The following is a 47982-nucleotide window of genomic DNA, read 5'->3' on the forward strand; positions in this document are numbered from 1 at the left end:
GGGGTGCCGAACAACCGCACACCCCTCTGGAATGGGCTCGACAGAACATCGGCTTCCCGCCCCGCACGGCGGGGTTTCATGGGGGCGCGCATGCGCGAAGTGGGGGACTCGGACGGCACCGGGCGTACGGAGGAGAGGGCGGCCGACCACCGCTCGGCCGTACGCCGACTGGTCTGGGGAACGGCGGTGGGCGTCGCGGCGACCGCCGCGATGATCGCGGTGACGCTGCCGCTGAACGCGGTGGGCGACGACAGCGCGGAGCGGACGAGCCGGTCGGGCGCGTCGTCCGAAGCCCCGTCCGGCACCGGTTCCGGCACCGGCTCGGGAGCGCCCGCGAAGATCGAGGCGGCGCCCGAGCAGGGCGAGCGCGGCGAGGGACGCGAGCCGCTGACGCGCGCCGAGGCGGCCGAGGCGGAACGGGTGGCCCTCGCGGGCGACCGGGGGCTGCGCACGGCCGGCGAGGACGTGTCGGGCGACAAGGGCAGCCCCGAGCATCTGAGCACCGACCTGGCCGACTCCGCCGACGGTCCTGGCCGCCGCGCCGAGGTCTACTTCTACGACTACGGCGACGACACCCTCGTCCACAAGACCGTCCTGCTCGGCGAAGGCGGGAACGGGGACAGCGCCCTGAGCAAGGTGGAGGACTCCGAGGTGTCGCGCGGCGCGCAGCCGCCGCCCGCCTGGCGCGAGGCGCGCGAGGCGGCGACGGTGCTGCTGGGCGACCCGCTCGGGTCCGGGCTGAAGCGGGACTACGAGAAGGCCGTGGGCAAGAAGCTCACCGGCGCCGGACAGCTCTCCGTGCAGGGTCTGACGTACGTGCCGCGCGGCACCCCGGAGGGCCCGCTCGCGCGGTGCGGCGACGAGCGCTGCGTGCGGCTGTTCACGCGGGTCGCCGACGGGCCGTGGATCGACACCCAGCGGCTCGTCGTCAATCTCAGCGCCCGCACGGTGGACCGGCTCCCGTAGCGGCGCGCGGCAGCCGTACGCGTACGTACACGTCCGCACGCGGCGCACCGCCGCACCCCGAGCCCGAGCCCGACCGCGCGTCGGGCAGACCAGAGAACCGGAGAACACTCCATGCGCGGATCCATCCGGCGCCTGGCCCTCACCACGGCCCCGGCGCTCCTCGTACTGACCGCACTGCCCACCCTGTCCGCCTCGGCGGCCTCCCCCGCCTCCCCCGCCACGCCCGCCGCACCGGCCGCCGCCGCTGCCCAGCCCGACTGCGGCTCCGGGTCCGCGATCGAGAAGAAGCTGCGGGGCGGCGGCACCTGGCGCATGTGCTGGCACACCACGGGCACCTCAGGACTGGTGCTGGAGGACGTCTCCTTCCAGCCCAAGAGGGAGGCCGAGCCGATACAGATACTCCGCAGCGCGCGGCTGGCCCAGATCCACGTCCCATACGACAACGCGGCGGCCGAGTACAACGACGTCACCGACATCCGGCTCGGCGACTCCCCCGAGCCGCTGCGCCCCAAGGACTGCCCCGGCGGCGTGCTCAAGAAGATCCCCCGGGTCGACCCGATGGACGGCGAGACCAAGATGGTCGACGGTCTGTGCGTCACGACCCAGGAGCGCGGCTTCGCCTTCCACGGCAACAGCCAGGACGTCGGCGAGGCCCGCAACAAGAAGGACGCGGAACAGGGCCAGGACCTGGTCGTCTACACCGTCAACTCGGCCGGTTACTACCACTACATCAACCAGTGGAACTTCTCCGACGACGGCACCCTCACCCCGCGCGCCGGGGCGACGGGCAACCTCTCGCCCTCCGACTTCGACGCCGCCGACGGCAAGGGCTGGCCCATCGGCAAGGGCAGCAAGGCACACGCCACCAGCCACCACCACAACATCTTCTGGCGGCTGGACTTCCACCCCGACGGCGCTCCGGCCGGGCGCGTGGAGCAGTACGACACCAAGCGCACGGGCAGCGGCGGAGGGCCCGACAACACGCCCACGTACAAGACCACCCGCACGACCGTCACCAAGGAGCTGGCAGGCAACACGGGGACGGCCAGCGCCCGTTGGTGGCGCGTCGTCAGCGCCAAGGGCAAGAACGCGGACGGGCACCCGCGCTCCTGGGAGCTGGTGCACCAGAACAGCCACAAGTACACGGCGCGGCCCTTCACCAAGTACGACGTGTACTTCACGCGCTACAAGAAGGGCGAGCAGTACGCGAGCGACAACGCCCGCTTCGGGAACGGCCGTAAGGCGGACGTCAGCAAGTTCGTGGACGGCGAGACGCTGAAGCACCCCATCGCGTGGGTGAACGTCGGCTTCCACCACGTCGCGCGCGACGAGGACCAGACGCCGATGCCCGTCCACTGGCAGGGCTTTCAGATCGCCCCGCGCGACGTGACGTCCATGAGCCCGCTCACACCGGACCGGCTGCACAAGTCCCGCTTCAACGGCGTCCCCGACTTCGGCTGACCGCCACGGACCCGCACGTCAGCCGTGCGTCGCGGGCCCGCCACCACAGACCGCCACCCCCCGCAGCGACGCCCCCGCCCACCACCCCCGGGCGGGGGCGTCGCCATGTCCACGGCCGTATTGTCTAGGGCACCACACCTCCCGCCCCCGAGGAGCGCGCATGACCCCGCCCGTCGTCCACTCGCTGCGCGAGCAGATCCGCGAGCACATCGTGGAGGGGATCGTCAGCGGCCGGTGGAAGCCGGGAGAGCGGATCGTCGAGCGGCGGATCGCGGTGGAGCTGGAGGTCAGCCAGACCCCCGTACGGGAAGCGCTGCGCGAGCTGGAAGCGCTGCGGCTGATCGAGTCGGCGCCGAACAAGGGCGTGCGGGTGCGGCAGATCTCGGCCGCCGACCTGGAGGAGATCTATCCCGTACGGGCCGGTCTGGAGCAGATCGCGGCGGAGCTGGCCGCGCCCCGGCTCGCGGCGGACGTCTCGGCGCTCCGGCCGCACGTCGCCGCGCTGTACGAGGCCGACCGCGAAGGCGACGGCGAGGCCCAGGTGCGGCACACCGTCGCCTTCCACCGCGAGATGGTCCGCGCCTCGGGCAACAGCGTGCTGCTGCACACCTGGGAGGGGCTCGGGATCGAGGTGTGGACCGCGCTGTCCATCCGGTGGCTGGGGACGGTGCAGCAGTCCTACGCGGAGGAGCACGAGGCGGTGATGGACGCGTTCGAGCGCCGCGATCCGGACATCGCACCCCTGGTCAAGTCCCACGTCCTGGGCTGCGCCCCAGCCCCGCTCTGACCCCTGCCAGGGGTGCGCCCTGCCGGTGCCACCCGGGGTTCCGCTGCGCGGCTGCGGCCGGTGGGTGGGCACAACAGTCGGAGCGGGCCGGAGGCTGGCCACCAACCCCCACCACCGACCCCCACCACCGAGCACCGCACACAGCGCACCGGAACAGAGCCGCACAGCGCCCTGAAGCGAGGGGGACAAAACCCCCATTTTCGTGACGGAACCCCTCCATCACGAATGGGCACGCAGTGCCGACTTCCGGGGCACGGAATGCCAATTTCACCCCACCCTTTGATCGATCATCGATCGCAGGCGTACAGTCCAGTCGCTGGGGCGCTCCCCTGTCCTGCCCCTTCAGGGACCCCGACCCCCGCACCCCCCTCTGTCCGCCCGTCCGGAAGGTGGCCACCATGCCCGACCCCGTACGCACCCAGCCGAGCGAGCTCGACCAGCTCCCGGACCGCGACCCCCAGGAAACCGCCGAGTGGCGGGAATCCCTGGACGCCGTGACCGCGCACGCGGGCCCCGAGCGCGCCTCGTACCTGGTGCGCCGCACCGTGGATCACGCCCAGGACAGCGGGCTGACCGTCCCGCGGCTGCTGGAGACGGACTACGTCAACACCATCCCGACCTCCGCCGAGCCGGAGTTCCCCGGTGACGAGGCCATGGAGGCCCGGATCACCGCGTGGAACCGGTGGAACGCCGCCGCGATGGTCACCCGCGGCAGCCGCTACGGCCTCGGCGGCCACATCGCCACCTTCGCCTCCGCCGCCTGGCTCTACGAGACCGGCTTCCAGCACTTCTTCCGCGGCAAGGAGGCCGACGGCTCCGGCGACCAGCTCTACGTGCAGGGCCACGCCTCCCCCGGCGTCTACGCCCGCGCCTTCCTCGACGGCCGCCTCACCGAGGCCCACCTCGACCAGTTCCGCCAGGAGGCGAGCGGCCAGGGCCTCCCCTCGTACCCGCACCCGCGGCGGCTCCCCTGGCTGTGGGAGTTCCCGACCGTCTCCATGGGCCTGGGCCCGATCTCCGCGATCTACCAGGCGCGGTTCAACCGCTACCTGACCGACCGCGGCATCAAGGACACGAGCAACTCGCACGTCTGGGCCTTCCTGGGCGACGGCGAGATGGACGAGCCCGAGTCGACCGCCGCACTCGCCCTCGCGGGCCGCGAGCGGCTCGACAACCTGACCTTCGTCATCAACTGCAACCTCCAGCGCCTCGACGGCCCCGTCCGCGCGAACTTCAAGATCGTGCAGGAGCTGGAGGCCCAGTTCCGCGCCGCGGGCTGGAACGTCGTCAAGTCGCTGTGGGGCTCCGCCTGGGACGAGCTGCTCCAGCTCGACACCACGGGCGCCCTCGTCCGCCGCCTGCGCGAGGTGCCGGACGCGCAGTTCCAGACGTACGCGACCCGCGACGTCGCCTACATCCGCGAGCACTTCTTCGGCGCCGAGCCCGCGCTCGCCGAGCTGGCGAAGCTGATCAGCGACGCAAAGATCGCCGAGTGTTTCCACACCTCCCGCGCGGGCCACGAGCCCCGCAAGGTGTACGCGGCCTACCGCGCCGCCGTCGCGCACAAGGGCGCCCCGACCGTGATCCTGGCGCAGACCGTCAAGGGCTGGACGCTGGGCCCGGGCTTCGAGTCCCGGAACGCGAACCACCAGATGAAGAAGCTGACCGGCAAGGAGTTCCGCGCCATGCGGGACCTGCTGGAGCTGCCGATCCCGGACAGCAAGCTCGACGAGGAACTCGTCCCCTACGTGCACCCGGGCGCCGACTCCCCCGAGGTCAGGTACCTCCAGGAGCGCCGCGCGGCCCTCGGCGGCCCGGCCCCGGCCCGCAAGGTGCACCCGGTCGGCCTGCCCGAGCCGGCGGCGAAACCCTTCGATGCGCTCAAGAAGGGCTCCGGTTCGCAGGAGATCGCCACCACGATGGCGTTCGTCCGCCTGGTCAAGGACCTGATGCGGGAGAAGGAGACCGGCAGGCGCTGGGTTCCGATCGTGCCCGACGAGGCCCGCACCTTCGGCATGGAGTCGCTGTTCCCGTCGGCGGGCATCTACTCGCCGCTGGGCCAGACGTACGACCCGGTCGACCGGGACCAGCTCCTGTACTACAAGGAGGCGTCGGACGGCCAGATCCTCAACGAGGGCATCACGGAGGCCGGTTCGCTGGCCGACTTCACCGCCGCCGCCACGTCGTACGCGACGCACGGCGAGCCGATGATCCCGTTCTACATCTTCTACTCGATGTTCGGCTTCCAGCGCACCGGCGACCAGTTCTGGGCGCTCGCCGACCAGCTCGGCCGCGGCTTCGTGATCGGCGCCACCGCGGGCCGCACGACGATGACGGGCGAGGGCCTCCAGCACGCCGACGGCCACTCGCCGCTGCTCGCCTCCACCAACCCGGCCGCGATGATCTACGACCCGGCCTTCGCCTTCGAGGTCGGCGCGATCGTCAAGGACGGTCTGCGGCGGATGTACGGGCCGGACCCGGAGCAGAACGAGGACATCTTCTACTACCTCACGGTCTACAACGAGCCCAAGGTCCAGCCGGCGCTCCCGGAGGGCGTCACGGACGAGGCCATCGTCAAGGGCCTGTACCGCTACAAGGAGGGCACGGCCCCGGAGGCCGGGGCGCCCCGCATCCAGCTTCTCGCCTCCGGCACCGCGATCCACTGGATCCTGGAGGCCCAGGAGATGCTGGCGGACGAGTGGGGCGTGACCGCCGACGTGTGGTCGGCCCCCTCCTGGAGCGAGCTGCGGCGCGACGCGCTGGAATGCGACGCGGCGGCCCTGCGCGGCGAGGAGCGGGTCCCGTACGTGACCCGCGCGCTGGAGGGCGCGGCAGGGCCGGTGCTCGCGGTCAGCGACTGGATGCGCGCCGTTCCCGACCAGATCAGCCAGTGGGTCGAGCAGGACTGGTCCTCGCTGGGCACGGACGGCTTCGGCCTGTCCGACACCCGCGACGCAGCCCGCCGCCACTTCGGCGTCGACCCGCAGTCGGTCACCGTCGCGGCCCTGGCCCAGCTCGCCCGGCGCGGCGAGGTCAAGCAGGAGACGGTGAAGAAGGCGGCCGAGAGGTACGGGCTGGCCTGACGACGGGTGACAGGTGGCCGGTAACGGCTGACGGCTGACGGCTGACGGCTGACGGCTGACAAGTATCAGATATCAACTGACAGATTTCAGATCCTGTCAGCCGTCACCGCACCAAGCCCCCGTGCCGCCCACCAGGCACCCCCTGGCGGGCGGCACAATGCTGCTCATGCGCGCCTCTCGGCTGATCAAGATGGTCCTGCTGCTCCAGACCCGGCGGGAGATGACGGCCGCCGAGCTGGCGGAGGAGCTGGAGGTCTCCGAGCGCACGGTGGCCAGGGACGTGCTCGCGCTGTCCGAGGCGGGTGTCCCCGTCTACGCGGACCGGGGCAGGGCGGGCGGCTACCGGCTCGTCGGCGGCTACCGCACCCGCCTCACCGGCATCGGCCGTGGCGAGGCCGAGGCCCTGTTCCTCTCCGGGGTGCCCTCCGCGCTGCGCGACATGGGCCTGGCCGACGCGGCGTCAGCGGCGCGGCTCAAGGTCTCGGCCGCGCTGCTCCCCGAACTCAGCGACGCCCAGGACACGGCGGCCCAGCGCTTCCACCTCGACGCACCGGGCTGGTGGAACGAGCCGGAGCGGCCCGCGCTGCTGCCGACGCTCGCAGAGGCGGTCTGGGACGACCGCGTGGTCACGGCGCGCTACCGCCGCGACGGCGGCGAGGTGGAACGCGAGCTGGAGCCGTACGGGCTCGTGCTGAAGGCGGGCGTCTGGTACGTGGCGGCGCGCGTCGTGGACCGGGCACGCGGCGCCGGTCCGGGGCACGGCGCGGACCGGGAAGCGCGCCAGAAGGCGGACGGTGCCGGGTGGCGCGTCTACCGCGTGGACCGCTTCCGCGCCGTCGCACTCTCCGGCGAACGCTTCGCGCGGGACCGGGAGTTCGACCTTCCGGAGTTCTGGGCGGACCGGGCCGCGTCGTTCGCCCGCTCGATCCTGCGCGACGAGGTGACCCTCCGGCTCACGGAGGCGGGCGCGCGCATGCTGCGGCACGTCACGGACCGCGTGGCGGCGGACGAGGCGCTGGCGAAGGCGGGCCACGGCCCGGGGCGGCCAGCGGGCCCCGAGGACGCCGGGGACTCCGTCACGGTCACCCTTCCCGTCGAGTCCCTGGACGTCGCCTTCTCCCAGCTCCTGTCGCTGGGGCCCGAGTGCGAGGTGCTGGAGCCGGAGCGGCTGCGGGCACGCTTCGGGTCGGCGTCCGCGCGGATGGCCGCGCTGTACGCACCCTCGCCCTCGCCCTCGTCGCCGTCGCCGTCGCCGTCGCCGTCGAACGGGTGAATCCCGCGCCTGCCACTCGGCATGCACACGATCCGCCGTCCCGCACGCCGGGCGGCCGGTTTTCCGCGACGGCGGCGCCCCGTCCGGCATCTGCGGTAACGACACAGCGGCATCTGGCCCACTCCGCGTGCGGCGCGGGCGCGCAGGCACGATGCTGAGTGCGTGATGGACGAGACGGAGTTCTGGGAGCTGATCGATTCCACCCGCGAGGCCGCCGAAGGCGACCCCGAGGAACAGGCCGACCTGCTCATCGAGCGGCTGACACAGCTCGACCCCGACGGCGTGACCTTCTTCGCCCGGCACTTCGAGTCCCGTTACCACCGCGCCTACCAGTGGGACCTGTGGGCCGCCGCCTGGATCCTGCTGGACGGCGCGAGCGACGACGTCTTCGATGCCTTCCGGTGCTGGCTGATCGGCCAGGGCCGGGAGGTCTTCGAGGGCGCGGCGCACGACGCCGACTCCCTCGCGGAGCAGCTCGGCGAGTTCGACGACGAGCTGGACGGCGAGGCCGAGGACCTGGGCTACGCGGCGGACGAGGCGTACGAGCAGCTCACCGGCACCGAACTGCCGGACCTCGGCCTGCCGGAGCCGCCGGAGGACCCGGTCGGCGCACCGCTGGACCTGGAGGACGACAACGCGCTCGCGGAGCGGCTGCCCAAGCTGTGGGCGCGCTTCCGGGACTGACGCACGCCCGCGTGTCCGCGCCCCCGCTCAGCCACGTGTCCGCGCGTGTTGTGCCTAGGGACGCTCCACGGGGGTGAGCCACTGGCCCATGAGGATGTCGTCCACGTACTCACCCTCCAGCACGAACTCCCCCGGAACCACGCCCTCCACCTCGAAGCCCATGGCCGCGTAGAGCCCGCGTGCGGGGACATTGTGGCCGAGGACGCGCAGGGTGAGGCGTACGGCCCCCTGCTGGCGCGCCTGTTCGCACGCCCCCTCCACCAGAAGCCGCGCGACGCCGCGCCCGCGCGCCCACTCCGCGACGGCGAGGCCCTGTATCTGGCGTACGTGTGCGTTGCTGGCGAGCGCGGTGGGCTGCACGAGCCGGATGTACCCGGCGATCCCCTCGCCCTCGACCTCCGCCACGAGGAACTGCGCGGGCGGGTGCGTGGCGTCGAAGAAGGGGTCGTACGGGGGCCGCGGGCGCGGCTGGACGCTGTGCATCGTGGACCACGTGCTCCGGTCCAGCTCGGCGAGTGCCGCCTCGTCTTCGCGTACGGCCGCGCGGATCGTCACAGGGGAGCGCTCTGACATGCGCGTCACGGTGCCTTGTCGACGGGCGCACGTCCAGCGCCTTCAGTCGCGGGCGCCCCTTCGGCGAGGGCGTTCCGGGGCCTCGGGGAGGCTCCGGGGGACGCCGTTCCGCGTCGGGCTGGGCGCGCGCTCCCCGTGCGGGCAGGATGGCCCCATGCGTATCGCGGTCACCGGCTCCTCCGGTCTCATCGGCTCCGCCCTCACCACCTCTCTCCGGGCGGACGGACACGACGTCGTGCGGCTCGTGCGCACGCGCTCGGCGGGGGCCCAGCGGCACGCCGCGCCCCCTTCGTCGACCGGCGCGGGCGCGGGAGGCGCGGGGCGCCCTGACGAGGTGGAGTGGGACCCCAAGCGCCAGTACGTGGACACCGCCGGTCTCGCGGGCTGCGAGGCCGTCGTCCATCTCGCGGGCGCGGGCGTCGGGGACCGGCGCTGGACAGCCGCGTACAAGAAGGAGCTGCGCGACAGCCGCGTCCTGGGGACCGCCGCCATCGCCGACGCCGTGGCCTCGCTCGACACCCCGCCCCGTGTCCTGCTCGTGGGCACGGCGGTCGGCTACTACGGCGACACGGGTGACCGTGCCGTGGACGAGAGCGCGCCGCCCGGCAGCGGGTTCCTGGCCGATCTGTGCCAGGAGTGGGAGGCGGCGGCGGAGGCGGCCGAGGAGGCGGGCATCCGCACGGTGTACGGCCGCACGGGGCTGGTCGTCGCACGCCAGGGTGGCGCCTGGGGGCGGCTGTTCCCGCTCTTCAAGGCGGGGCTCGGCGGGCGCATGGGCGACGGCAGCCAGTTCTGGAGCCACATCGCGCTGCACGACCACATCGCGGCGCTGCGCCACATCCTCGACACCGAGGAGCTGTCGGGCCCCGTGAACCTCACGGCCCCGGAGCCGGTCACCAACCGCGAGGTCACCGCCGCCATGGGCCGCGTACTCCACCGTCCCACCCTCTTCACGGCCCCGGCTCCCCTGCTGCGGCTGGCGCTGGGCGAGTTCGCCGAGGACGTGCTGGGCAGCCAGCGCGTGCTGCCGAGGCAACTGCTGGAGTCGGGCTTCTCGTTCGCCTTCCCCGGCATCGACGACGCGGTGCGCGCGGCACTGCGCTGACGCTCTCCTACCGGAGCTCCCGGCCCCTCGGGGATCCCCGGAGGTCCGCCTCGGGGGCGCGCACGGGCGCGCCCCCGCGCGGGAGCGCACGGCTCCGACGCGAGGGCCGCCATGTCCCCGCACCGCGCCTCCGCCGTGCGACCGCCGTGCGACCGTGCTCTGCCTTCGCGCGACTGACCGCGACGGGGCCGCTCCGTAGAGTCGTCGCGAACTCCGGCATTACTCGCGCCCGTTGGGGCATCAGCACGGCAGCACGTCAGTCGTGAACGGAACCCGGAACCCATCGCGCGCCGACCACGGGGAGGCACCGTGCTCATCAGCAGCGCCGCACACACCGGCCGACAGCCCGAACCGGAGGCCGATGTCGTCATTGTCGGCGGCGGGCTGGCCGGTCTCACGACCGCCCGCCATCTGACCGAGGCGGGGCTGCGGGTCACCGTTCTGGAAGCCGCCGAGCGGGTGGGCGGCCGGATGTCGACGGACCGGCTGGACGGCTTCCGCCTGGACCGGAGCGCCCAGCTCCTGTGCCCCGACTGGCCCGAGCTGACCCGGCTGCCCGCCTTCTCCGCGCTGGCGACGCGGCCCTTCGCCCCCGGCGCCCTGCTGCGCACCGAAGGCCGTACGCACCGGATCGGCGATCTGCGCCGCTCCGTGAGAGGCACCGGGCGGGCCGCGCTGACGGGCCGCCCCGGCCGCGGCCCCGAGGGGCGCTCGGACCGGCGTCCCGAGGACTACGGCGACCAGCGCGCGGGGCGCCGACCCGACCGGCGCACACGGGGCGCACTCAACACGGCGCGCGCCCTCACCAATGCCCGGAGCCGCGCGGCCATGACCGGCGCGATGACGGGTGCGATGGCGGGCGCCGTCGATCTCGTACGGCTGCGCAACGCGCTGGCCCGCTTCGTCACGGTGCCGCCCGAGCGGCTGCTGGCCCGTACCGAACTGTCGGCCTCGCAGGCGCTGTCCGCGCGCGGTCTCCCCTCGCGCAGCGTCGACACGCTGGTGCGGCCCCTGCTCGCCGCGCTCCTCTCCGACCCGGAGCTGACCACCTCCAGCCGCGTGGCCGACCTGACGCTGCGCGGCTTCGCCCGCGCCGGGCTCTGCCTCCCGGCCGGTGGCCTCTCGACGCTGCCCGAACTGCTCGCGGCCGGGCTGCCGCACGGCACGGTGCGGACCGGGATACGGGCCGTGTCCGTCGCCACCAACGCCGTGACCACCGAGGACCACGGGACCCTCGGCTGCCGGGCCGTGATCGTCGCGACGGGCGCTGCGGAGGCCGCCGGTCTGCTCCCCGGGCTCAGGGCACCCGGCTTCCACCCGGTGACCGTCCTGCACCACGCGGCGCGGGAGACGGAGGCGACGCGCTCACCTTCGCTGCTCGTCGACGCCGAAGCCGAGCGCGAGGGCCCCCTCTCGCACACGTGGGCCGCCTCGGCCGTGGACCCCTCGCGGGCGGCGCCGGGCGAGACGCTGGTCACCTCGGTCGTCCTCGGCCAGGCCGCGTGCGATCCGGTGTCCGTGCTGGACAAGGCGTCGCGGGCCCAGTTGACCTCCCTCTACGGCGGGCAGGCCGAGCACTGGAGCCTCCTCGCCGCCTACCACGACCCCCACGCCGTCCCGGCCATGCCCGCGCCGCACGATCTGCGCCGTCCGGTACGCGTCTTGTCGGGTCTCTATGTATGCGGTGACCACCGTGACACGAGCAGCGCACAGGGCGCGCTGGTGTCGGCGAGGCGCGTCGCGCATGAGGTGCTGCGCGATTTCGGGCTGCCGTCGGAGATGGCGACGACGGCCCTCCCGACCGCCGCCTAACAGCAGTCACACACGTCCTCCGGAATCGAACATTCATCCCGAATCGCGGGATGACCAGGGGTTATTGTCAGTGCCGGGCGGTATCCTTCAAGGAGAGTGGAAAGCGTGGGTGAGGGCCCGCGCAGGCTCGCCGAAGACGTGGAGGTCGCCGATGACGGCAGCAACCAGCACCCCGACGGCCCTGTTCGATCTGCCCGTTCCCAGGAAGAGGCCGCTCCCGGCCGGACGGCCCCGCGAGTGGTATGAAACCCACAACCGACAGTTGAAGGCGATGCGCATCGCCATCGCCCTTCTCGACACCGGCGTCTATACGGCGAAGCAGGCGCGGAACCGCACGATCCGCGCGACGGCGGCCCGGATTGGCGTGCACCCGCCGTCCAACACGACCTGCCATCTGGTGCGTTCCCTGCTTCCGTAACGGGAGCGGGACCTCCGTCCCTCCGTCCCTGGCCACGGCTGTCCACGGCCCCGTCCGCACCGGGCGGGGCCGTGGGTATGCTCGCCGCGATGCCGCGGCCGGTCCCGCCCGTACGGGTACGCGTGCGCGTATGTGTGGGCAGGGGCGACGAGAGTGACGAGATGAGCGAGAGCGCAGTGTTCGAGTACGAGAAGGACGGCGCGGAGATCTATCGCCGCTCCTTTGCCACCATCCGGGCCGAGTCCGATCTCTCGGGCCTTCCCGAGGATGTGGCCCAGGTCGCCGTCCGGATGATCCACGCCTGCGGAATGGTGGACCTCGTCCGCGATCTCGCCTACACCCCCCAGGTCGTGTCCCGCGCCCGTGCGGCGCTGCGCGCGGGGGCGCCCGTGCTGTGCGACGTCGCGATGGTGGCGAGCGGTGTGACCCGCAAGCGGCTGCCAGCGGACAACAAGGTGATCTGCACGCTGTCCGATCCCTCGGTACCTGGGCTGGCGGCACGTGCGGGCACCACGCGCAGCGCGGCGGCGCTGGAGCTGTGGCGCGAGCGCCTCGACGGTGCGGTCGTGGCCGTCGGCAACGCGCCCACAGCGCTCTTCCGGCTGCTGGAGATGGTGGAGGAGGGCGCCCCGCGCCCGGCGGCCGTGATCGGGGTGCCGGTCGGGTTCGTCGGCGCCGCCGAGTCCAAGGACGCGCTGGCGGCGCACTCCTCGGGGCTCGACCACCTCGTCGTACGGGGGCGGCGCGGCGGCAGCGCCATCGCCGCGGCGGCGGTCAACGCGCTGGCGAGCGAGGTCGAGTAAAGGTCGGGCGAGGGCCGCCTGACGGTTCAGGCCGGGCGGGCGCCCAGGCGGGTGCCCAGGTGGGTGCCCAGGTGGGTGCCCAGCCAGGCGAGGGCGTGTTCCGGAGCGTCGGCCACCGTCACCCCTTCGGGTACGGGCGGCCTGCGGACGATCACCACGGGCAGCCCGGCCTCGCGCGCGGCGATGAGCTTCGGCGCGGTCGCCGCTCCCCCGCTGTCCTTGGTGACGACGACGTCGACGCGGTGGCGCCGCAGCAGTTCCCGTTCCCCGTCGAGGGTGAAGGGGCCCCGGTCGAGCAGCAGCTCCGTACGCGCCGGCAGGGGCGGCTCCGGCGCCTCCACCGTCCGTACGAGGAACCACAGCCCGTCCAGCCCCGCGAAGGCGGCCAGCCCCAGGCGTCCCGTGGTCAGGAAGACGCGCCGCCCCAGCGCGGGCAGGGCGCCGGCCGCCTCGGCCAGCGAGCCGACCGGGTGCCAGTCGTCGCCCTCGCCGGGGACCCAGCCGGGGCGGCGCAGGGCGAGCAGGGGAACATGGGCGAGGGCGGCGGCGCGTGCCGCGTGGAAACTGATGGTGTCGGCGAAAGGATGGGTGGCGTCGATGAGCGCGTCCACCTCGTGCTCGCGCAGCCAGCGCGCCAGGCCCTCGGTGCCCCCGAACCCGCCGACGCGCACCTCTCCGGGCAGCTCCTTCGGGCGGGCCACCCGTCCGGCCAGCGAGATCGTCACCCGCGGCCCGGTCCCCTCCGCTGCCGCCTCCGGCCGCTGCCGCGCGAGCAGCCCGGCCAGTTCCCTGGCCTCCGCCGTGCCGCCGAGGATCAGCACGTGGGGCGGCTGCGGCGACGCGGGAGCCGACGCGTGGCGCGGGGTGTCCATGGGGTCCTTCCGTGGCTGAGTCCGGTGCGGCGCGGGACGCCGAGGGCGGCGGGCGCGGCGCTCAACTCAAGCACACGGGGCTGCGCCCCGGCTGGACCACCGGCGCCTGCGCGACGGCCGCGGCCACGGCCGCCTACAGCGCCCTGCTGACCGGCGACTTCCCCGACCCCGTCACGATCACCCTCCCCAAGGGCCAGACCCCGTCCTTCGCGCTGGCCGCCGAGGAGCTGGGCGCGGACGCGGGCACGGGCACGGGGTGGGCGATGGCGGGGATTGTCAAGGACGCGGGCGACGACCCCGACGTCACCCACGGAGCACTGATCCGCGCCACGGTGCGGGCGCTGCCGCCGGGCTCCGGGGTGGTCTTCCGCGCCGGTCCCGGCGTCGGCACCGTCACCAGACCGGGGCTGCCCCTCGACGTCGGAGAGCCCGCGATCAACCCCGTGCCGCGCCGCATGATGCGCGAGCACATCGCCGAGGTGGCCGCGCGGCACGGCGGCCCGGGGGACGTGGAGATCACTGTCTCGGCCGACCACGGCGAGGAGATCGCCCGCTCCACCTGGAACCCACGCCTTGGCATTCTGGGCGGCCTGTCCATCCTCGGTACCACGGGCATCGTCGTCCCCTACTCCTGCTCGGCCTGGATCGACTCGATCCGGCGCGGGGTGGACGTGGCCCGCGCCGCAGGGCGCACGCATCTCGCGGGGTGCACGGGCTCGACGTCGGAGCGCACGGTGGTCGCGGAGTACGGGCTGCCCGAGGACGCGCTGCTGGACATGGGGGACTTCGCGGGCGCGGTGCTCAAGTACGTGCGCCGTCACCCCGTGCCGCGGCTCACCGTGTGCGGCGGCTTCGCGAAGCTCTCCAAGCTCGCCGCCGGCCATCTCGATCTGCACTCGGGGCGCTCGCAGGTGGACAAGGGCTTCCTCGCGTCCCTCGCCCGCGACGGCGGCGCCGACGACGCGCTCGTGTCCTCGGTCGCGGAGGCGAACACGGGCCTGGCCGCGCTCCAGTTGTGCGCGGCCCGGGGTGTGCCGCTGGGCGACCTCGTCGCCACGGCGGCCCGTGACCAGGCGCTCGGCGTGCTGCGGGGCGCGCCCGTCGCGGTCGACGTGCTCTGCGTCGACCGCGCGGGCACGGTCGTGGGCCGCTGCGCGGTGGCCGGACCCGGCACGGGGCGCGCCTGAGCGGGCGGACGGACGCTACGGCTCAGAAACCGGCACCCGTCCCCTCCGTCACGCCCCCTCCGTCACCGCCCCCTTCGTCACCGCCCACTGCGTGACCGGCATGGCCTGGCGCCAGCCCGTGAAGCCGCCGACGGGGACGGCGTGGGAGACGGCGAGGCGTACGAGGTCGCCGCCGTGGGTGCGGCGCCAGTCGGCGAGCAGGGCCTCGGACTCCAGCGTGACGGTGTTGGCGACCAGTCGGCCGCCGGGCCGCAGCGCCGCCCAGCACGCCTCCAGCAGCCCCGGCACGGTCAGCCCGCCGCCCACGAACACGGCGTCGGGCGCCGCCGGTCCGGCCGCCCCGGTCGACTCGGCCAGACCAGTCGGCCCGGCCACGTCTGCCGCGTCGGCCAGCTCCGCCAAGACCTCGGGCGCAGAGCCGGTGACGACGCGGAGCGTGGGCACGCCGAGCGCCTCCGCGTTCCGCTCGATGCGCGCGGCCCGCTCCGCTTCCCGCTCCACACTCACCGCGCGGCAACCGGGGTGCGCCCGCATCCACTCGACGGCCACCGAGCCCGAGCCGCCGCCGATGTCCCACAGCAGTTCGCCGGGCGCGGGCGCCAGCGCGGCCAGCGTCGCGGCCCTGACATGGCGCTTGGTGAGCTGCCCGTCGTGCTCGTACACCTCGTCGGGCAGCCCCGGTACCGAGGACAGCCGGGGCGTCTCTTCCGTACGGCGGCACTCCAGCGCGATCACGTTGAGCGGGTCGCCGGGCGCCCTGTCCCACGACTCGGCGGTGCCCTCGGCCTGGCGCTCGTCCGGGCCACCGAGCTGTTCCAGCACCCGCATCCGGGTGGGGCCGTAGCCGCGGGCGCGCAGCAGCGCGGCGACCTCGGCCGGTGTCGCCGCGCCCGCGCTGAGCACCAGCAGCCTGCGCCGGTCGTGGAGCGCGGCGGTCAGGTTCGCCAGGGGCCGCCCCACCAGCGTGACGATCCCGGTGTCCTCCAGCGGCCAGCCGAGCCGCGCGCAGGCGTACGAGACGGACGACGGGTGCGGCAGTACGCGCAGCCGCCCGGCCCCCGCGACCTCGGCGAGCGCGCGGCCGATCCCGTAGAACATCGGGTCCCCGCTGGCCAGTACGCACACCCGCCGCCCCTCGTGCGCGGCCAGCAGGCCCGGGACGGCCGGGCGCAGGGGCGAGGGCCAGGTGACCCGCTCCCCCGCGCACTCCCCTGGCAGCAGCGCGAGCTGCCGCTCGCCGCCGATCAGCACCTGCGCCCGCCGCAGCGCGTCCCGCGCGGCGGGCGGCAGCCCCTCCCAGCCGTCGGCGCCGAGCCCGACCACGACGACGGGTTCCGGACCGGCTCCCTCCGCGGGTGAGGCGGGCTGCGGTGCGGGGGGTACGGGGCTCACGGTGGGCTACCTCGGTGGTGCGGCGGGCGGGCACGGCGGACGACGCCGGACACGGGGACGACGGTGAACGACTCTACTGGCGGCCCCCGCGCACCCGGCCACGGGCAAGCCGTGCGGCTACCCGCCCCGCGACTACGCGCCGCCCGTGAGTTCCCGCACCGTCGCCATGTCGTCGAAGGGCAGCATCTCGTCGCCGACGATCTGGTACGGCTCGCTGCCCTTCCCCGCGATCAGGACGACGTCCTCGCTCTCCGCGAGGGCCAGCGCCCGTGCGATCGCCGCGCGCCGGTCCGCGTACCGCTCGAAGGGGGTACCCGTCGCGGCCAGTCCGGGGGCGACCATGTCCATGATCGCCTCGGGGTCCTCGGTGCGCGGGTTGTCCGAGGTGAGGACGCACAGGTCGGAGTGGGTACCGGCGATCTCGCCCATCGGGGCCCGCTTGGTCACGTCGCGGTCCCCGCCGCAGCCGAAGACCGTGACGACCCGGCCCGTCGCGAAGCCCCGTACGGCGGTGAGCACCTTGTCGAGGGAGTCCGGCGAGTGCGCGTAGTCCACGATCACGGCGGTGCCGTCCGGGGTCTCGAAGCGCTGAAGGCGCCCCGGCACCGGCGGGATCCGGTCCAGCGCGGCGACCAGATCCGCCAGATCGTGCCCCAGCGCGTGGCAGGCGGCGACGGCGGCCAGCGCGTTGGACACCGAGAACCGGCCGGGAACGGGGACGGCGGCCGGGTACTTGTGGCCCCCGTGGTGCAGCGTGAACCGGGTGCCGAAGGCGTCCATCGCGAGGTCCGTCGCACGGTAGTCGGCGTCGGCCTCCAGCGCGTACGTCGTCACGGCGCCCGGCATCAGCGCGGGGATCGAGGCGCCCACGGGGTCGTCGGCGTTGACCACCGCGTGGCGGCAGAGGCCCTGGAACAGGCGCAGCTTGGCGTCCCGGTAGTTCTCCATCGTGCCGTGGTCGTCCAGGTGGTCCTGGGTCAGGTTGGTGAAGACGCCGACGTCGAGGAGGGCGTGGTCCACCCGGTGGTGCAGCAGCCCCATCGACGTGGCCTCCAGCACCACGTTCCGCGCGCCCAGTTCGCGCATCCGGCCCAGCAGATACTGGAAGTCGGTCGCCTCCGGTGTCGTCAGTACGGACGCGGGCATCGGGACGCGCTCGTCGCCGATCCGGCTGCCGCCCGTGCCGATGACGCCCGTCCGCGTGCCCGTGGCGGCCCGCAGCAGCGACTCGGCCATGGAGGAGACCGAGGTCTTCCCGTTGGTCCCGGTGACCGCGACCATGTTCAGCGCACGGCCCGGCTCACCGTGGTAGCGGGAGGCGACGAGGGGCGCGGCCCGCCGCGCGTCCGGCACCCGTACGACGCAGGCACCGGTCCCGGCCGCCCACTCGGCCGGGACCGGCACGTCCACCGGATCCGCCGGGCCCTCGACGAGCACGGCCGCGGCTCCCCGCTCCAGCGCGACCCCCACGAGCCCAGGGCCGCCCTCCTCATGACCTGGTACGGCGAGGAACAGCGAACCGGGCACCACCCGGTGCGCGTCGACGTACGTTCCCCCGGTGACGGCCGTCCCCGGGTCGCCCAGGAGAACGTGGTGGTCGTGCCCGGTCAGCAGTTCGCTCAACTTCACAGGGATCCCTTCGGAGTGACAGCTCTTACTCGACGTACGCGGCGTACTCGGCGTACGCGATGGACGCGATGGACGCGATGGACGCGGCGTACTGGTGCGGTGCGCGGTCCCGGACGGAGCCGGGACGCGGTGGTTCGGGAGGGGGTGCTTCGGGAGGGGTGGAGGGGAGAAGCGGCACGACGGGCACGTTCGCGGACGCGAGTGCGGGTGCGGTGCCGGAGACGGGAGACCGGGGCCTGCCCCGCGTTACGGGCGCCCCGGGACACGAATGCCCGGGGCACGGCCCGCGGTGCTCCGCGAGGGGCGGGCGGCGCCGCGCCGGAAGTGGATCAGCGGGCCTGCCCGTGCCCCGTCATGGGGCGAGGCGAGCGCGCTAGCCGTGCCCGTGCAGGGCCCGGCAACCGGGCTTCGACGCCTCGGTGTCGGCGGCCTTCGCGGCCAGATCGCTGACGATCACCGGACGAGTGGTGACCATGACCGGGAACACGCCATGAGGGGCCTGGATCAGGCACTCCCTCATCGCACATGTGTATCCCATACGACGGAGTTTACATCCGGGGCAACAGCCTCCGCCCCCAAGCCGATCGGCACCGTCACATCGCCACATCGCCATGCCGTCACACGAACCGCACCTCGGTACCAGGCCCGCGTCCGCCCGCTACGGGTCCGGTACGGGACGGCCCTCGTACCCGCGCCGTAGGCCGGTGCGGCGGTCGTTGCAGGCGTGCCCGGCGGTACCGCCGTCGTTCTGCCCCGTATGTCAATCCCCTGCTGGATGCCCGCTTTACCCCGCCGCCCGTAACTTCGCTGTCGGACAACGGGCCGCAGGGCCCGGCCATCGGCCACCAGGGCCGACGGGGGAACGAAGGGGAACACCATGAAGCAGAAGATGGCGCTCGGAGTGGGCGCGGCGGTGATGACCGTCGCGGGTGCGCTCAGCGTCGCACCCGCGGCGAGTGCGAGCCCGGCCGCGCAGGCGGCGCCCGCCGCCGCGGACAGCGGCGTGAGCGCGGCGGCGTGTGCCAACCCGCTGCACACGTACCAGTACAAGAGCTACACGGGCGGCTGGAAGAAGTTCTGCTCGTCGGACAACTACCTGGCCAACAACAAGTTCAGCAACGGCGGCAAGGTCAACGACCACATCCGCTCGGCGAAGAACCTGTCCCGCGGCTGCTACTGGCTCCTCTCGCAGAACTACTACCAGCGGGGCCGCCAGACGTCCTTCAAGCCGTGGAGCTGGGACGCCAACCTCTCCAACAACAACGTCGGGTACAAGACCAGCTCGGTCTACAAGTACTGCGGCTGACCGCCTGGCAGGCACCTGATCCGGCGTGACCGAACCTGACCCGATCGTGTGATTCCGCCGGGGCCCCGTGCCCGCGTCCCACGCCGCGCGGGGCCCCGGCGCCCAGGAGCTGATGTGTCATGCGTGCACGACTGGCGGCCGTGACCGTGGCCGCCGCCTGCTGCGCCGCGCTGACGGCGACGGTGACGGGCTGCGCGGGCACCGCCCCCGCCCCCGGTACCGGCAAGGGCGGGGGCCCGGCCTCGTCGGCGCCGCCGCCGGCCCCGACCCAGGAGGTGAAGGAGCTGACGCTCCCCCTCGACGCGTACACGCTCGGCGCCCCCGAGATGGCACGCGTCACCGTCGCGCAGGACCGGCTGATCGGCGCCTGCATGGCGCGCGCGGGCCTCGGCTGGCCCCGGCTGCCCGCGCGCGACGACCGCGTCTGGCCGCACCGCGGCCGGTACGGGCTGATCGAGTCCGGGCCCGCCGCGCGCTACGGCTACCACCCGCTGCCCGACCCGCACTCCGAGGCGACGGAGGCATGGCTCGCGCGGCGCGAGGCGAAGCTGTCCCCCGAGCAGCGGACCGCCGCGTACGGCACGGCGGCGGAGAAGGACAAGGCGGGCAAGGACAAGGCGGGCAAGGACGGAGAAGGCAGCAGCGCGGGGTGCGAACGGGAGGCGGAGCGCGCTCTGCTGCGCGGCGTGCCCAAGGCCGACTTCGAGCTGGTCGACGAGATCTCCGCCGACACCTACGACCGTTCCCAGCGCGCCCCCGCCGTGAAGAAGGCGTTCGCCAGCTGGAGCGCCTGCATGCGGGACAGGGGCTTCGACTACGCCGATCCGACGGCCGCGAACGACGACGCGCGATGGCGGCGTACGGCGAAGAAGCCCTCGCGGGCCGAGATCGCCACCGCGCGGGCCGATGTCGCCTGCAAGCGTGCGACGTCGCTGGTCGGGGTGTGGTGGCGGACCGAGGCCGCGTGCCAGAAGCGGCGGCTGCGCGCGCACGCCGACGACCTCGTCGACGTCCGCGAGGCCCGCGACCGCTACCTCGCCAACGTCGCCCGGTACGAGAACACCTGAGCGCGGCGCCCTCCCCCGCTGATACTCGACGGACTCCGCGTGGTCCGGCCTCCGTACGGGGGTCGGAGTCCGGACCGCGCGGGCTCGGAGGCCCGGCCCCACGAACCGTGCGCCACAATGGGGCGACGCCTCACCACCGACGCGCCCGCCCTCCCCCAGGACTCCCCACATGCCCAGCTCGCTCAGCGCCACCTCCCACACCCCCGAACGGATCATCGCCGCGACGGACGGCTCCTGCGATCCCAACCCGGGGCCGTGCGCCTGGGCGTACGTCATCGCCGACGCCGAGGGCCGGGCAGCGCGTACCGTCTCCGGTGCGCTGGGCCGCGGCACCAACCAGGTGGCGGAGCTGGCCGCGGTACTGGCGGTGCTGGAGGACACCAGCGGCCCGCTCACCGTCTACGCCGACTCCGTCTACGCCATCAAGTGCCTGACGGTCTGGCTGCCGAACTGGCGCCGCAACGGGTGGCTGAACTCCAGCAGGAAGCCCGTCGCCAACCGCTGTCTCATCGAGCAGGCCGCCGAGCGCATGGAGGGCCGCGACGTGCGTCTGGAGTGGGTGCGCGGGCACAGCGGGCACCCGCTCAACGAGGCGGCCGACCGCGCCGCGCACGCCGCGCTCGCCCTCCCGGTGCTGCGCGACTTCTCCCCGCCCGCACCCGCCCCCGCCCCCGCACCGGCACCCGCACCGGCACCCGTCCCCGCCGCCGACGCGCTCTTCTGACGCCCGCCCGATGAGAAACGCGGGCCCCGCCGTCGACGGGGCCCGCGTTTCCCGCGAGCATTCGTGCACTCTCCGGCCGTCAGGTGATGGTGAACGTGTCCAGCACGTTGTTCTGACCGGAATTCTGCGTACACGGAACGGTAAACGTACCGAGCCCTGTGTTTCCGCCGGACGCGGTCTTCGGGGTGAGGGTCAGGGAAAGGTTGCCGACCCGGATCGTGCCGGTTCCCGCCTGGCTGAAGGTCATGGAAGGCGCCGTGCCGTTCGCCGTGACGGGGAACGCGCCGGATTCGGGGATGGCCGTGTTCTGCAAGGTGTTGGGAACGGTGAGCGGAATGTTCCCCTGCGGCGCCTGGACGGTGGCCGACGCCGAAGCCGTGCCCGTCAGCGTCCTGGCACCGATGAGTCTGAGAGCGGATGTCGTCGTCGCGTTCACCGTGGCCACGGTGGAGACGGGGAACGTGGGACTGGGGGTGTTCCGCGCGACCGAGGCGGGCGCGTCCGCGGTGATCGCCACGGTCATCTGCTGGGCGCCGATCAGGGGCATGGTGCAGGTGTAGGTGAGGCTGAGCGTGGGCTGGATGGCGTGCGCTGTACCAGCGGTACCGAGCCCGGCCAGCCCGCCCGCCGCGAGCGTCGCGGCGGCGAGAGTGGCCCGTACCTTCGTGGCCCGTACCTTCTTTGAAGCCGACTTGCCGTTCATGGAAACACCTCTCGTGTGGTCGTACGCCTGCGAGGTGAAAGACCGGCCAGGAGACGAGGCCGAGATGACGCCGACGAAAAGTACGGGCACTTGCGTGAGAACTCAAGAAAAATTCACCGAAGGCGCCCTGAAATCCTCGCACGCGCCGCCGCACCGCGTTTCCCTTGTCATCCACCCACGAGAATTCGGCACGGAATTATCATCGGATGCGTAATACACGGGCCGGTTTTCCGGAAACGGATCGCCGCATACGGACCCGGTACGAGAAAGGCCGGACCGGCACTGAACTGTGCCGGTCCGGCCTCTCTGTCGAACCCCCTCGAACTCCTCGGACCCGTACGGGATCAGCCCACCGGAGCCACCGGGGCCACCGGAGCCGCCGGAACCGGGTACGTCGGGTACTCGGCCCCTGAGACGTACTGGACGACGCGGATGACCTGGCACGAGTAGCCGAACTCGTTGTCGTACCAGAGGTAGAGGATCGCGTTGTCGCCCTCCACCTTTGTCGCACCGGCGTCGACGATCGAGGCGTGGCGCGAGCCGATGAAGTCGCTGGAGACCGCGTCGGGGGCGCTGGTGAAGTCGATCTGACGCTTGAGCGGCGAGGTCAGCGAGATGTCGCGGAGGTGGTCGAGGACCTCCTCGCGGCTGGTCTCGCGCTCGAGTTGAAGGTTGAGGATGGCGATCGAGACGTCCGGCACCGGGACGCGGATCGAGCTGCCGGTGATCCTCGCGTTGAGGTCGGGCAGCGCCTTGGCCACGGCGGAGGCGGCACCGGTCTCGGTGATGACCATGTTGAGCGGCGCCGAACGGCCGCGCCTGTCGGACTTGTGGAAGTTGTCCAGCAGGTTCTGGTCGTTGGTGAACGAGTGGACGGTCTCCAGGTGGCCGCGCACCACCCCGTACTCGTCGGCCATCGCCTTCAGCGGCGGCACGATCGCGTTGGTGGTGCAGGACGCGCAGGAGATGATCCGCTCGTCCGGCTTGATCATGTCGTGGTTGACGCCGTGGACGACGTTGGGGACGTCGCCCTTGCCTGGCGCTGTCAGTACGACCTTGTCGATGCCGGGACGCAGGTGCTTCGACAGCCCCTCGCGGTCGCGCCACCTGCCGGTGTTGTCGATGAGGACGGCGTCCTGGATGCCGTACTCCGTGTAGTCCACCGTCGTCGGGTCGTCGGAGTAGATCATCTGGATCTCGCTGCCGTTGGCGACGATCCGGCCGTTCTCCTCGTCGACGGTGATGGTGCCCTGGAACTGGCCGTGAATGGAGTCGCGGCGCAGCAGCGAGGCACGCTTGACGAGGTCCTGCTCGCCGCCCTTGCGGACGACGATGGCGCGCAGCCGCAGGCCGTTGCCCGAGCCCGCCTTCTCGATGAGCAGCCGGGCGAGGAGGCGGCCGATGCGGCCGAACCCGTAGAGGACGACGTCGCGCGGGCGACTGGGGTCGATCTTGTTGTCGCCCGTGGCACCGGCGACGGCCCCGGCGGTGAACTCCTCCACCGAGAGCCCGCGGTCGTCGTCCTTGTACGTCGCGGCCAGCATCCCGATGTCGATCTGCGAGGGACCGAGATCGAGCGTGGCGAGGGCGCGCAGGAACGGCAGGGTCTCGGTGACCGACAGCTCCTCCCCGGCGATCTGCCGGGCGAACCGGTGCGCCTTGAGGATGCTGACGACCGACTTGTTCACCAGGGAGCGGCTGTGCAGCAGGACCGTCACGTCCCGCTCACGATGCAGCTTCCCGATGACCGGGATCATCGACTCCGCGATCTCCTCGCGGTGCTTCCAGTTGGTGAACACGTCCTCATTGACAGTCACAGATCTATCTTTCGAGCTAGGCGGTGCTCATATGTTAACCCCACTGATCCGCTGCCCCTCCCGACGCCCCCCTCCGCACCGGGACACCGGGACACCGGGACACCGGGACACCCACTGCGCCGTGGTGAGTACGCCCGCTCCCAGGACCAGAACGGTCGCACTGTCCGCGCCCCGTCGAACGGCCCAGGTTGGCCGCCCGGTCCGGCCCGGCCACCGCCGTCCCCACGTCGGGCTGCTGGAACCCGTACTCGGCGAGAACATCCTGGCCGTCTGCGCCGCCGGGGTCGGCGGCGGCTCGCTCGTGTACCAGGGGCCGGGTGCGCGGCCAGCGCGGCCTCTACGTGCTGGACGGCGCCCTGATCCCGGGCACGACGGGCGCGTGCGACCCGTCGATGACCATCGCCGCCGTGGCCGAGCGCGCCATGGATACCCTCGTGGCCCAGGACGTGGGCACGGTCATCTGAGCGGTACGCCGTCAACGGCCCCCCGCGCACAGCCCCGTGGGGCGAGCCGCGGCAAGGCGGGGAAGGGCCCCGGCAGCGGTGTAACCGGTCATGGACCGAGGAGGAGGCTGGATGAGGCGCCTGCGACTGCCCGGATCCGACAACGAGCACGGCGACGGGGCGGGAATATCGCGGCGATCGCTGCTCGGCGCGTCCGCTTCCGGGGCCGCGGCTCTCCTGCTCGCCGGGTGCGGCCTGGGAGGGGACGACGAAGGGTCCGGCGGCGAGAACGGCAGCGGGAACGGCGGCGGCTCCGGGGGCGGATCGGGCGACGACGAGTCGGCGCATCCCCCCGCGCCGCCGAGCGGCGCGCTCGGCGCCAACTTCAACGAGGACCCCAGCGACATGACCTTCGCGCAGTTGCGGGGGATCTCCGCCGGGTGGCTGCGCGGCTTCATCCCCATGCGGGAGACCGAAACGTCCGACCCGGCCCGTCAGAAATGCGTCGCCACCCTGCTCAAGGCGCGCGAAGAGGGCTACGGCACCATCCTGTCGCTGAAGTTCCCGTACCAGCACAAGGCGCTCCCCGAAGCGGGCAGTTCCGCCATGGACGCCGAACTCGCGCGCGTCGACAAGGTGCTGGCCGCCGCGCTGGGCAAGATGGACATCCTGGTGATCGGCAACGAGCCCTTCCTCGAAACCCGCCAGGCCGAGCGCCGCGGCCCCGCCATCAACGCGTTCTACGAGCACCTCGCCGAGCACGTCATCGCGTACCGCAAGAAGCACTTCGGAGCACGGTGCAGGACCCGCCTGTACATGGGCGCGCTCAACCGCCTGGACGATCCGTCCCGGCGGACGGGCCCCACCCGGCGGTGGATGGAGTTCGTCGGCGAGACCCGGGAGATCGAGGGCGTCGACATCCACCCCCACGTGACGTCCCTCGACGCCGGCCAGAAGTACCTGGACTACGTGCTCCCCCACCTCCGCGACGACCAGAAGTTCCTCGCCACCGAGTTCTCCCTCGTCCTCAACTGGGGCCGGCACATGCGGGACAAGATCCCCGCGGCGTTCGCCTCGAAGTACGACGTGGCCCCGGACACGCGCGTGTGGCAACTGCTCAAGGAGGCCGCCGAGAACCCCTTCCCCCAGGAGAAGTGGGACGCCTTCCTGGCCGCGAGCCCCTGGTTCCACCGGAACCGGCGCTATCTGCGGGACCAGATGCGGAAGTTCCGCGACACGGGGAAGCTCGCGGTCGCCACCTACGGCGTCGTGCAGGCCGACGCCATGGTGCGGAACATCGGCCCCGACAAGACGCCATGGATGCTCAACAGCGTGTACGCCAGCAGGACCGTCGAGGAAGGGGAGGACGGGAGCCCCGGGCTCAACAAGGCGTGGTACGAGGACTTCCGCGCCCTCCAGCGGCAGCGTGACCGCCTGCCTGTCCGCACGGGCGAGACCGCCACGTGATCCCCTGCCCCGGCTGCACCCTCCGTCAGGCTTTCCGTCGGGCTTTCCGTCAGGCTCCTCAGGCGCGGGCGCAGTCGGGGCACAGGCCCCGGTACGTCATCTCGACGGCGGAGACGGTGAATCCGAACCGCTCGGAGTCCGGGAGGTCGGCCAGCGGATCGCCGTCCGGGTGGACGTCGCGGATGAGGCCGCAGCCGGAGCACACCAGGTGCTGGTGGGGCCGGTGTGCGTTCGGGTCGTAGCGTTTGGCGCGTCCGTCGGTGGCCACCTCGATGACCTCACCGAGCAGGACCAGTTCGCCGAGGGTGTTGTACACCGTCGCGCGGGATATCTCCGGAAGCCGGGCCTCCGCCCGCGCGAGCACATCGTCCGCGGTGAGGTGGACGTGCTCGCCGTCGAGTACCTCGGCGACCACCCGGCGCTGGGCGGTCAGCCGCCAGCCACGCCCGCGAAGCCGTTCCAGCAGGTCACTCATGGCCACCAGCCTAACCGTCGACCGACAACCAGCTAAGAACGCGTGACCGGTGTTGGTTGTCGTATTGACTTGGATTTCGTCCATCGTAGGATCGGCTCCAGCTATAGCCAAGGGGCACGACGCGGGCAGGACACAGCGGGAGCTGAGACCACGTGGGTGGTTCCTGAGCCGTGGTCAGCCGAGTCCGGAAGGATTCCCATGTCTGAGAACCACGAAGCGATCGTCGGAGACGCGAAGACGGAGGAAGAAGGCGGCTGCCCTGTGGCGCACGGGCGTGCCCCGCACCCGACCCAGGGCGGCGGCAACCGCCAGTGGTGGCCCGAGCGGCTGAACCTGAAGATCCTCGCCAAGAACCCCGCCGAAGCCAACCCGATGGGTGACGACTTCGACTACGCCGAGGCGTTCAAGACGCTCGACCTGCCCGCCGTGAAGCGGGACATCGCGGAGGTGCTCACCGACTCCAAGGACTGGTGGCCCGCCGACTTCGGCCACTACGGCCCGCTCATGATCCGTATGGCCTGGCACAGCGCCGGTACGTACCGCATCAGCGACGGCCGCGGCGGCGCCGGTTCGGGCCAGCAGCGCTTCGCGCCGCTCAACAGCTGGCCGGACAACGCCAGCCTCGACAAGGCCCGCCGGCTGCTGTGGCCCGTCAAGAAGAAGTACGGCGAGCGCATCTCCTGGGCCGACCTCCTCGTCCTCACCGGCAACGTCGCGCTGGAGACGATGGGCCTGAAGACCTTCGGCTTCGCCGGTGGCCGCGTGGACGCCTGGGAGCCCGAGGAGGACGTGTACTGGGGCCCCGAGACCGAGTGGCTCGGCGACGCGCGCTACAGCGGCGACCGCGAGCTGGAGAACCCGCTCGGCGCCGTCCAGATGGGCCTCATCTACGTCAACCCCGAGGGCCCCAACGGCAACCCGGACCCGATCGCCGCGGCCCGCGACATCCGCGAGACGTTCCGCCGCATGGCGATGAACGACGAGGAGACCGTCGCCCTCATCGCGGGCGGCCACACCTTCGGCAAGACGCACGGCGCGGGGCCCGACAGCAACGTCGGCGCCGACCCGGAGGCCGCGCCGATGGAACAGATGGGCCTCGGCTGGAAGAGCACGTTCAACACCGGCGTCGGCCCGGACGCCATCACCTCGGGCCTCGAGGTGACGTGGACGACCACCCCGACCCAGTGGAGCAACGGGTTCTTCAAGAACCTCTTCGAGTACGAGTACGAGCTGACGCAGAGCCCCGCCGGGGCCAACCAGTGGATCGCCAAGGACGCCCCGGAGATCGTCCCGGACGCGCACGACCCGTCGAAGAAGCACCGTCCCCAGATGCTCACCACGGACCTGTCGCTGCGCTTCGACCCGATCTACGAGCCGATCTCCCGGCGCTTCTACGAGAACCCCGAGGAGTTCGCGGACGCCTTCGCGCGCGCCTGGTTCAAGCTGACGCACCGTGACATGGGCCCGGTCCAGCGCTACCTCGGCCCGGAGGTCCCGTCCGAGACGCTGCTGTGGCAGGACCCGCTGCCCGAGCGCACCGGCGAGCTGATCGACGCCGCGGACATCGCCACCCTGAAGGAGGCCATCCTCGGCACGGACCTCACCGTCGCCCAGCTCGTCTCCGCCGCCTGGGCCTCGGCGTCCACCTTCCGCGGCAGCGACAAGCGCGGCGGCGCCAACGGCGCCCGCGTCCGCCTGGAGCCGCAGCGGAGCTGGGAGGTCAACGACCCGGAGTCGCTGGCGCAGGTGCTGCGGACCCTTACGAGCGTCCAGGCGTCCTTCAACTCCTCGGCGAGCGGCGGCAAGCACGTCTCGCTGGCCGACCTGATCGTGCTCGGCGGCTGCGCGGCCGTCGAGAAGGCGGCCAGGGACGCGGGGCAGCCCGTCGAGGTGCCCTTCACGCCGGGCCGCGTGGACGCCTCCGAGGAGCAGACGGACGCCGAGTCCTTCGCCGCGCTGGAGCCCACCGTCGACGGCTTCCGCAACTACCAGGGCAAGGGCAACCGGCTGCCCGCCGAGTACCTGCTCATCGACAAGGGCAACCTGCTCACCCTGAGCGCGCCCGAGCTGACCGTCCTCGTCGGCGGCCTGCGCGTCCTGGGCGCCAACCAGGGCGGGTCGAAGCACGGGCTCCTCACCGAGCGCCCGGGGCAGCTCACGAACGACTTCTTCGTCAACCTGCTCGACATGGACACCACCTGGAAGTCCACGTCCGAGGCGCAGGACGAGTTCGAGGGCCGCGACGCCAACGGCACCGTGCGGTGGACGGGGACGCGTGCGGACCTGGTCTTCGGCGCGAACGCCGAGCTGCGCGCCGTCGCGGAGGTGTACGCGAGCGAGGGCTGCGAGAAGAAGTTCGTCAGGGACTTCGTCGCCGCCTGGGACAAGGTGATGAACCTCGACCGCTTCGACCTCGTCTGACCGACGCGTCTGGTCCGAGGTGAGAGCCGCCGCCCCGGCACGGGGTGGCGGCTCTTGCCGTGTTCCCGGCGATTTCCTGGCGAAATCCCGGGCGAAATTCCGGCGAATTTCCGGTGCCCGAAATCTCCGACCTGTCCAACTGCCCGCGATGTTAGGGTGAGTTGCTGACAGGATATCGGCAGGATATCGGGGACGTTCTAAGGACCGGTATGAGGAAGTACAGGACTGTCGGTGTAGCGCTCTTCGCCGCAGCGGCGGTTGTCAGCGGGTCGGGTGTCGCAAACGCCTCGGCCGGCTGGGACTATGTCGGCGCCGGGGATTTCAGTAACCGCGATGTGGACAACGGCCTGTGGTTCACCGACTACGTCCAATCCAGCGGCGGCAGTTTCCGCACGTGCCTCGCGAACAAGTCGGAAACGTACACGTACACCCTGTGGGAGCACGACAGCAGCAATTCCCGGAAGATCGCGTCGAAGTCCAGCAAGGGCGGCTGCCTCGTCTTCAACGGAATTGACGATTACGTCGACGGCGGCAACAACAAGGCAGAGCTGATGCTCTCGACGAACAACCCCGAGGGCGGCGACGGAGTCGCCTTCTACGACTAGCAGCGGTTCACGCCGCGCAAGTCCGGCCCCTGGTGGCATGCTGCGGACATGACCGAGGGAACCGCTGAGGGAACTGCCGAGGGAGCCACCAGGGAAGCCGCCGCGGAGTTCGAGGCGCACCGCTCGCGGCTCTTCTCGCTCGCGTACAGGATGCTGGGCTCGGCCGCGGAGGCCGAGGACATCGTGCAGGACACGTATCTGCGCTGGAGCGCGGCCGACACCTCCGCCGTCCGCACACCGGCCGCCTGGCTGACCAAGGTCATGACGAATCTCTGCCTCAACCACCTCACCTCGGCGCGTGCCCGGCGCGAGCTGTATACCGGCACCTGGCTCCCGGAGCCGGTCCTCACGCGCGCCGCCCCCGGCGCCCCGCCCAGCCCCCTCGGCCCGCTGGAGACCGTCGAGCAGCGGGAGTCCGTCTCGCTCGCGCTGCTCACCCTGATGGAACGCCTCACTCCGGCCGAACGCGCGGTGTTCGTGCTGCGCGAGGCGTTCGGGCACAGTCACCGCGAGGTCGCGGAGGCCGTCGGCATCGAGGAGGCCCACTCACGGCAGCTGCACGGCCGGGCCCGCGCCCGGCTCGGCGGGTCGCGCGGGTCGCGGAGAGGCTTCGACGTCGACGAGGAACGGCGCGGGAAGATCGTCGAGCGCTTCTTCTCCGCAGCGCTCGAAGGCGATGTGGCCGGTCTTGAGGAGCTGCTCGCCGAGGACGTGGTCGCCTGGACCGACGGAGGCGGCGAGGTGTCCGCGGCCCGTCGGCCGATCACGGGGCGGGACAAGGTGCTCCGCTATCTGCTGGGCCTGGGCGCCCGGCCCGAGGCGGCGCGGGTCCGGGCCGAGTTCGCCGAGGTGAACGGCGCACCGGCGGCCCTCGTCCGCGCGGGTCACGTCCTGCTCGCCGTCTTCGTACCGGAGATCGAGGAGGGGCGGGTCACGGCGGTCCGCACCGTCGTCAACCCCGGCAAGCTCGCGTTCGCCGCGGCCCAGCTCGCGTGATCCACTTCACGCCGGGGGCTGTCCCTGAGCTGTCACGTATCCGCCCGCTCGCCGGTTCAGGAGGCATGACACATCACATCGTGGTCCTGGGGGCCGGATACGCGGGGCTGGCCGCCGCGAAGGGCGTGGCCCGTAAGCTGCGCCGGCTCGACGTACGCGTCACGCTGGTCAACGCCGTCGGCCACTTCGTCGAGCGGGTGCGGCTGCACCAGCTCGCCGCGGGCCAGCGCCTGCGGGACCTGCCCCTGAGCGGTCTCCTCGCCGGTACGGGCGTCGAGCTGGTCGTCGGCCGGGTGACCGCGATCGACGCCGCTTCGCGTACGGTCCGGCTCGATTCCGCGCCGCACGCGCTCGGCTACGACACCCTCGTCTACGCGCTGGGCAGCGCTGCCGACACCGCCGCCGTCCCCGGCGCTGCCACGCACGCGTCGGCGGTGGCCACGTACGAGGACGCGGTGCGGCTGCGCGCGCGTACGGCCGCGGCGCGGGGCTCGCTGGCCGTGGCCGGAGCGGGCCTGACCGGGCTGGAGACGGCCACCGAACTGGCCGCGGCCCACCCGGCGCTCACGGTACGGCTGGTCACGGCGGGCGAGCTCGGCGCCGGGCTCTCCGCGCGTGCGCGGCGCCATCTGCGCGGCGCCCTGGAGCGGCACGGGGTGACGCTGCACGAGCACACCCGCGTCAGCGAGGTCGCGGCGCACGGCCTGGTCCTCGCCGACGGCGGCGAGATTCCCGCCGACGCCGTCGTCTGGACGGCCGGGTTCCGCGTGCCGGAGCTGGCGCGCGAGGCCGGGTTCGCGGTGGACGCGCGCGGGCTGCTGACGGTCGGCCCGACGCTGCGCTCGACCTCCCACCCGGAGGTCTTCGCGGCAGGCGACGCGGCGGGCGCGTACGGGCCCGGCGGCGGCGCGTCCCGCATGTCGTGCCAGACCGGGCTGCCGATGGGCGCGTACGTGGCGGGCAGCGTCGCCGCCGCGTTGACGGGGCGTGTCGCGAGGCCGCTACGGCTGCGCTACGTCTGGCAGAACATCAGCCTCGGCCGTCACGAAGCCCTCACCCAATTCACCCGCCCCGACGACACCCCCGTCAACACCATCCTCACGGGCCGCGCCTCGGCCCGCTTCAAGGAGGCGGTCACGAGGGGGACGGTTCTGGCACTGCGGCGGTGAGGCGGGGGGCGCGGAGTGGGGGCAGGGCCGAGGGCGCGAGGTGGGGCCGGAGGTTCACGCCGGAGGGGTGCTGAACGAGATCCGGGTGTCGGGCGGCGCATCGGGCCGACCCGGTACGGGCCCGCGGGCCTCCACCCACGCATCGCCGGCGATCTCCGTGGCGACGCGGCGCCAGAAAGCGCCCGCGGCCGGGTTGTCGTCCTGAAAGGCGATCTCCCACGGGCCCGGTCGCCCGGCCACGATCTGCCGCACGGCGCTCAGCCCGACCCCCGCTCTCCGTATCCCGCGCACCACGAAGAACGCGCTCAGCTCGTACGTCGGGCCGGACATGACCTCCACGAGCGCGAGCCCGGCAGGACGCTCACGCACCGTCAGAAGGTAGAGGTGACAGGGCGAGCACCCGTCGTCGGTGAACGCCGTCCGGAGCCGCTCGCGCTGGAAGGATCCGTCGGCGTCGGGCAACCAGCCACCGGACTCGGACATGTCGTGGCAGCACATCAGCCACAGCCGCTCCATGACGGGCTGGTCGTCGGCTCCCGCGAGACGTACACGTACCGCTTCCCTGTCCATGCGCTGCCCCCGTAACGGGCTGACCGCGCTCCTCTCATCTCTCACCGGAGCGCGGCCAGGTTCCTCATGTCACCAGATGCGCCACGCCTGCTTGTTCGTCATGTGCCCAAGACGCCGGATGAACTTGCGCATGCTCTTCACCTCCCGTCCTCGCTCGAAACGGCCGCCTGAGCGGAGGACACGGTGGTCGCCAGGCGGTGCAGCCGGAAGTCGGGAGGGGTGATGATCCCCTGCACCCGGGGGCGTGCAGAGCCGCCGTGCACGGACAGCCGGACGCCCTGGGAGAGGGCGGCCACCAGGGCCGTCGCCATGTCGAAGGCGACCGAGGCCCCCGCGCACGCGCGCGGGCCTGCGCCGAAGGGCAAGAACGCGCCACGGGTGGTGTCGTGAGCCCATCGGTCGGGCCGGAAGCGGTTCGCCTCGGGCCAGACGTCAGGGTTCCGGTGGAGGAGGTACGCGCAGACCGCGACGGTCTCGCCGGGCTCCAGCGGAACGCCTGCCAGCTCGTGGGGCAGCCGTACAGTGCGGGTGTAGAGCCAGGCGACGGGCCACAAGCGGAGGGCCTCGCGCACGGCACGGTCCGGGGGCACCGTGGCCAGCTCGATTCCGCTTCGGGCGGCGAGCAGCATCGCCCACGCCACCACGTGCGCGACGGGCGCCACGCTGGTGCGGAACAACTGGAGGTACGCGCTCGCGATCTCCAGCACGTCGGTGTCCGGGGGCGTCGCCGTACGGACCGCGTCCAGCAGGTCTGGGGGCGCGAGGCGGACGCCGGTGGCGCGCCGTGCCCGGACCTCCTCGGCCACCGCGTGGTGCAGCCTCGCGCGCAGCAGGTGCTGTGGCAGCCGGGCCAGGGGGTGGGGCGCGCGGATCAGCACGTCGTGCCGGTGGACACACCGTGCCATGAGGTGACGCAACCGTGGGCCGCTGTCCGGGTGCAGCAGCACACCGGCGAGGAGCTTGTGCACCAGCACCCGGCCCGCTTGCGGCCACACCGAGTCCTCGCCCAGTCCGGCGACGGCGCGCGAGAGCACGTCCTGACGGCTGGTCAGGTGTGCCCGCAGAACCCGTCGGGCCGCCCGGCCCACGGCCATCTGTGTCGCGGGGTCGGCGAGCCGGCCGCCACGGGGGCGCAGAAAGCCGGTGACCTCCTCGTAGCACCGCCCACCGTCACGAAGCACCCGCACGGCGCTCTCTGGATCGGCGACGCACAACGCCCCGTCCGGCATACGGAACGGAGTCCCCTGGGCCTGAGCAGCCCTCTCAACGAACCCAATCGGATCCCGACGAAACCCGCCGCCCCCAGTCACCCTGCCGTACCCCCTCCCGCCAACGCGGCCCGACGACATACGGCTCTGTGGGCATTCTGGCCGCCTTCACGGCCGGATGGAGCGGGTGAGGCCGTTCTGACTGGAAAGGGCTGAGGAGGCTTTGCGTCCATTTCCCAGACGCCGAGGTGCGAGCGGAAACACCCTCCTCTCCCCTATTGGCCAGCATTCGCCTCTTGTCGGCGCGCGTTCGAGGGTTCCCCGGGCAGGGGCGGGAGCGGGGCTCTGGTCATGCCCCGTGGAAAAAGCCGTCGGCCGCGTCTCCCGAGAGCGGAAGACACGGCCGACGGTCCACAGAAGGCCCAGGCGAGCAGGCTCTTGCTCTGGCCTGCGACGTTCTTAAATGTCGAAGTACAGCTCGAACTCGTGCGGGTGCGGGCGGAGCTGCATGGGGGCGATTTCGTTTGTGCGCTTGTAGTCGACCCACGTCTCGATCAGGTCGGAGGTGAAGACGCCGCCCGCCTGGAGGTACTCGTTGTCCGACTCCAGGGCCTCGAGGACGGCCGGGAGGGAGGTCGGGACCTGGGCGACGCCCGCGTGCTCCTCGGGGGCCAGTTCGTAGAGGTCCTTGTCGATCGGCTCGGCCGGCTCGATCTTGTTCTTGACGCCGTCCAGGCCCGCCATCAGCAGCGCCGAGAAGGCGAGGTACGGGTTCGAGGACGGGTCCGGGGCGCGGAACTCGACGCGCTTGGCCTTCGGGTTCGAGCCCGTGATCGGGATGCGCATCGCCGCGGAGCGGTTGCGCTGCGAGTAGACCAGGTTGACCGGGGCCTCGAAGCCGGGCACCAGGCGGTGGTACGAGTTCACCGTCGGGTTGGTGAAGGCCAGCAGCGACGGGGCGTGCTTGAGGATGCCGCCGATGTAGTAGCGGGCGGTGTCCGAGAGGCCCGCGTAGCCCTGCTCGTCGTAGAAGAGCGGGGAGCCCTCGCTCCACAGGGACTGGTGGACGTGCATGCCCGAGCCGTTGTCGCCGAAGATCGGCTTCGGCATGAAGGTCGCGGTCTTGCCGTTGCGCCAGGCCGTGTTCTTCACGATGTACTTGAAGAGCATCAGGTCGTCGGCGGCGGCGAGCAGCGTGTTGAACTTGTAGTTGATCTCCGCCTGGCCCGCGGTGCCGACCTCGTGGTGCTGGCGCTCGACCTGGAGACCGGCCTTGATCAGCTCGGTGCTGATCTCCGCGCGGAGGTCGGCGAAGTGGTCGACGGGCGGGGCCGGGAAGTAGCCGCCCTTGTAGCGGACCTTGTAGCCGCGGTTGCCGCCGTCCTCCAGGGCGCCGGTGTTCCAGGCGCCGGCCTCGGAGTCGATCTCGTAGAACGCGCCGTTCGCCTTGGTCTCGAAGCGGGCGCTGTCGAAGACGTAGAACTCGGCCTCGGGGCCGAAGAACGCGGTGTCGGCGATGCCGGAGGAGGTGAGGTACGCCTCGGCCTTCTTCGCCACGTTCCGCGGGTCACGGCTGTACTGCTCGCCGGTGATCGGGTCGTGGATGAAGAAGTTGATGTTGAGGTGCTTCTCCGCACGGAAGGGGTCCAGGCGAGCCGTGGACAGGTCAGGCACGAGCGCCATGTCGGACTCGTGGATGGCCTGGAAGCCGCGGATCGACGAGCCGTCGAACATCAGGCTCTCGGCCGGGTCGAAGGTCTCGACCGGGACCGTGAAGTGCTGCATGATGCCGGGCAGGTCGCAGAAGCGGACATCGATGTACTTCACATCGTTGTCCGCGATGTACTTCTTGGCCTCGTCGGCGTTCTGGAACATCCAACTCCTCCTAGTCCCGCCGCGAGGGGACGGGAATTGCTGCGGGGCGCAGGCCAGTGCGGTGGCGCGCTGATGCCCGACCATAAGCAGAGGCCATTTCTCAAGCATGACCCGTTTGTTTCGCCGATGTTAACCAGGATACGAGCGTCGGCCCCTGGTGACCTGCGGGCAAGGTCATTTTTCCGCGCGTTACCGTTGACGGGTGGACAACAGGGAAGCAATCGGCTCGTGGCTCTCAGGACCCCGCGCCACCGCAGAGGACATGGGCGCGGACTTCGGCTACCGCGGTGAGCGGCTCGGCCTCCCCCAAGAGGGCCCGAACTCCATCGCGCCGGTCGGCCGCCGCTTCGGGGCCATCTTCATCGACTGGGCGCTCTGCGTGCTGATCGGCTACGGACTCCTCGCGGGCCGCGATCTCCAGTCCGCCAACAACTGGGCCCTCGCCGTCTTCCTCGTCATGAGCCTGCTGACCGTCGGCACCATCGGCTGCACTCCCGGCAAGCGCCTCCTGGGGCTGCGCGTCATCGCGGTCGACGGGCACGGCAAGCTGCCCCTGTGGCGTACGGCCGTACGGACGGTGCTGCTCGGTCTCGCCATCCCCGCGCTCATCTGGGACCGCGACAGCCGCGGCCTCCACGACCGCCTCTCCGGCGCGGTCCAGGTCCGGATCTGACTGGTTCGGGACCTGATCCGATCGGTTCGGGTCCGGAGTCGACCAGGCCCGGCCGTGGACGCGGCGACCGCTTCCGCTACGGGTGAGGGCGGCACGGGAGCGTTGCCGCCCCGTGCCGCCCTCACTCTTATGTGGCCTTCGTACGGCCCCTGTCCGACGGAGCGGCGCCGGTACTGCCCGCCCCGGCACCGTATACGAGAGCGGGTGACCTGTCGGCGACCGGTCAGCGGCCGCCGCCCTGGCCGCCCTTCGGCATCCGCATCCCCTTGGGCATCGGCCCCTTCGGGATCGGCATGTTGCTCATGAGGTCGCCGAGCGCGCGCAAGCGGTCGTTGACCTCGGTGACCTGGCCGCCCGCCAGGGTGCGCGGCAGCTTCAGCATCTTGGTGCGGAGCTTCTTCAGGGGCACCTGGCCCTTGTCCTCGTCGTCGCCCACGACGATGTCGTGCACCGGTACGTCGGCCACGATCCGCGCCATCCTGCGCTTCTCGGCGCCGAGCAGCGAGCGCACCCGGTTCGGGTTGCCCTCGCCCACCAGCACGATGCCCGCCTTGCCGACGGCACGGTGGACGACGTCCTGGTTGCGGTTCATCGCGACGGCCGGGGTGACGTTCCAGCCGCGGCCGATGTTCTCCAGCACCGCGGCTGCCGCGCCCGGCTGGCCCTCCATCTGCCCGAAGGCCGCCTTCTCGGCGCGCCGCCCGAAGACGATCGCCGCCGCCAGGAAGCCCAGCAGGACTCCCAGGATGCCCGCGTAGACCGGGTGGCCGATCAGGAAGCCGATCGCGAGGAGGACACCGAAGGTGACAAGCCCCACGCCGGCCAGGATCCAGCCGATCATCCGGTCCGCACGCCGGGTCATCTTGTACGTCAGGGCGATCTGCTTGAGCCGCCCTGGATTCGCAGTGTTCTCTGCGTTGTCCTTCCTCGCCATGCGGGGAAGTTTACGTGGCGGCCGGAGTCCGGGTCTTCGCGGCCTCCAGAATGCGCTGTGCCTCCGTACGCGCCTTCGCCCGCTGGCGGTCCTCCAGGACCGCTGTCCAGGCGTTTCGGCGCGCCGTCAGGTTGCCCCGGCGCAACAGCAGGCTCTCCAAGCTTTCCAACGCGCGCAGCGTGGTCTGCAAGGCGGATCCCCTCCGTGGAGTGGCGTGTGGGTACGGAATGAGCTGTGCGGGTACTGCGGTCGTGCGTGTGCTGCGGTGGTGCCGTGCCGTGCCGGTCGTGCTCTGCGGTGCTGTGGTGCTCGGGTCCGTGCCGGGCGTGCGCCCGGCCCCGCTCCCGCCCCCGTGTCCCCCGTACATCCCCCGTACTCCGCGTCAGTCCAGCGTCACGTTCCGGTGTTACCAGCGCATGACCGGGGGGTCAAAGACTTCGAAAGGATGCGCGTCGAACCTCACGCCGTATTCGCGCCATGCTGACGCCGCGCTGACACGCGGCCCGGACGGCGGAAGGCGGCGGCTACGCCACCTTCGCGCCGCGTGCCTCGACCGCCTGCTTGTAGAGCCGCCCCGCGCGGTACGAGGAGCGGACCAGCGGCCCCGACATGACGCCCGCGTAGCCGATCTCCTCGGCCTCCTGCTGGAGCTCCACGAACTCGTGCGGCTTCACCCAGCGCTCCACCGGGTGGTGGCGGGGCGTGGGGCGCAGGTACTGGGTGATCGTGATCAGCTCGCAGCCCGCCTCGTGGAGATCGCGCAGGGCCTCGCTGACCTCTTCGCGGGTCTCCCCCATGCCGAGGATGAGGTTGGACTTGGTGACCAGGCCGTCCTCACGGGCGCGGGTGATCACCTCCAGCGAGCGCTCGTAGCGGAAGCCGGGGCGGATGCGCTTGAAGATCCGGGGAACCGTCTCGACGTTGTGCGCCAGCACCTCGGGCCGCGAGGAGAAGACCTCGGCGAGCTGCTCGGGCACCGCATTGAAGTCCGGGATCAGCAGCTCGACGCCGGTGCCGGGCATCATGGCGTGGATCTGCCGGACGGTCTCGGCGTAGAGCCAGGCGCCGCCGTCGTCCAGATCGTCGCGCGCGACGCCGGTGATGGTCGCGTAGCGCAGCTCCATCTGCTGGACGGACTCGGCCACGCGGCGCGGCTCGTCGCGGTCCAGCTCGGCGGGCTTGCCGGTGTCGATCTGGCAGAAGTCGCAGCGCCGGGTGCACTGCTCGCCGCCGATGAGGAAGGTGGCCTCGCGGTCCTCCCAGCACTCGAAGATGTTGGGGCAGCCCGCCTCCTGGCAGACGGTGTGGAGCCCCTCCTTCTTCACGAGGCTCTGGAGGGCGTTGTACTCGGGGCCCATTTTCGCCCGGGTCTTGATCCACTCGGGCTTGCGCTCGATGGGGGTCTGGCTGTTCCGGACCTCCAGGCGGAGCATCTTGCGACCGTCGGGTGCGACAGCGGACACGTCCGGCTCCCTACGTACTTACGTACTTTCGATTCCTCGGCGCCCATAAGGGTACGCCTGTGCTTCTCCGGGCTCCGGGGGTCGCCCCCCGTCGGTTCTCAGTGCTGGTTCAGTGCTGGTCTACACGGATCTCACACCGCGCGCGGCAGCGGTTCCGTGGACTCCAGGACCTCGCGCAGGTGTTTCTCCACTACAGGAAGCACTTCGGTCACCGGGACATTCCTGCCCAGCTCGTTCGAGAGCGAGCTGACGCCCGCGTCGCGGATGCCACAGGGGACGATCTTGTCGAACGAGGTGTTGTCGGGGTCACAGTTCAGCGCGAAGCCGTGCATCGTGACGCCCTTGGCCACGCGGACGCCGATCGCGCCCAGCTTGCGGTCCTCGCCGCGCTGGCCCGCGTTCGACGGCGCGTACTCGGGGCCCTTGAGACGCGCGTCGAACTCGTCGTCCTCGTCGTCCCGCCCCCCGCCGAGGCCTGGGGCCAGGTCCAGCGAGAGGCCGCCGGGCGACGGGCGCGACTCCACCGGGTCGCCCAGCACCCACACCCCGCTGCGCCCCTCGACGCGGGTGACCTCCAGGCCGAAGTCGGCGCAGGCGCGGATCATGGCCTCCTCCATCCGCCGCACGTGCGCGATCACGTCCACGGGGCGGGGGAGCTTCAGGATCGGGTAGCAGACGAGCTGGCCTGGACCGTGCCAGGTGATCTTGCCGCCGCGGTCGACGTCCACCACGGGGGTGCCGTCGAGCGGGCGCTCGTTGTCGGCGGTGCGCCGTCCGGCCGTATAGACCGGGGCGTGCTCCAGCAGCAGACAGGTGTCGGGGACCTCGTCCGCGAAGCGCGCGGCGTGCACCCTGCGCTGCTCCTGCCACGCCTCCTGGTAGTCGACGGCGTCTCCGCCGAACCCCAGGTGGACAAAGCGCAGCTCGCTCACGACAGCTCCTCCTACGGTGTGCCGGGCTCCGGATCGCGGAGGCCCGGGATCGCGCCCTGGAAGCCACTGTACGGCCGTCCCCGGCGGTCCTGGCAGGCGCCCGTCGGCTCACACGTACGGATGAATACGCGACGAAGAGGCCGAGGGATGTACGAGGGGCCGTTACATTCGCGCCGTTCCGCAGGGCGCCCCGGCGTCTGCCGCAAGCCGTAGGGCAGGAGACCGTAAAGCTGATGACGATGGAACGAGCTGGGAGCGCTTCCTCCCAGTCCTCCCCACAGCGCATCCCCAACCGCCAGCTCGCCGCACTGATCGCCGAGGCCGGGTTCTCCAACGCCGGGCTCGCCCGGCGCGTGGATCAACTCGGCCTGGAACACGGTCTCGATCTCCGCTACGACAAGACCTCGGTGACGCGCTGGCTGCGCGGCCAGCAGCCGCGGGGCACGACGCCCGCACTGATCGCCGAGGTCTTCACCCGCAGGCTGGGACGCCGGCTGACCGCGCAGGATCTGGGGCTCGACGCGTGCGCGCCCGTCTACGCGGGCCTGGAATTCGCCGCGACGCCCACCGAAGCGGTGGACATCGTCAGCGGCCTGTGGCGCAAGGACTCCGGCAGCCATGCCGAGCTGCGCAAGATCGCGTTCACCCCGGCCGGGCTCGTGGTGCCCAGCCGCGACTGGCTGATCGGCCGGGCCGACGAACGCGTCGCGCGCGGCGACCCGGACTCGGGTGGCCCCGGCGGCGGACCCGGCGGTCCGCCGGGAGGGGCGCCCGGAACCCCGGGGTCCCCGGGGAACAGGGCGCGGGTCCCCGCGCAGATGCGGGGCCAGGGCGGTCCGGGCCCAGGTCCAGGACCAGGGCCGGGTCCGGGTCCGGGGCAGCCGTCCGCCTCGCCCGTTCCGGCGGGCGCTGGCGTGCACGGCTCCGCCGCGCACGGCTCCGGCCACGGCCCCGGGCACGCGGGCTACCCCGGGCGGCGCCCCGCGCCCGGCGGCGCGCACGCGCTGACCGCCTCCCCCGCCACAGCACCGGGGGTCACGGCCGCCTCGGCCGCCTCGGCGGCGACGGCGGCCTCCCGGATGGACCGGGTCGAGCGCGGTCCAGGACAGCGGGTGAGCGCCGGGGACGTCAACGCGCTGCGCTCGGTCTGCGAGCTGTTCCGCGCCCTCGACCACGCCTACGGCGGCGGCCACGCGCGCCAGGCCCTGGTGCGGTATCTGGAGCACGAGACCGAGCCGATGCTGCGCGGGGTCTACGGCGAGCAGGTCGGACGCAGGCTCTTCGGAGCCGCAGCCGATCTGACCCGGCTCGCGGGCTGGACGTCGTACGACATCGCGGCGCACGGCCTCGCCCAGCGCTATTTCGTGCAGGCCCTGCGGCTGGCCCAGGCCGCGGGCGACCGCGCCTACGGCAGCTACGTCCTGGTGACCATGAGCCGCCAGGCCGTGTATCTCGGCCACGGCAGGGAGGCGGTGCAGCTCGCGCGGGTCGCGCAGCAGGGCGTGGGGACGGCGGCGCCGCCCGTCGTCCAGGCGCTGCTGCACGCGGCGGAGGCGCGCGGGCACGGGGTGCTCGGCGAGGTCAGGGCGTGCACGGCATCGCTGGCGCGAGCCGAGCGCGCGCTGGAGACGTCGCGGCCCGGCGCGGGCGAGGAGGTGCCGCAGTGGGCGCGCTTCTTCGACGAGGCGCAGCTCGCCGACGAGTTCGGGCACTGCCACCGCGACCTCCAGCAGTACCGCGCGGCAGCCCAGCACGCGGAGCGCTCGCTCCAGTTGCGCGGGACGGGGTACGCGCGCAGCCGCCTCTTCTGCCGCGTGGTGCTGGCCACGGCCAGGCTCGGGCTCGGCGAGATCGAGCAGGCGTGCACGCTGGGCGCCGAGGCGGCGCAGCAGGCGGCCGAGATGCGGAGCGTGCGGGCGCACGAGTACGTACGGGACTTCGAGCGCCGCCTCGAGCCCTACCGCGACGCGGCGCCCGTGCGGGGCTATCGCGAACGGGTCGCCGCGCTGGGCTGATCCGGTCCGGCGCCCTGGCGGGGCGGGGGGCAGGGTGCCCTGGGCCCCTCCCCTGCCGGGGGTGGGGCGGGCGGTCGCGGGTCGTTACCGTGAGTGCATGGAGATCTGGATCAACCCCGCCTGCTCGAAGTGCCGCGGCGCGCTGAAGCTGCTCGACGAGGAGGGCGCCTCGTACACGGTGCGGCGCTATCTGGAGGACCCGCCCCGGCCCGACGAGCTGCGTGCCGTCCTGGAACGGCTCGGGCTCGAACCGTGGGACATCGTGCGGACGCAGGAGGCCGAGGCCAAGGAGCTGGGGCTCAAGGACTGGCCGCGCGACGCGGACGCGCGGGAGCGCTGGATCCAGGCGCTGGCCGAGCACCCCAAGCTGATCCAGCGCCCGATCATCACGGCGGACGACGGCACGGCGCTCGTCGCGCGCTCCGACGAGGCCGTACGGGACGCGCTCTCGCGCTGAGACACAGGCGCAGAGGGGCGGGGTCCGCGTGACCGGTCACGCGGGCCCCGTCACGTCGGCCCGCTCCCGTCGGCCCGTCAGCGTTCGCCCCGTCAGCGTCTGGGCCGCAGCACGCAGGGGATCTCCATCGTGACCATCGTCGGCCCGCCGGGCGGGCTGCTCACCGCGAGGATGCCGTCGAACTGGCCGAGCCGCCGCTCGATGCCCGCCATCCCCGAGCCCTTGGCGAGGTCGGCGCCGCCGCAGCCGTTGTCCGTGACCGCGATGCGCAGCATGCCGCCCGCCGACTCGCTGTAGTGGACGTCCAGCCAGACCCGCTCGGCGCCCGAGTGCTTGGCCGCGTTGGTCAGCACCTCGCTGATGGCGAAGTACGCCGCCGACTCGACGGGTTCCTCGAAGCGCCCCCGCAGTTCGATGTCCGTCTCCACGGGGATCTGCGTGCGCAGCGCGAGCGCTTCGGCCGCGTCGCCGAGACCTCGCTCGGCCAGTACCGGCGGGTGGATGCCGCGGACGAGGTCGCGCAGCTCGGTCAGCGCCGCCGCCGAACTCGCCCTGGCCTGCGCGAGCAGCCGCTTCGCCTGCGCCGGGTCCTTCTCGATCAGCGCCTCGACGGTGCCCAGGCTCATGCCCATGGACACCAGCCGCGCCTGGGCCCCGTCGTGCAGGTCGCGCTCGATGCGGCGCAGTTCGGCGGCCGACGAGTCGACCGCGTCGTGCCGTGTCTCGTACAGCCGCTCCACGCGCTGCGCCAGCTCGGCGCCCCGGCTCGGCGAGATCATCAGCTTGACGAGCAGGAAGTGCGTCTTGATGAGGGGCACGTTCACCCGCAGCGCCACGGCGAGCAGGGCGGTGCCCAGGCAGGCGCACAGCACGGCGCTGAAGAAGCCGGTGACGGGGATGAAGGCGTACCAGTAGCTGTCCTGTACCGCCTGCCAGACGCCCGCGAGCAGGACGTAGCCCCACACGCCGTAGGCGACCAGCGCGGGCGGGAAGACGGCGCAGACGAAGCCCGCGACCGCGTCGGTGAGCAGCCAGGCCAGATCGCGCCAGGTGGCCGGGTCCTTGAGCAGATACGTGCAGCGCTCGACGACGCCGGTCACCCCGGTGCGCAGGTCGCGCGGGAAGGGGCGGTACGGCGCGGGTACGGGGAGGCCCGCCCACTCCAGCGCGAACGCGCGCCGCTGGTTGGCGTGCATCCGCACCAGGCTCGTCACCAGGGGCGTGGTGAAGACGCCGACCCCGACGAGGATCAGCGCGATCGACACGACGCTCAGGATGAACAGGGCGAGCGAGGCGCCGATGGACAGGCCCATCAGCGTGAGGCCCTGGACGGCCGCGATCGCGGCGTCCCTGGCGCGTTCGGCCAGGCTCGGGCGACGGCGCGCGTGCGGCGTGGCGTCGGCGGGTCCGGTGCCGCGATCGGGTCCGGTGCTGGTGCTGGTGCCGGTGCTGCGGTCGGGGCCGCTGCCGGTGCCGCGATCAGCGCCGGTGCCGGTGCCGTGGTCGGTGGCCGTGCTCGCGCCCGCGCCCTCCCGGCCCTGTTCCTCGCGCCCGTTCCCGTGCGGCTGGCTCGTCACGTCGCTGCTTCCTCTCCCCTGCACGGTCCGGGCCCCGTCCCCGTCCCGCGCCTCGCGCTTCCGCGTCCAGTCTGCGGTGCGCGGCACGCCACTGGCACGGGGACCGGCACCCGGACCGGGGTGTACCTAGCGCCACCCCGGCCCGCGCCGGTGGCGGGACGCGGGACACACCTCAGAAGGGCCGCCCCTCCAAGAGGGGCGGCCCTTCGGCGTTCGAGATGTGTCGTCTCATCGCGGTGCCGGCCGGCGCGTGCGGCCAGCTCGCGACCGGGAGATGGAGAGGAGGAGCCGTCAGTGGCTGCTCAGGGCTGTCCTCCGCGACCAGCCTGAGCACGCTCCACCGGGATCACTCCAGTCTCTTCACCTTTACCGGCAGCTTCGCGACGGCGGTCCCTCAGTGGTCGTTGAGCCACCTGTAGGTGTAGGACGTGCCGCCGTTGCCGTCGAGATTGATGTAGGTGTTGTTGCCCTCCATCAGGTTGTACATGGGGCCCTGGCTGGCCCGGCGCGACTTGCAGGTACCGGTGCCCGTGTCGACGGTTATCGTGTAGCCGACGTCGCCGGGGCTGTTCTCGTAGACATTGGCCTCTGCCGCATGCCCGTTCTTCGACGTGTCGCACACCTTGACGATGTCGCCGTGCTCCTCGAAGTAGACACGCGCGCCGTCGTACGTCCTGGTGTGGTCCCAGTTGATGGCGGAGGCGCTTCCGGCGCTGAGGGTGACGGCCGCGCCGGCGAACATGAGCGTGCCGAGGGCCATGCGGGTCTTGCGAAGTCTCATCTCACGTCTTTCTTGTCGATGAACGAACTCCTGTTCGTGGCGGGACGTTATCCTGACGCGCGAGTGGTGAGTACACGCACCTCTGATCTGGTGACAGAGCTGAGACAAGCGGGACCGCGGCGTCCAGTTCACCGACGTACGCCGACAACGTCTCACCGCACAGGGCCCCTCTTGAGCGGGGGCGTGGCAGGATGCCGCCCGATGAGCGGCACCGTCACGCCTCCGCTACGCACCGCGCGCGCGTTCCTCTTCGCCGCGGTGTGTGTGCTGCTCGCCGGGGCCGGACACGCGACGGCGGCGGGCCACGGCATCCCGCCACGGGTGCTCGGTGCCGCCTTCGCCGGGGTGGCCGTGCTCGGCTGGCTCGGCGCGCGACGTCAGCGCGGACCGCTCGCCATCGGGGGCGGGCTGCTCGGCGTGCAGGCCGCGCTCCACCTGCTGTTCGGCCGCCTCGCGGGTACGGGGTACCAGGCGCACGGCGGTCACACCTCCCCCGGTGGCCATGGCGGGCACGGTGCGCACATGGCGCACTCCTCCATGGGCGCCACGGGCTCCCCCGGTTCCATGGACGCCGGTGCCGGTGCCGGAGGGCCGGGCCCCTCACCGTGGGCGGAACTGCTCGGGCCGACCGGGCACGGCTCGGCCACCATGCTCGCGGCGCATCTGCTCGCCGCGCTGCTCTGCGCGCTGTGGCTGTGGCACGGCGAACGGGCCCTGTTCGGGCTGCTGCGCGCCCTTGCCGCGCTCGCGCTGCCGCCGCTCGCGCTGTGCGCGGCGGTACGCGGCGCCTGTGCGACGGCTCCCGCGCCGCGCCCCGTACGGCGCCGCTCGCCCGCGAGGGCCCCACGTCCGCCGTACGCGCTGCTCCTCCACACGGTCTCCCGACGGGGTCCGCCGACGGGCCCCGCACCCCGCTCCACCACGCCCGTCGCCCCGGCGCCCGTCTGAGACCTGACCTGAGACCTGAGAGGTCCGCCGGTGGCCGGGGGCGTGGCACACCACACCCGACTCCGCGCGGACGACCACCTCCGTCGGCCCGCAGGTCACGGACGCGCGCGTCCGCGCGGCGGCAGACCGGAGGACCTCGCATGTCCGTAGAGACCCCAGACACCCCGGAGACCCCACCGCACGACCGGCCCGGTTCGGGCCAGCGCCGCCCCGAAGGGACGCCCGCGCCCACCCCCTCCGCCCGCGCCGGAGGCTGGCAGGCGCTGCGCCCGCTGGTGCTGCGGCTGCACTTCTGCGCGGGGCTCCTGATAGCCCCGTTCCTGCTCGTCGCGGCGGCGACGGGGCTGCTGTACGCGGCCTCGTTCCAGATCGAGAAGGCGGTGTACGCGGAGGAGCTGACCGTCGACGTCCCCAAGGGCGCCCCCGCGCGGCTGCCGCTCTCACGCCAGGTCGGGGCCGCGCTCGACGCGCACCCGGACGGCGAACTCACCGCCGTACGCCCCTCGTCGGAGCCGGAGGCGGCCACCCGCGTGCTGCTCGACGACCCGAGCGTGGCCGACCCCGACAACTCCCTCGCCGTCTTCGTCGACCCCTACACCGCCAGGGTCCAGGGCGCGCTGGAGAGCTACGGCAGCTCGGGGGCGCTGCCCGTGCGGGCGTGGATCGACCACCTCCACCGTGATCTGCATCTGGGCGAACCCGGGCGCCTCTACAGCGAGTTCGCCGCGAGCTGGCTGTGGGTCGTGGCCCTGGGCGGAGTCGCGCTGTGGCTGGGCAGGGCCCGCAGGCAGCGCAAGCTGCGCGGGGCGACGGGCGCCCGCCGCACCCTCGCCCTGCACGGCACCGTCGGCCTCTGGGCGGCCCTCGGGCTCCTCGTGCTGTCCGCGACGGGGCTGTCCTGGTCCGCGTACGCGGGCGCCAACATCGAGGCGCTGCGGACGAGCGTGGGCAGCGCCACACCGACGGTCTCGGCCGACACCGGCACCGACACGGATACGAGCACCGGCACCGGTCACGAAGGGCACGGGAGCGGGAGCGGTGGCGGTGGCGGTGGCAGCGATCACAGCGGCCACGGAACGCACGAAGGCCACGGCGACGCACACGCCGGGCACCCCGCCGAGCCCGAGGACGTCGGCCTCGACCGCGTCCTCACCGTGGCCCGCGAGGGCCAGGGGCTGAACGGCCCGATCGAGATCACCCCCTCCTCGGGCCCCGGCTCCGCCTACGTCGTCGCGCAGACCGACAAGCAGTGGCCGCACCACCTGGACCAGATCGCCGTCGACCCGTCCGACGGGAAGGTCGTCGACCGGCTGGACTTCAAGGACTATCCGCTCCTCGCGAAGCTGACCCGCTGGGGCATCGACGGCCACCAGGGCCTGCTGTTCGGGCTCGCGAACCAGGTGCTGCTGATGGCGCTCGCGGGCGCGCTGATCACGCTGATCCTGCTCGGCTACCGCATGTGGTGGCGCCACCGCGTACCCCCTCAGCGCGGCGCCTGGCGCCGGGTCCCGCTGCCGACGCTGCTGCCGCTGGCGGCGGTGGCCGCCGTCGTCGGCTGGTTCCTGCCGCTGTTCGGTATCGGCCTGGTGGCGTTCCTCACGGTGGACGCGGCGCTGGGGGTACGGGCGCGCCGCCGCGCGCGCACGGCCCGTACGGCCCGTACGGACTGAGCCCCTCCGCACCCGCCCCGGGACCGGTCACCGGTCCGGTTCCGGGGCCCGCTGAGGGGGCTCACGGACCGCCCCGGCGGCCCGGTTGCGCCGGGCGAGGGGCGCCGCGAGGCGGGACCGCGCCGACCCGCGCGGGGCCACGCCTTCCACACAGTCACCTCCTTTACCCTGCCCCCATGCCGCATATCACCGTCGACTACTCCGACACCCTCGCCGACACCTTCGACCGCAGGGGGTTCGGGCTCGCCCTCCACCCGCTGGTCGCCCGGACGATCGAGGGCACCGTGGCGGGCTGCAAAACCCGTTTCCGGCGGATCGACGAGTGCGTGCTCGCGGACGGCGCCGACGACATCGCCATGGTCCACATCGAGGTGGCCCTGCTGTCGGGGCGCACGCCCGAGGTGAAGGCCGAGTTGTCCCGCGCCGTCCTGGGGCTGGCCCGCGACCACATCAAGCCCACGCCCGGGTTCGCCCTGCACACCTCCGTCGACGTGAGCGACCTCGCGCGCGGCTCGTACGTCAGCCACATCAGCCACCACGACCAGGGGGCCTCGGTGTGGAGCGCGGGCGCGTGAGGTTCGGGCTGCTGGGCACGGGCCCCTGGGCGCGGCGGGCCCACGGGCCCGCGCTCGCCGCGCACGAGGGCGTCGAGCTGGTCGGCGTGTGGGGGCGGCGCCCGGAGGCCGCGCTGGAGCTGGCCTCGGAGCTGGGGACGCGGCCCTACGACGACGTCGACGCGCTGTTCGCCGACTGCGACGCGGTCGCCGTCGCGCTGCCCCCTGACGTGCAGGCCCCGCTCGCGGTGCGGGCCGCCGAGGCGGGCTGTCATCTGCTGCTCGACAAGCCGGTGGCGACGACGGTCGGGGGCGCGCGCGGCGTCACGGCGGCCGTCGACCGTACCGGAGTAGCGTCCGTCGTCTTCTTCACGCTTCACTTCAGCGAACCGTCGGCGAGCTGGCTGCGCGCACGGCAGGCCGAGGAGGGCTGGCTGCTGGGCCGGGCCGACTGGCTCTCGCCCGTCTTCGGTGGCGGCGACTCGCCGTACGCCGCGTCGCCGTGGCGGCGCGAGCGCGGCGCGCTCTGGGACATCGGGCCGCACGCGCTCTCGGTGCTGCTGCCGCTGCTCGGCGACGTCCGCTCGCTGGACGACGTCCACGCGGCGGGCGGACACGGTGACACCGTCCACCTGACGCTGCGTCACACCAGCGGCGCTTCGAGCACGGCCACGCTCAGTCACTCCGTACCGCCCGAGGCGTCAGGGGTCACGGCCGAGGTGCGGGGCGCGGCCGGGGTCGCGACCCTGCCCGAGCGCGACGAGGGCCCCGTCGAGGCGTTCGCCCGTGCGATCGACGCGCTGATCTCTGCGGCGAGCGGAACGGGTGCGGACGCGGCAGCCGAGACGGGTCCGCCGTGCGACGTACGCCTCGCGCAGCGCGTGACCGAGATCCTCGCGCGCGCCGAGGCGGCCCTGCGCTGACCCCTGGCCGGGCCCCTCGCAGTGGGCCCGGCACCACGACCACGTGGCGTGGGGCCGGCCGGGTGGGGGGGGCCGGGGACCCCCCCGCGGTAGCACCCGGGCACCCCCCCGCCCCCCCCCCCCCCCCCCCGGTGGGAAAAACAAAAAAACCAGACCCCCCCCAC

General features: G+C 72.5%; 45 protein-coding genes. 27 read left to right on the forward strand and 18 right to left on the reverse strand.

Features of this window, described 5'->3' with window-relative positions; translation table 11 throughout:
* Positions 1–90: 90 nt before the first annotated feature.
* The 6 genes from ACWGJ2_RS14705 (at position 91) to ACWGJ2_RS14730 (ending at position 8254) form a co-directional block, all read left to right on the forward strand.
* Positions 91–966, forward strand: coding sequence for a hypothetical protein (locus tag ACWGJ2_RS14705; protein ID WP_453346438.1), 876 nt, complete (start codon positions 91–93; stop codon positions 964–966).
* A 111-nt stretch (positions 967–1077) separates the two neighbouring features.
* Positions 1078–2427 (forward strand): copper amine oxidase, encoded by a 1350-nt coding sequence (locus ACWGJ2_RS14710; RefSeq protein ID WP_453346439.1) that lies wholly within the window; start codon positions 1078–1080, stop codon positions 2425–2427.
* Between the two features lie 160 nt (positions 2428–2587).
* Complete coding sequence (locus ACWGJ2_RS14715; RefSeq protein WP_453346440.1) at positions 2588–3214, forward strand: GntR family transcriptional regulator; 627 nt, start codon at positions 2588–2590, stop codon at positions 3212–3214.
* 398 nt (positions 3215–3612) lie between these two features.
* Entirely contained in the window at positions 3613–6297 is a 2685-nt protein-coding gene (gene aceE / locus ACWGJ2_RS14720; protein ID WP_453346441.1) for a pyruvate dehydrogenase (acetyl-transferring), homodimeric type, read from the forward strand.
* A 166-nt stretch (positions 6298–6463) separates the two neighbouring features.
* A complete protein-coding gene (locus ACWGJ2_RS14725; RefSeq protein ID WP_453346442.1) occupies positions 6464–7570 on the forward strand; it encodes a helix-turn-helix transcriptional regulator in 1107 nt (368 codons plus the stop codon).
* Positions 7571–7735: 165 nt separating this feature from the next.
* Complete coding sequence (locus ACWGJ2_RS14730; RefSeq protein WP_453346496.1) at positions 7736–8254, forward strand: DUF4240 domain-containing protein; 519 nt, start codon at positions 7736–7738, stop codon at positions 8252–8254.
* Between the two features lie 54 nt (positions 8255–8308).
* Here the strand turns inward: ACWGJ2_RS14730 and ACWGJ2_RS14735 are convergent, their stop codons facing one another.
* Entirely contained in the window at positions 8309–8827 is a 519-nt protein-coding gene (locus ACWGJ2_RS14735; RefSeq protein WP_453346443.1) for an N-acetyltransferase family protein, read from the reverse strand.
* Between the two features lie 154 nt (positions 8828–8981).
* On the opposite strand from ACWGJ2_RS14735, the gene ACWGJ2_RS14740 reads away from it, so the two are divergent.
* From ACWGJ2_RS14740 to ACWGJ2_RS14755, 4 genes are all read left to right on the forward strand, one after another.
* Complete coding sequence (locus ACWGJ2_RS14740) at positions 8982–9932, forward strand: TIGR01777 family oxidoreductase (RefSeq protein ID WP_453346444.1); 951 nt, start codon at positions 8982–8984, stop codon at positions 9930–9932.
* A 309-nt stretch (positions 9933–10241) separates the two neighbouring features.
* A complete protein-coding gene (locus tag ACWGJ2_RS14745) occupies positions 10242–11744 on the forward strand; it encodes an FAD-dependent oxidoreductase (RefSeq protein WP_453346445.1) in 1503 nt (500 codons plus the stop codon).
* A gap of 151 nt (positions 11745–11895) precedes the next feature.
* Entirely contained in the window at positions 11896–12162 is a 267-nt protein-coding gene (locus ACWGJ2_RS14750) for a hypothetical protein (protein ID WP_453346446.1), read from the forward strand.
* Positions 12163–12323: 161 nt separating this feature from the next.
* The gene (locus ACWGJ2_RS14755; protein WP_453346447.1) at positions 12324–12965 is read left to right on the forward strand and encodes a precorrin-8X methylmutase; all 642 of its coding nucleotides are present in this window, start codon (positions 12324–12326) and stop codon (positions 12963–12965) included.
* 26 nt (positions 12966–12991) lie between these two features.
* Here ACWGJ2_RS14755 and ACWGJ2_RS14760 read toward each other — a convergent pair whose 3' ends face one another.
* Positions 12992–13837, reverse strand: a complete 846-nt coding sequence (locus tag ACWGJ2_RS14760; protein WP_453346448.1) for a cobalt-precorrin-6A reductase — start codon at positions 13835–13837, stop codon at positions 12992–12994.
* An 11-nt stretch (positions 13838–13848) separates the two neighbouring features.
* Here ACWGJ2_RS14760 and ACWGJ2_RS14765 point away from each other — a divergent pair, with 11 nt between their 5' ends.
* Entirely contained in the window at positions 13849–15024 is a 1176-nt protein-coding gene (locus tag ACWGJ2_RS14765; RefSeq protein ID WP_453346449.1) for a cobalt-precorrin-5B (C(1))-methyltransferase, read from the forward strand.
* Positions 15025–15072: 48 nt separating this feature from the next.
* Here ACWGJ2_RS14765 and cbiE read toward each other — a convergent pair whose 3' ends face one another.
* The 4 genes from cbiE to ACWGJ2_RS14785 form a co-directional block, all read right to left on the reverse strand.
* Positions 15073–16416: a precorrin-6y C5,15-methyltransferase (decarboxylating) subunit CbiE gene (gene cbiE, locus ACWGJ2_RS14770; RefSeq protein ID WP_453346450.1), complete on the reverse strand. Its 1344-nt coding sequence runs from the start codon at positions 16414–16416 to the stop codon at positions 15073–15075.
* A 132-nt stretch (positions 16417–16548) separates the two neighbouring features.
* Positions 16549–18045: a UDP-N-acetylmuramoyl-L-alanyl-D-glutamate--2,6-diaminopimelate ligase gene (locus tag ACWGJ2_RS14775; RefSeq protein WP_453346451.1), complete on the reverse strand. Its 1497-nt coding sequence runs from the start codon at positions 18043–18045 to the stop codon at positions 16549–16551.
* A 25-nt stretch (positions 18046–18070) separates the two neighbouring features.
* Positions 18071–18223 carry a hypothetical protein gene (locus ACWGJ2_RS14780; RefSeq protein ID WP_453346452.1) on the reverse strand — a complete coding sequence of 51 codons (153 nt, stop codon included), beginning with the start codon at positions 18221–18223 and terminating at the stop codon, positions 18071–18073.
* A 195-nt stretch (positions 18224–18418) separates the two neighbouring features.
* Entirely contained in the window at positions 18419–18583 is a 165-nt protein-coding gene (locus ACWGJ2_RS14785; protein ID WP_453346453.1) for a hypothetical protein, read from the reverse strand.
* A 339-nt stretch (positions 18584–18922) separates the two neighbouring features.
* On the opposite strand from ACWGJ2_RS14785, the gene ACWGJ2_RS14790 reads away from it, so the two are divergent.
* The 3 genes from ACWGJ2_RS14790 (at position 18923) to ACWGJ2_RS14800 (ending at position 21142) form a co-directional block, all read left to right on the forward strand.
* Positions 18923–19351 (forward strand): hypothetical protein, encoded by a 429-nt coding sequence (locus ACWGJ2_RS14790; RefSeq protein WP_453346454.1) that lies wholly within the window; start codon positions 18923–18925, stop codon positions 19349–19351.
* A 119-nt stretch (positions 19352–19470) separates the two neighbouring features.
* Positions 19471–20418, forward strand: a complete 948-nt coding sequence (locus ACWGJ2_RS14795) for a hypothetical protein (RefSeq protein ID WP_453346455.1) — start codon at positions 19471–19473, stop codon at positions 20416–20418.
* Positions 20419–20587: 169 nt separating this feature from the next.
* Positions 20588–21142, forward strand: coding sequence for a ribonuclease H family protein (locus tag ACWGJ2_RS14800; RefSeq protein WP_453346456.1), 555 nt, complete (start codon positions 20588–20590; stop codon positions 21140–21142).
* Positions 21143–21221: 79 nt separating this feature from the next.
* Here ACWGJ2_RS14800 and ACWGJ2_RS14805 read toward each other — a convergent pair whose 3' ends face one another.
* Together ACWGJ2_RS14805 and ACWGJ2_RS14810 are read right to left on the reverse strand one after the other, a co-directional pair.
* Positions 21222–21845: a DUF6801 domain-containing protein gene (locus ACWGJ2_RS14805; RefSeq protein ID WP_453346457.1), complete on the reverse strand. Its 624-nt coding sequence runs from the start codon at positions 21843–21845 to the stop codon at positions 21222–21224.
* A 344-nt stretch (positions 21846–22189) separates the two neighbouring features.
* Entirely contained in the window at positions 22190–23662 is a 1473-nt protein-coding gene (locus ACWGJ2_RS14810) for a glyceraldehyde-3-phosphate dehydrogenase (protein WP_453346458.1), read from the reverse strand.
* A 317-nt stretch (positions 23663–23979) separates the two neighbouring features.
* Between ACWGJ2_RS14810 and ACWGJ2_RS14815 the strand changes: the two genes are divergently transcribed.
* Both ACWGJ2_RS14815 and ACWGJ2_RS14820 read left to right on the forward strand, forming a co-directional pair.
* Positions 23980–24126 (forward strand): hypothetical protein, encoded by a 147-nt coding sequence (locus ACWGJ2_RS14815; RefSeq protein WP_453346459.1) that lies wholly within the window; start codon positions 23980–23982, stop codon positions 24124–24126.
* 111 nt (positions 24127–24237) lie between these two features.
* Positions 24238–25572 (forward strand): hypothetical protein, encoded by a 1335-nt coding sequence (locus tag ACWGJ2_RS14820; RefSeq protein WP_453346460.1) that lies wholly within the window; start codon positions 24238–24240, stop codon positions 25570–25572.
* 58 nt (positions 25573–25630) lie between these two features.
* Here ACWGJ2_RS14820 and ACWGJ2_RS14825 read toward each other — a convergent pair whose 3' ends face one another.
* Positions 25631–26047 carry a Fur family transcriptional regulator gene (locus ACWGJ2_RS14825; RefSeq protein WP_453346461.1) on the reverse strand — a complete coding sequence of 139 codons (417 nt, stop codon included), beginning with the start codon at positions 26045–26047 and terminating at the stop codon, positions 25631–25633.
* 198 nt (positions 26048–26245) lie between these two features.
* On the opposite strand from ACWGJ2_RS14825, the gene katG reads away from it, so the two are divergent.
* The 4 genes from katG to ACWGJ2_RS14845 all read left to right on the forward strand — a co-directional run bounded on the left by katG (position 26246) and on the right by ACWGJ2_RS14845 (position 31238).
* Positions 26246–28468, forward strand: coding sequence for a catalase/peroxidase HPI (gene katG / locus ACWGJ2_RS14830; protein WP_453346462.1), 2223 nt, complete (start codon positions 26246–26248; stop codon positions 28466–28468).
* A gap of 335 nt (positions 28469–28803) precedes the next feature.
* On the forward strand, positions 28804–29073 hold the full coding sequence (locus ACWGJ2_RS14835; RefSeq protein ID WP_453346463.1) for a hypothetical protein: 270 nt from the start codon (positions 28804–28806) through the stop codon (positions 29071–29073).
* 48 nt (positions 29074–29121) lie between these two features.
* A complete protein-coding gene (locus ACWGJ2_RS14840; protein WP_453346464.1) occupies positions 29122–30069 on the forward strand; it encodes an RNA polymerase sigma-70 factor in 948 nt (315 codons plus the stop codon).
* A gap of 65 nt (positions 30070–30134) precedes the next feature.
* Positions 30135–31238 carry an NAD(P)/FAD-dependent oxidoreductase gene (locus ACWGJ2_RS14845; RefSeq protein ID WP_453346465.1) on the forward strand — a complete coding sequence of 368 codons (1104 nt, stop codon included), beginning with the start codon at positions 30135–30137 and terminating at the stop codon, positions 31236–31238.
* Positions 31239–31292: 54 nt separating this feature from the next.
* Here the strand turns inward: ACWGJ2_RS14845 and ACWGJ2_RS14850 are convergent, their stop codons facing one another.
* From ACWGJ2_RS14850 to glnA, 3 genes are all read right to left on the reverse strand, one after another.
* Positions 31293–31808 carry a GNAT family N-acetyltransferase gene (locus ACWGJ2_RS14850; protein ID WP_453346466.1) on the reverse strand — a complete coding sequence of 172 codons (516 nt, stop codon included), beginning with the start codon at positions 31806–31808 and terminating at the stop codon, positions 31293–31295.
* Between the two features lie 137 nt (positions 31809–31945).
* A complete protein-coding gene (locus tag ACWGJ2_RS14855) occupies positions 31946–32995 on the reverse strand; it encodes a cytochrome P450 (protein WP_453346467.1) in 1050 nt (349 codons plus the stop codon).
* Positions 32996–33475: 480 nt separating this feature from the next.
* Positions 33476–34891 (reverse strand): type I glutamate--ammonia ligase, encoded by a 1416-nt coding sequence (glnA, locus tag ACWGJ2_RS14860; RefSeq protein WP_453346468.1) that lies wholly within the window; start codon positions 34889–34891, stop codon positions 33476–33478.
* A 202-nt stretch (positions 34892–35093) separates the two neighbouring features.
* Between glnA and ACWGJ2_RS14865 the strand changes: the two genes are divergently transcribed.
* Positions 35094–35564: an RDD family protein gene (locus ACWGJ2_RS14865; RefSeq protein ID WP_453346469.1), complete on the forward strand. Its 471-nt coding sequence runs from the start codon at positions 35094–35096 to the stop codon at positions 35562–35564.
* 223 nt (positions 35565–35787) lie between these two features.
* Here ACWGJ2_RS14865 and ACWGJ2_RS14870 read toward each other — a convergent pair whose 3' ends face one another.
* From ACWGJ2_RS14870 to lipB, 4 genes are all read right to left on the reverse strand, one after another.
* A complete protein-coding gene (locus ACWGJ2_RS14870; RefSeq protein WP_453346470.1) occupies positions 35788–36498 on the reverse strand; it encodes a DUF4191 domain-containing protein in 711 nt (236 codons plus the stop codon).
* A gap of 10 nt (positions 36499–36508) precedes the next feature.
* The gene (locus ACWGJ2_RS14875; RefSeq protein ID WP_453346471.1) at positions 36509–36667 is read right to left on the reverse strand and encodes a hypothetical protein; all 159 of its coding nucleotides are present in this window, start codon (positions 36665–36667) and stop codon (positions 36509–36511) included.
* 355 nt (positions 36668–37022) lie between these two features.
* On the reverse strand, positions 37023–37961 hold the full coding sequence (gene lipA / locus ACWGJ2_RS14880) for a lipoyl synthase (protein WP_453346472.1): 939 nt from the start codon (positions 37959–37961) through the stop codon (positions 37023–37025).
* Between the two features lie 131 nt (positions 37962–38092).
* Positions 38093–38893 carry a lipoyl(octanoyl) transferase LipB gene (gene lipB / locus ACWGJ2_RS14885; RefSeq protein ID WP_453346473.1) on the reverse strand — a complete coding sequence of 267 codons (801 nt, stop codon included), beginning with the start codon at positions 38891–38893 and terminating at the stop codon, positions 38093–38095.
* 233 nt (positions 38894–39126) lie between these two features.
* On the opposite strand from lipB, the gene ACWGJ2_RS14890 reads away from it, so the two are divergent.
* Together ACWGJ2_RS14890 and ACWGJ2_RS14895 are read left to right on the forward strand one after the other, a co-directional pair.
* Entirely contained in the window at positions 39127–40908 is a 1782-nt protein-coding gene (locus tag ACWGJ2_RS14890; RefSeq protein WP_453346474.1) for a regulator, read from the forward strand.
* Between the two features lie 97 nt (positions 40909–41005).
* A complete protein-coding gene (locus ACWGJ2_RS14895; RefSeq protein ID WP_453346475.1) occupies positions 41006–41365 on the forward strand; it encodes an arsenate reductase family protein in 360 nt (119 codons plus the stop codon).
* A 92-nt stretch (positions 41366–41457) separates the two neighbouring features.
* On the opposite strand, the gene ACWGJ2_RS14900 is transcribed toward ACWGJ2_RS14895, so the two are convergent.
* The gene (locus ACWGJ2_RS14900; RefSeq protein ID WP_453346497.1) at positions 41458–42678 is read right to left on the reverse strand and encodes a sensor histidine kinase; all 1221 of its coding nucleotides are present in this window, start codon (positions 42676–42678) and stop codon (positions 41458–41460) included.
* A 658-nt stretch (positions 42679–43336) separates the two neighbouring features.
* Entirely contained in the window at positions 43337–43723 is a 387-nt protein-coding gene (locus ACWGJ2_RS14905) for a hypothetical protein (protein ID WP_453346476.1), read from the reverse strand.
* Positions 43724–43924: 201 nt separating this feature from the next.
* Here ACWGJ2_RS14905 and ACWGJ2_RS14910 point away from each other — a divergent pair, with 201 nt between their 5' ends.
* From ACWGJ2_RS14910 to ACWGJ2_RS14925, 4 genes are all read left to right on the forward strand, one after another.
* Positions 43925–44671, forward strand: coding sequence for a hypothetical protein (locus tag ACWGJ2_RS14910; RefSeq protein ID WP_453346477.1), 747 nt, complete (start codon positions 43925–43927; stop codon positions 44669–44671).
* 140 nt (positions 44672–44811) lie between these two features.
* Positions 44812–46341: a PepSY-associated TM helix domain-containing protein gene (locus tag ACWGJ2_RS14915; RefSeq protein WP_453346478.1), complete on the forward strand. Its 1530-nt coding sequence runs from the start codon at positions 44812–44814 to the stop codon at positions 46339–46341.
* Positions 46342–46517: 176 nt separating this feature from the next.
* The gene (locus ACWGJ2_RS14920; RefSeq protein ID WP_453346479.1) at positions 46518–46916 is read left to right on the forward strand and encodes a 5-carboxymethyl-2-hydroxymuconate Delta-isomerase; all 399 of its coding nucleotides are present in this window, start codon (positions 46518–46520) and stop codon (positions 46914–46916) included.
* Positions 46913–47818 (forward strand): Gfo/Idh/MocA family protein, encoded by a 906-nt coding sequence (locus ACWGJ2_RS14925; protein ID WP_453346480.1) that lies wholly within the window; start codon positions 46913–46915, stop codon positions 47816–47818. Before ACWGJ2_RS14920 ends, ACWGJ2_RS14925 begins: the two co-directional genes overlap by 4 nt.
* Positions 47819–47982: the final 164 nt, after the last annotated feature.

This window comes from Streptomyces sp. NPDC054796 (genome assembly GCF_053611545.1).

Bases quoted from the DNA above. Each gene is read 5' to 3' on its own strand.
- ACWGJ2_RS14790 (WP_453346454.1), top strand. From the start codon at position 18,923: ATGAAGCAGAAGATGGCGCTCGGAGTGGGCGCGGCGGTGATGACCGTC.
- ACWGJ2_RS14920 (WP_453346479.1), top strand. From the start codon at position 46,518: ATGCCGCATATCACCGTCGACTACTCCGACACCCTCGCCGACACCTTC.
- ACWGJ2_RS14845 (WP_453346465.1), top strand. From the start codon at position 30,135: ATGACACATCACATCGTGGTCCTGGGGGCCGGATACGCGGGGCTGGCC.
- ACWGJ2_RS14905 (WP_453346476.1), bottom strand. From the start codon at position 43,723: ATGAGACTTCGCAAGACCCGCATGGCCCTCGGCACGCTCATGTTCGCC.
- ACWGJ2_RS14805 (WP_453346457.1), bottom strand. From the start codon at position 21,845: ATGAACGGCAAGTCGGCTTCAAAGAAGGTACGGGCCACGAAGGTACGG.
- ACWGJ2_RS14740 (WP_453346444.1), top strand. From the start codon at position 8,982: ATGCGTATCGCGGTCACCGGCTCCTCCGGTCTCATCGGCTCCGCCCTC.
- ACWGJ2_RS14895 (WP_453346475.1), top strand. From the start codon at position 41,006: ATGGAGATCTGGATCAACCCCGCCTGCTCGAAGTGCCGCGGCGCGCTG.
- ACWGJ2_RS14800 (WP_453346456.1), top strand. From the start codon at position 20,588: ATGCCCAGCTCGCTCAGCGCCACCTCCCACACCCCCGAACGGATCATC.
- ACWGJ2_RS14825 (WP_453346461.1), bottom strand. From the start codon at position 26,047: ATGAGTGACCTGCTGGAACGGCTTCGCGGGCGTGGCTGGCGGCTGACC.
- ACWGJ2_RS14890 (WP_453346474.1), top strand. From the start codon at position 39,127: ATGACGATGGAACGAGCTGGGAGCGCTTCCTCCCAGTCCTCCCCACAG.
- ACWGJ2_RS14915 (WP_453346478.1), top strand. From the start codon at position 44,812: ATGTCCGTAGAGACCCCAGACACCCCGGAGACCCCACCGCACGACCGG.
- ACWGJ2_RS14730 (WP_453346496.1), top strand. From the start codon at position 7,736: ATGGACGAGACGGAGTTCTGGGAGCTGATCGATTCCACCCGCGAGGCC.
- aceE (WP_453346441.1), top strand. From the start codon at position 3,613: ATGCCCGACCCCGTACGCACCCAGCCGAGCGAGCTCGACCAGCTCCCG.
- ACWGJ2_RS14750 (WP_453346446.1), top strand. From the start codon at position 11,896: ATGACGGCAGCAACCAGCACCCCGACGGCCCTGTTCGATCTGCCCGTT.
- glnA (WP_453346468.1), bottom strand. From the start codon at position 34,891: ATGTTCCAGAACGCCGACGAGGCCAAGAAGTACATCGCGGACAACGAT.
- ACWGJ2_RS14910 (WP_453346477.1), top strand. From the start codon at position 43,925: ATGAGCGGCACCGTCACGCCTCCGCTACGCACCGCGCGCGCGTTCCTC.
- ACWGJ2_RS14900 (WP_453346497.1), bottom strand. From the start codon at position 42,678: ATGGGCCTGTCCATCGGCGCCTCGCTCGCCCTGTTCATCCTGAGCGTC.
- ACWGJ2_RS14795 (WP_453346455.1), top strand. From the start codon at position 19,471: ATGCGTGCACGACTGGCGGCCGTGACCGTGGCCGCCGCCTGCTGCGCC.
- ACWGJ2_RS14710 (WP_453346439.1), top strand. From the start codon at position 1,078: ATGCGCGGATCCATCCGGCGCCTGGCCCTCACCACGGCCCCGGCGCTC.
- ACWGJ2_RS14705 (WP_453346438.1), top strand. From the start codon at position 91: ATGCGCGAAGTGGGGGACTCGGACGGCACCGGGCGTACGGAGGAGAGG.
- ACWGJ2_RS14785 (WP_453346453.1), bottom strand. From the start codon at position 18,583: ATGGGATACACATGTGCGATGAGGGAGTGCCTGATCCAGGCCCCTCAT.
- ACWGJ2_RS14725 (WP_453346442.1), top strand. From the start codon at position 6,464: ATGCGCGCCTCTCGGCTGATCAAGATGGTCCTGCTGCTCCAGACCCGG.
- ACWGJ2_RS14840 (WP_453346464.1), top strand. From the start codon at position 29,122: ATGACCGAGGGAACCGCTGAGGGAACTGCCGAGGGAGCCACCAGGGAA.
- ACWGJ2_RS14850 (WP_453346466.1), bottom strand. From the start codon at position 31,808: ATGGACAGGGAAGCGGTACGTGTACGTCTCGCGGGAGCCGACGACCAG.
- katG (WP_453346462.1), top strand. From the start codon at position 26,246: ATGTCTGAGAACCACGAAGCGATCGTCGGAGACGCGAAGACGGAGGAA.
- ACWGJ2_RS14735 (WP_453346443.1), bottom strand. From the start codon at position 8,827: ATGTCAGAGCGCTCCCCTGTGACGATCCGCGCGGCCGTACGCGAAGAC.
- ACWGJ2_RS14755 (WP_453346447.1), top strand. From the start codon at position 12,324: ATGAGCGAGAGCGCAGTGTTCGAGTACGAGAAGGACGGCGCGGAGATC.
- ACWGJ2_RS14715 (WP_453346440.1), top strand. From the start codon at position 2,588: ATGACCCCGCCCGTCGTCCACTCGCTGCGCGAGCAGATCCGCGAGCAC.
- ACWGJ2_RS14820 (WP_453346460.1), top strand. From the start codon at position 24,238: ATGAGGCGCCTGCGACTGCCCGGATCCGACAACGAGCACGGCGACGGG.
- ACWGJ2_RS14760 (WP_453346448.1), bottom strand. From the start codon at position 13,837: ATGGACACCCCGCGCCACGCGTCGGCTCCCGCGTCGCCGCAGCCGCCC.
- ACWGJ2_RS14870 (WP_453346470.1), bottom strand. From the start codon at position 36,498: ATGGCGAGGAAGGACAACGCAGAGAACACTGCGAATCCAGGGCGGCTC.